Here is a 57,671-nt window from a genome sequence, read left to right as displayed (position 1 = left end):
ACGCGTTTCCGCCAAGGCCTGTGCGCCGGTGTGGGCAACACCCACCACCCCGAAACCGGGGCTTCGCTGGATGAACCCGGCATGAACCTTGGCCACCATGAAGTCGTCATCGACAATCAAGACCTTGATCACTTGTGGAGAGCCCCTTTGCTGAATCGTGCGGTGAACACTGCACCGTCGTCGTTGGCCACGGTCAGTTCGCCCCCGCTGCGCCGGCAGATGACCCGCGAAAGCGCCAAGCCGAAGCCCCGGGCATCCCCCGGTCCCGGTTCCTTGGTGGAGTAGCCCTGTTGGAAGATCTCCTCGGCAGAACCGGCGGGCACGCCCGGGCCGTTGTCCTGGACAGTGACCCCGACACCGTCCGGCGAGTCCTCCACGAGCACGCGGACCGATGCCCCTGCGAGGCCAGTGACGGCGTCGAACGCGTTGTCCACGAGGTTGCCCACCACGGTGGTGATGTCCCGGGACAGTTCGTCCTTGACGCGCGGAAGCGCGGACCGGGGGTCCAGTTTCAACTCGACGCCGCGCTCAGTGGCCAGGCTGGCCTTGGCGATCAGCAGGGCAGCGAGCGCGGGATCCTCGATCCGCCGGGTCACGTCGTCGTTGAGCCGGGTCCGCTCCACGGTGGCACCGTTGACGAACTGCACCACGGAATCGTACTCGCCGATCTGGATGAGGCCCGAAATGATGTGGAGCTGGTTGGCGAACTCGTGGGCCTGCGCGCGCAGGGTGTCCGTGACCGTACGGGTGGCACCAAGTTCGCTCTCAAGGGAGGACAACTCGGTGCGGTCCCTCAGGGTGGTCACCGAACCGATGTCGCGCCCATGCGAGCGCAGCGCCACCCGGTTCATCACCACCAGCCGCTCCCCTACCAGCACCAGTTGGTCCGGGTCCGACTGTTCGCGGGTCAGCACCACTTTTAGGGCGGATTCGACGGGGAGGGAGCGCAGCTTCCTGCCTACGCAGTCGTCGGGCAATCCGAGCAACTGGCGGGCGCTCTGGTTGGCCACCGTGATCCGCTCATGGGGGTCCAACGCCACAACACCTTCCTTGAGGCCCTGCAGCATGGCTTCGCGGTTTTCCACCAGTCCGGTGATTTCCCGGGGTTCCATGCCGAGGGTTTGCCGTTTGACGCGACGGGACAGGAGAAGCGAACCCGCCACCCCCAGGACGCTGGCCACGCCCAGGTAGGTGAGGAGGTTGGGGACGGCGTCGCCGAGTCTTTCCAGGGTGGAAGGGTAGTTGCGGCTGATGGATGCGATGCCGATCATCTGCCCGGAGTCGTCGATCACCGGCACGTGGGCGGACAGCACTGTCACGTTGTTGCTGGTGACGACGCCGGTCCAGGCCCTGCCTTCCATCACCCGGCTCTCTCCCAGTGGCAAGGGCCGGCCGATCAGTCCGGGGTCCGAGGCCGTGATGACTGTGCCGTCCAGTTTTGCCAGGGCCACGTGCGCTGAACCCGAGACCGTCCTGACGGATTCGGCGACGGCGGGAAGCGCCGAACCGCCGCGCGGTTCCGCCGTGGGGAGCAGCGCGCGTACGGTGGGGTTGTTGCCCAGGGCTTCGGCTGCGGACAACGCCCGCCTGCCCTCAGTCCGTTCGAACGCGGCGGCCGACTGCGCCAGGGAGATGGCGACCACCGCCACCAGCACCGCCAGGACGATCAGCAACTGCAGCACAAGGTATTGCCCGGCAAGGGACATTCCTCTTCTTCGAGTCACTGCGTGGTTTCCTTTGGTGGTGCCAGAGTCCGGAGGTGTCTGGGGGCGCTCCGCGTGGCGTATCGGAACTATACCCCAGAGCCGTGATGGACCGTCCAGGACCGTGAACGCAATGAACTTAAAGATCACTGCGAACACAAGAGTGATCGGCGTCACTGCGGCCCCTAGCATCAGTTCACGGGGCACAACGTTGATCGCCCTGCAGAGAATTCAAAACTGAGAAGAGGAACACCATGCGCCAGATCCGCGCATTGCGAGTCGCCGCCGTCGCCGCCGGCCTCGCCCTGATGGCCACCGGTTGTGGTGCCACCGGCAAGAACTCCACTGGTTCCGAAAGCTCCGGCGCTGCCGCCGGACCCATCACCGGCCTCCAGATCATGGTTCCGAACACTCCCGGTGGCGGCTACGACACCACCGCCCGGGCAGCGGCCAAGGTCCTGGACGATGAGAAGATCGCCAACAACACTGAAGTGTTCAACCTTGCAGGCGCAGGCGGCACTGTGGGCCTTGCCCGCGTGGTGAACGAAAAGGGCAACGGCGATCTGACCATGCTCATGGGCCTGGGCGTGGTGGGTGCCAGCTACACCAACAAGTCACAATCGAAACTGACGGACACCACGCCCTTGGCCAAGCTGATTGAAGAGCCGGGCGCCATCATGGTCAGCAAGGACTCCCCCTACAAGACCATCGATGACCTGGTGAAGGCGTGGAAAGCAGATCCCGCGTCGATCTCCGTAGGCGGCGGCTCCTCGCCCGGCGGCCCGGACCACCTCCTGCCGATGCAGTTGGCCGGCGCTGTGGGCATCGACGCCACGAAGGTCAACTTTGTCTCCTACGACGGCGGTGGCGACCTCCTTCCCGCCATCCTTGGCAACAAGCTCGGCTTCGCAGCTTCCGGCGCAGGCGAGTACCTGGAACAGATCAAGTCCGGAGAGGTCCGTGTCCTTGCCACGAGCGGCGAGAAGCGGCTTGACGGCGTGGACGCCCCCACCCTCAAGGAATCCAACATCGACCTCGTGTTCACCAACTGGCGCGGTGTCGTAGCCCCTCCGGGCATCAGCGACGCCGACAAGAAATCCCTGATCGCCGCGCTGGAGAAGATGCACGAGTCCGCTGGTTGGAAGGAAGCACTCAAGACCCACAGCTGGACGGATGCCTTTGTCACCGGCGACGAATTCCAGACGTTCCTGACTGACCAGGACAAGCGGGTGGCGGACGTCCTCACCAAGCTTGGCTTGGCGTGAGCTCTCCAGCAACAGGCTTGAAAGGCCGCGCCGAGCTGGGGGTCGCCCTCCTGCTCGGCGTGGTCGGAGTCCTGGTCTTCCTGGACGCCAACGGCCTGGTAACCCCGTACTCGAAATCGGACCCGGTGGGTCCAAAGACTGTCCCGTTCATCGTTGCCGGACTCCTGGTGGCCTGCGCTGTTCTGCTTGCCATCAATGTCCTCCGTGGCGGCAGGGGCGAGGCCGAAGGCGGCGAGGATGTGGACCTGGCGCACCCTGCCGATTGGAAGACCGTCCTGCCGCTGGCGGGAGCCTTCCTGCTCAACATCCTGCTGATCGATTGGGCTGGTTGGGTCATCTCCGGCACGGTGCTTTTCTGGGGCAGCGTCCTGGCCCTCGGAAGCCGCCGTTATGTCCGTGACGGACTCATCTCCGTGGCACTTTCCCTGCTGACCTTCTACGGCTTCTACCTCGGCCTGGGCATTGCGCTGCCGGCCGGACTCCTGGAAGGAATCCTCTGATGGACGTCTGGTCCTCCTTGATGGACGGGTTCTCCACCGCCCTTACTCCTTTGAACCTCATGTACGCCATGATCGGCGTCATCCTCGGCACCGCTGTGGGTGTCCTTCCCGGGCTCGGTCCGGCCATGACCGTTGCCTTGCTGCTCCCGGTCACGTACGCACTGGAACCCACCAGCGCCTTCATCATGTTCGCCGGTATCTACTACGGCGGAATGTACGGCGGCTCCACCACCTCCATCCTGCTGAATACTCCCGGCGAATCGTCGTCCGTGGTGACGGCCATCGAAGGCAACAAGATGGCCAAGGCGGGGCGGGCGGCGCAAGCACTCGCGACGGCGGCCATCGGCTCGTTCGTGGCAGGCACCATTGGCACTACCCTCCTTGCGGTCTGCGCACCGATCGTTGTGAAGTTCGCGGTCAGCCTGGGCTCCCCCAGCTACTTCGCGATCATGATGTTGGCCCTGCTGGCTGTCACTGCGGTCCTGGGGTCGTCGCGGTTGCGCGGCTTCGCCTCCCTCGGCCTGGGACTGGCCATCGGTTTGGTGGGCCTGGACTCCGTTACGGGCCAGAGCCGGCTCACGTTTGGCCAGCCGCTGTTGTCCGACGGTTTGGACATTGTGGTGGTGGCTGTGGCCATCTTCGCGGTGGGCGAGGCCCTCTGGGTGGCGGCACACCTGCGCCGCACCCCGTTGCATGTCATTCCCGTTGGCCGTCCCTGGATGGGCAAGAAGGATTGGCAACGCTCCTGGAAGCCATGGCTTCGCGGCACGGTTTTCGGTTTCCCGTTCGGGGCTTTGCCGGCAGGCGGAGCGGAAATCCCCACGTTCCTGAGCTACGTCACCGAGAAGCGCCTCAGCAAGCACCCCGAAGAGTTCGGCCATGGAGCCATCGAAGGCGTGGCGGGTCCGGAAGCTGCGAACAACGCAGCCGCCGCGGGTACCCTCACTCCCATGCTGGCCCTCGGCCTGCCCACCAACGCAACCGCGGCAGTGATGCTGGCAGCGTTCACGTCCTACGGCATCCAGCCCGGCCCGCAGCTCTTCTCGAGCCAGGGACCACTGGTGTGGGCGCTGATCGCGAGCCTGTTCATCGGCAACCTTCTCCTTCTGCTGATCAACCTGCCCCTGGCGCCGCTGTGGGCCAAGCTGCTGCAACTGCCCCGCCCGTACCTGTACGCAGGCATCCTGTTCTTCGCCACGTTGGGCGCCTACTCGGTGAACCTCCAGGCCTTCGACCTTGTGATCCTGCTGATACTGGGTGCTTTGGGGTTCATGATGCGCCGCTTCGGACTCCCCGTCCTGCCGCTCATTCTTGGCGTTATCCTGGGCCCGCGGCTGGAAGGCCAGCTCCGCAAGACCCTGCAGCTCAGTGCAGGCGACCCGGCAGGGCTCTGGAGCGAGCCGATCGCCGTCGGTATTTACGTCATCATCGGAATCATCCTGGCCTGGCCGCTGGTCCTCAAGCTCATCCGGCGGAACCGTCCGACGGCAGCTCTTACAGGGCCGTCCATGCTTTCGGACCAAGATGAGCCGCAGACCCCGGCGACGCCTTCAACCACGAAGACCGAACCAACCACGCCCGCACACCATCGGCAGGAGAAACCATGACCATCGTGGTGGGATACGTCCCCACACCAGAAGGCGAAGCAGCACTGACGCAGGCCATCGCCGAGGCCAAGAAGAGCAACGACACCCTGCTGGTCATCAATTCCTCCAAGGGCGACGCCCTGGTGGACAACCGTTATGCCCAGGAGCCGGAGATCCAGAGCATCGAGGACCGGCTGGCTGAGCACGGCATCCAGCACATCATCAAGCAACCCATCCGCGGTCATGACGCAGCGGCCGAGGTGCTTGATGCTGCCGACGAGCACGACGCCGGATTGATCGTGATCGGCCTCCGCCGGCGCAGCCCGGTAGGCAAGCTCATCATGGGCAGCGTTTCCCAGCGCATCCTCCTGGAAGCGGACTGCCCGGTCCTTGCGGTGAAGGCGGACTAGGAGTTTTCGTACAGCTAATGCCCCTAAGAGGCGTTCTTAGGGGCATTAGCTGTACAAAAACGCTCGACGGCGGCTTACCACATCGCCTTGTTGAGCGGCGTGACGGTGAGGCTTTCGAGCCGGGCGGTCCCTCCTTCCGAGAAGAGGGACAGGGAGCTGGCGCCTGCCGAAGGGAAGACCTGGTCCGTGAGCGTCGTCAGGCCACCCTGGGCAAACACCTCCACGGAGGCCTTGTCCACAAAGATCCGCAGGGTGAGCTTGCCATTGATGAGCTGGACCGGCGCGTCGTCCAGCGACGCGAACGCAGGGTGGAAGCCCTCGTTTCCGGAGGCGGTCCTGTCAATGAATGCCCGCCCGGAGCCCGTCGTGTAGCCGATCCTGGTCGCCTCCGTGCCGTCGCCCAGAACCTTCAGCCCGAACGCCGTCGCCGTTCCCGGCGAGAACTGCGCGTCGATCTGCAGCACGTCCCCGGAAATAGGAAGACTGCTGGTTCCCGAAGCGATGTCCTGTGCGGTCGCGGTGTAGGCAGCCCCCGTGTTCTTCAGGCTATCCACCTGCTGGACGGCTTTCTGGCTGAGTCGGGGGCCCTGGCTGGTCTGCGTGAGCTGGACTTCGCGGGGCAGGGCCATGGAACCCCGCCAAGTGCTGGTAGGTGTGGACTGCCCATAGTCCCAGTTGTTCATCCAGCCGAGCATGACCCGCTTGCCGTCCGGGACGTTGTTGAACGAGACGGCCGCGTAGTAGTCCCTCCCCCAGTCCAGCCAGTCGTGCTGTTCCAAGCGGGTGATATCGGAAGCCACAAACTCGTCCGCCAGGATGTGCCCCCACCCACCACGGTTGTTGTCCACGATCCGGATGGTCGCCTGGCTTCCTTTGTAGGCACTGACGTCCCAGGTTTTCCAGTCGAGGTGCTCTGAATCGGAGCCGGTGGTAGTGCGGATGGCTTGTCCGTTGACCATCAAGTTGACCGTTGTCTCGCTGCTTCGCGGTTGCGCCGGTTGAGAGCCCAGAACCATATTGTCCAGTGTCAGGTGGCCCCAAGGTCCTGTGGCGTTGTCCACGATCCGGATCCGTGCGATCTGCCCGTAATACTGGGAGACATCCCAGTTCTTCCAGTTGAGGTCGCCCGAGTTGCTGCCGGTGGCGCTCCGGACAGGAACGCCGCCTACCAACAGTTCCACTTGGAGCGAGCCGTCAGTCCGGTTGCCGCCGCCCAGGAGGAACCCGATGTTCGTGTTGGTCAGATAGAACTCCGGTGAGGTGATGGTTCCAGTGTTGTTATCTGCGCTGGGTCCGCCTTCAAAGGTGTTGATGCGCTTTCCGATGGCGTATTCACCACCCGCTGTTGACGGGTTCCTGGCTGCTTCGAAGTCTCCGGTCAGCTGCCAGCCGGCGGCACTGAGGGTTCCCGGGTAATCAAAGCCGTCGAACAAGAGGTAGCCCGGTGGCGGTGCGTTGCCTGGCTGCTCCCCCGGTTGCCGCGGGTGGTTTCCTCCGCCGGCCAGGAAGTTGATGTAATCCTTGGTGAGGGTGAACGGCGCCGACTCCAAGGTGCCGGTTGGGACGTCTCCGCCGTTGAACCCGTTCACGAGCCCGGAACCGATGGAACCTGTCACGGTTTGCTGGCCCGTCAGCGTTCCACTGGCCGGCGTACTTCCCCAGGGGCCCCCGGGGTTGGCCGGGTCATTGCCCACGTTCCAGCCGCTGTAGCTACCGCCATTGAACCCGGCGATCACGTTTCCCGGCGGAGCGACGTCTACCGGATCGGTGGTTTCGGACGTGAAGGTGGTGCCATCAAAACTTCCAACGAAATACTGCCCCCCACTACCGCCGGCTACTGATCCCGGGTTGATGTTCACCACCAGGACCCATTTGGTGTTGTTGGTGTTGCCGTCCACTGCCAAGGGGAAAAGATCGGGGCATTCCCACTGCCCGCCGGTGGCATTGGCTGGCTTGAAGTCGTCCAGGTAGGTCCAGCTCTTCAGATCGCTGCTCTTGTAGAACAGGACCCTGTGCTCGTTGGCCTCCACGGCCGACATCACCCAGTAGGAACCGGCAGAACCTTGGTACCAAAACACTTTGGGGTCCCGGAAGTCCGTGGTGTTCCTGCTGAGCACCGGATTTCCGGAGTACTTGGTCCACGTCTGCCCGCTGTCCGTGCTGTACGCCAGCGATTGCGCTTGCTTCCCCGGATAGAGGGGATGGTTGCCAGTGAAATTGCTGGTGTAGACGGCAACCATCGGCGGGTTTTGCGCTGTGCCCAGGCCACTGGTGTTCTGCGAATCCACCACGATGGAACCGGAGAAGATGTCCTCCGTGGCCTGTCCGCTGCCGTTGAAGGTCTGCGGGATGGCCAGGGGCTGTTCGGACCAATGCAGCAGGTCCGTGGACGTCGCATGGCCCCAGCTCATGTTCCCCCACGTGGTTCCGTAGGGGTTGTACTGGTAGTACATGTGGTAGGTGCCGTTGTTGTAGACCAGCCCGTTGGGATCGTTCATCCAGTTCTTCAACGGGGTGTAGTGCACAGAGGGCCGGTACTGCTGGGTTGCGGGGTCGGGATCGGTGGCGTGCGCCGGAGCGCTTGTCGTCGCGAGGGATAGGGAAACCACGACGGCGGCTATCACCGAGGTGACCACCGGCGGTTTGGTGCGTCTTGTCATCATTGACAGACCTTCCTGCTCAGCCGGGCGCTAAGGGGTTGCCCGGAACGAGTAGGAGCTGGTGTAGTGCACAAATTCACCGGTACCGCCGCTGTCCAGCACCTTAGTGCCGGTGGTTGAACCGTCCAACACCACCGTGTTCGCCGCCACCGAGGAGATGGTGTTGTTCGCAGCAATGTAGTTGTTGGCACCGGAGGCCACCAGGATGATGGTGGGTTTCTGGCCGGCCGGGCTCACTGAACCCGAGGGGACGTCGTAGCTGAAGTGGTTGCCCGTTACCGTGTTCCCGCTTCCTGCCAGATGAACCAGACCAAAGAGGTCATCCAGGCCATTGTTGTAGGGCTTGAGGGGATCGAAGGGTTCCATTTGCCGCAGGAAGTGGTTGGCGCCCACGAGGTTCTCCGTGCAGCTGCCTTCGAAGTTGACCATGCCGGGATAAAACGCGTGGAAGCGGTTGCTGGTGATGGTGGAGCGCGTGCAGTTCTTGAAGTGCACGCTGCTCTTACCCCGTGGGAAGACATTGTTGGAGCTGACCAGCAAGCCCATGTGACCCTCCGCGTAAATGGAGAAACCCACGTAGCCCGCGCCGATCAGGTTGTCGGTGACCTTGGAGGCCTGCCCTGATCCGGTGAGCTCCACGCAGCTGCCGCATTCGGCGAGGAAGTTGCCGCTCACACTCAGGGCATCGGTATCCCGGACCACCAGGCCGTGTTCCAGATAGACCATGCCCATGCCTTCCACCCGGCAGGAGTCGTTCGCGGAGTCAAAACGGATGCCCGTTTTGCCGTTGACGTAGGAGTTCTGGTTGGAGTTGAAGGACACCCCGTCCAAGCAGAAGTTCTGAAAGACGATGGAACTCAGGCGTGGGTCGCCGGTCCGGTAAACCCTGAAGGCATCGGTGTTTCCGTCCGTATTTTCCACCCGGATCCGACTGCCACCGGGGTTGATTTCATGCCAGCTGGACGTGTTGCCTGCGTTGTAGCGGATGCTGCTGGACGTGAAGCCGTGACCGGATCCGCGGATGGTCAGGAAGCTGATGTCGACGTTGACCCGGGTCTTGAGCGAGTAGTCTCCTGGCGGGATGTAGACCACCGCGCCGGGCTTGGAGGCCTGGTTGGTCTGTTGGGATTTCACATCGGCGATGATGCTGTTGATGATGAGCCCAATGTCGTTGTAGGGCGTAGCGGACGGGTTTCCGGGGACAGACCAGGTGGTGACGTCGTAGACAGTGGTCACAGCGTGTTCTCCTCACATCGTTGGGGGTACTGCTTGAGTGGCCTTGCGTAGTGCTGGCGTTGCGCTAGAGCATGCCGATGATGGCTCGGTGCCCGTGCACTGCGGGGTGCTCCGGGGCCGCCTGCCGGGCGGGCTCCTTCGCCAAAGCTTCCTTGGCGGACAGCACGACGGCGGTGGCCGCCACTGCCGCAGCGGGAATCAACCGGAGGATGCTCCTTCGGCTCAGCGATGGGGATGGGGATGGGTCCATGGTTCTCCTTCGAACTCGTGGGGCTGGTTTGGAGTGGGCCGGTGTCCGGTTCATGGGCAGCGGCGCACCCGGTGCCAAAATGTGCCAAATCAGCCAAAATTTGCCAAAACGATTTGTCGAGTGGCGCGGATCACTTTATGGGCATCCCATCCCTACCGTCAAGAGGCCGAAAAGTTTCGCGGGAAACAGTTGACACAAGCATTCGTCCGGCCCTAATGTCATTGCCAAGTCGTTTTGGCAAAACGATTTTTCAAGCCAAAGACGTGAAATCCCCATCTCTCTGCAATTTCCGTTCAAGAGAAAGTGAGTCGACAGCGATGTCCACTCGAAACACCATCTCCAAGCTCGTCACCCTCGGCGGGCTGTGCACCGCCGTCGCACTCGTTGCCACCGGTTGTGGCGCCGGCGGTCCCGCACCATCCTCAGGCGGATCGGGCGGCTCCAGCTCCATCAATGTCCTGGTTGAAGCCGGCGGCCACGCCGAGCTGACAGGCGTAGCCGAGCAGTGCAAGAAGGACGCCGGCATCGACGTGAACTTCGTCGAACTCCCCTACGACGGCATGTTCAACCGCCTCTCCAGCGAGTTCTCCTCCGGCAACGTCTCCTTCGACGTCGCCGCACTCGACTCCGTATGGCTTCCCAGCTTCAAGGACGCCGTGCAGCCCCTGGACGAACTCTTCACGGACGACGTCAAGAAGGACATCTTCCCGGCCCTCGTCAAGGAAGCCAACGTGGATGGCCACTTCATCGGCATGCCGGCCTGGACCAATGCCGAGATCATCCTGTACCGCAAGGACCTGTTCGAGGACGCCAAGAACAAGGCTGACTTCCAAGCCAAGTACGGTTACGAGCTCGCCGCCCCCAAGACGTGGAAGCAGTACCAGGACATTTCCGCGTTCTTCACCAAAGACGGCATGTACGGCACGGACGTCAAGGGCGCCGTGGAAACTGAATGGCTGGCCCACGTCCTTCAGGCGGGCTCCCCCATGGTCCTGGACAAGGACAACAATGTGGTCATCGACAACGCCGCCCACAAGGAAGCCCTGGACTTCTACGTGAGCTTGGCCAAGGATGCCCCGAGCGGTGCAGCGCAGGTTGACTGGGCAGCAGCACAAAACCTGTTCAACCAGGGCAAGACCGCCATGACCCGCTTCTGGGCCCACGCCTACCGCCAGATTCCCGCCGATGCTCCGGTGGCAGGAAAGGTGGGAGCCGCAGCAATGATTGGCGGCAGCGCCGGCGTCGCAGGTGTTCCGGGACCGTGGTACCTCTCCGTTCCCAAAGCCACCAAGAACACTGACGCCGCCAAGAAGTTCGTCAAGTGCGCCTATGACTACAACGACAAGGGAATCGAATCCAAGCTCGGTTTGGCCTCCCGTATCAGCGCGTTTGAAAAATACCAGGACCAGCCTGGCTACGAGAGCTTCAAGCCGCTGATCGAGACCCTCAACGGCCAGGCAACGGCCACCCGACCCGCTACCGCCAAGTGGCAGCAGATCGTTGATACCGTCCTGATCCCGTTGCTGCAGAAGGCCGTGGCCGGTGGCGACACCTCAGCCCTCCTGGCCGATGCCAAGAAGCAGATCCAGGACCTCCTGAAGTAGAACTCCGCGGCCGGCACCGTTAGCAACTGAATGACAGTGCCGGCCGCGGTCCCAACCAGCAGAAAAGAAATACCGTGCGTATCTCCGATCGCCGCTTCGCCCTCTATCTGATGACGCCCGCGGCACTGTTCCTGGCCGTATTCGTGGCCTACCCCCTCTTCCGCCTGGTGGCAGACAGCTTCTTCAAGATCTCCCCCATCGCCGGCGGGCCCCGCGATTTTGTGGGGTTCCAAAACTACGTCACCGCCTTCACCTCCGAGGCCTTCACCAGCGCCGGGTGGCGTACGTTCGCCTACACCCTGGTGGTGGTGACCCTCGAATTCGCGCTCGGCCTGGGCATGGCACTGCTATTCACCACGCTGGGCAGGAAATCCCAGATTTGGCGGACCGTCTTCCTCTACCCGTTGATGATCGCCCCGATCGTGGCGGGCCTGCTGTGGAAGTTCCTGATGATCGACAACTTCGGTCTGATCGGAACGCTCCTCCACCAGGCAGGGATCCTTTCGGACCCCAACCAGATCGGCTGGCTGTCCGACCCCAACATCGTGCTGTTCTCGGTGGCCATCCCGGACATCTGGCTCACCACGTCCTTCATGTGCCTGGTGCTCTTCGCAGGCCTCCAGAACATCCCCGGCGATCTGATTGAGGCCGCCCGCCTGGATGGTGCACGGGCTCCGGCACTCCTGTTCCGGATCATCCTTCCCCTGCTTCGCCCAGTGATCGCCGTTGCACTGGTGGTCCGCGGAATCGATGCGGCCAGGGCCTTCGACACCATCCTCATCCAGACCAACGGCGGACCGCAGTCAGCCTCCGAGACGATGAGCCTGTTGATCTACCGCACCATGATCCGCTTCGGCGACCCCGGCCTGGCCAGTGCCATGGGCACCATCTACCTCCTCGCAATGCTCGCCATTGCCTTTGTTGCAGTGACCACCATCTGGCGGCCAGGAAAGGACAACTGATGAGCACCACGAGCGTCACCACCAAAGCCAGCCCGCCGTCGTCGGACTTCCCGGAAGCGCAGCCGCTGCGCAAGCGGCGCGGGGCCAACCGCGAAGGCCTCGAAGCCGGCCGGCGCAGCACCCGGACCATCCTTTGGATCCTGCTGGCAGCGGCCATGGTCCTCTACGGTTTCCCGTTCCTGTACCTGCTGTTCACGTCCTTCAAGACGCCGATCGATACCATCGCCGTCCCACCGACCATCCTTCCCAGGGAATGGACGCTGGAGAACTACACCAACGCCCTGGGCCGGAGCGGGGTGGTGGCATCCTTCATCAACAGCATCCAGACCGCCGTCATCAGCACCCTGCTATCGCTGGTTCTGGCCGTTCCGGCCGCCTACGGCATTACCCGCTACAAGACCCCCAGCGGTCAGGTATTCATCATGGCTGCACTGGTGACCCGCATGGTTCCACCCGTGGCCATCGGCATTCCGCTGGCGTCCATGATGGCCTCGGCGGGCTTGTCCGATACCCCGATCGCCCTCTCCATTGCGCATACCACCATCTCTCTGCCGCTCTCCATTTGGCTGATGTGCAGCTTCTTCGAATCCGTCCCCCGGGACCTTGAAGAGGCCGCAACCGTGGACGGCTGCAGCAGGCTTGGCGCCCTGTGGCGGGTAGTGATCCCGGTAGTGTCCGGCGGCATTGCGGTCACTGCGATCTTCGCCTTCCTGGCATCCTGGAACGAATTCCTGTTCGCACTCCTGATGACCGCCATCCGTTCGCAAACCACACCTGTGGTGATCGCGAACTTCCAGACCCAGTTCGGCCTGGATTGGGGATCCATGACGGCCCTCGCCGCCGTGTACTCGATTCCGGTCATCCTGCTGACACTTCTGCTGCAGCGCAAGATCGTCGCGGGCATGACGCTGGGCGCAGTCAAGGGCTAATGCCACCAAGGCCACTGCCACCATCAACGAGTAGCCTACTGATAGCCCTTCCGGGGCATCGCCAACCATAAGGACGTGGGAGCCACATGAGCAGCAAGAACATCGGTATCAAGGACGTTGCCGTCGCCGCCGGCGTGTCCGTCACCACCGTCTCCCACGTCCTTAACGAGGTCTCTTACGCGCGGATCAGCAGTGAAACCCGGGACAAGGTCCGGAACGCCGCCGAGGAGCTCGGCTACGGCCCCAACCGCCTGGCCCAGGCCCTGCGCACGCAGCGGACAGGAATGCTCGGCCTGGTCAGCGAGGAAATCGCTACCACACCCCATGCAGGCCGGATCATCCTCGGCGCTGATGAGGCGGCCAAGGCCCGGGGCTACAACCTGATGATCATCAACACCCCGGGCTCCGCCAGTCTCGAATCGAGGCAAGCCGACGTCCAGGCCCTCCTGGAGCGCCGGGTGGACGGGATCCTGTACGCCACCATGTACCACCGCAACGTGGAACTTCCCCGGAACCTGGAAAACGTACCGTCGGTCCTGGTGGACTCCGTGGCCATCGGCGGAAACATCACCGCGGTGGTCCCGGACGAAGACGGCGGCGCCCGCGCCGCCGTTGGGGCACTCCTGGACGCCGGCCACACCCGGATTGGATTCATCAACAACACCGACGACGTACCCGCCACCCGCCAGCGGCTCCAGGCCTTCCGGGCCATGCTCACCGAAGCAGGGCTCGACGGCGATGCCGCACCGGTCGAGTCCGAAGTCTCCGAAGTTCATGGCGGCTATGCGGCTGCCAAACGGATCCTGTCCCGGGAAGACCGCGCTGACGTGCCGACGGCACTGTTCTGCTACAACGACCGGATGGCCATGGGCGCCTACCGGGCAGCCGCCGAGTTAGGGCTCAGCATTCCCATGGACCTTTCCGTTGTGGGCTTCGATGACCAGGAACTCATTGCCGCCAACCTCTACCCCGGCCTTACCACCGTGGCCCTCCCCCATTACGAGATGGGGGCTTGGGCAACGGATCACCTTATTGATGCCATCGAGGGCAAAGAAGATCTTTCCTTAATGGCGCTCCACCCCACCGTCCTGGGCTGTCCCCTGGTTCGCCGTGACTCGGTCGCGGCTCCACGGTAAGCCCAACCAGCCCTTCAACGTCCCAAAAGGAACGCACCACATGTCCAGTAGCCTTGACGCCGCACGCCCGGAAACAGCCCCGGCCGTCACTCCCAGGTTCCGGCCTGCCATCCATTTCACGGCACAGGACACCTGGCTGAACGACCCCAACGGCCTGGTCTTCCACGACGGTTTGTACCACCTCTTCTTCCAGAACAATCCCTACGGCAGCGTCTGGGGCAACATGTCCTGGGGGCACGCCACCTCCCCGGACCTCCTGCGCTGGACCGAACACCCCGTGGCTATCGCAGGCGATGAAACAGAGGACATTTTCTCCGGAAGCGTGGTGGTGGACCACGGCAACACCTCCGGTTTCGGCACAGCCGGGGCGCCGGCTTTGGTGGCCATATATACCAGCGCTTTCAAGCCCGGGACCGAACACAGCGGCACGCAGGCGCAGTCCCTGGCGTACAGCTCCGATTCGGGAATGACCTGGCAAAAGTACGGCGGTAATCCGGTGCTCACCCGGGACTCAGCCCACTTCCGGGACCCCAAAGTCTTCCGTTACCACAGCGGAGCGAGCGCGTACTGGGTCATGGTCGCCGTCGAGGCCCAACAGCAGAAGGTGGTTCTCTACCGTTCCGACGACCTCAAAACCTGGGACTTCCTGAGCGACTTTGGCCCGGCCAACGCCGACGCCGGTGAGTGGGAATGCCCTGACCTCTTTCCCCTGGCGGTGGACGGGGATCCTGAGGACATGAAGTGGGTGCTGATCGTCAACGTGAATCCCGGCGCTGTCGCGGGAGGTTCCGGTGGACAGTACTTCGTAGGACAGTTCGACGGCGTCAGCTTCGTTCCGGACGCGGGTTCCCTTGCGGCGCCAGCGGGAGTCACCTCCCTGCCGGACGAATCTGCCAGGGCTGAGGCACTGCAACAATGCCTGTGGTTGGACTGGGGCCGCGACTGCTACGCCGCGGTGTCCTTCAGCGACGTCCCGGATGAGAAGCGCATCATCATCGGCTGGATGAATAACTGGGACTACGCCAACCAGTTGCCCACAGCACCGTGGCGGTCCTCCATGACCCTCGCCCGCGAGCTGAAGCTGACTTCAACCAGCGGCACCGCCCGGCTGGTCCAGTACCCCGTCCTCGCGGGTCCGGAGGAAGAACTGTTTCGCGCGGGCACCATCGAGTTGGGGTCGGAAGCCCTCGCCTTGCCGGACGCCGTACCGGGCACGGCGCTGGTTATTGAGGCTGAGATCGCGGCGGGAACCGCAGAGCGTGTTGAGCTGCGACTGCTGGCCAGCTCCGACGGACGCCAAGGCACCCTGCTGAGCTACACCCCCGGCAGCGGCAGGCTGACCCTTGACCGGACCCAGTCAGGGGACACCTCGTTCCACGGGAAGTTCGCATCCGTCGAATCCGCACCGGTTGCACTGGAAGACGGCGTCCTTAAGCTGCTCATTGTGGTGGACCAGTGCTCCGTGGAAGTCTTCGCCCAGGACGGCACGGTGGTCCTGACGGACCTGGTCTATCCGGATGCCGACAGCCGGGAAACCCGGTTGTCCGCCCAAGGCGGCACCGCCACAGTTCTCAAGCTCGTTGTCTCAACACCCGCCTAAGGAGCAGGTTCCAATGCAGAACATCCAAAAGCCAACCAGCAGTCCGGCAACCGAAGTCATGGTTGTGGGCGAGGCCCTGGTGGATATCGTCGTCTCGACCCACGGCACCGCGGAGCATCCGGGAGGATCTCCGGCGAACGTGGCCTACGGCCTCGGCAGGCTCGGCGTGCCCACCTCCTTGCTGACCTCCATTGGAGAAGACCACCATGGTGCTGCCATCCAGCGGCACCTGGCCGGTGCCGGCGTCGAACTCCTGGCCGGTGCCCGCGCAGGCGTCCGCAGCGCTACGGCAACCGCCACCCTGGCGTCGGACGGTTCAGCACGCTACGACTTCGACATTCAGTGGGACCTTCCCCGGATCACCCCAACCACCCTGCCCAAGATCCTGCACACAGGATCGATTGCCACCTTCCTGGAACCCGGAGCGGCAACTGTGCGCGATCTTCTTGAGCAGGTACATCAACGCTGTGTGGTCACCTACGATCCCAACATCCGGCCGGCCCTGGTGGGCAGCCACGCCCAGGCCACCACCACTTTCGAGGAACTCATTCCTTTCACCGACGTGGTCAAACTCAGTGATGAGGACGCGCACTGGCTTTACCCGGGCCTGTCCCTCGAAGACACTTCACGGCGCATCCTGGGCCTTGGGACCGGCCTCGTGGTGGTGACCAAGGGTTCGGAAGGATCCATGCTCTCGACCACCGGCGCCCAGGTCTTGGTTCCCTCCGTGACGTCCACCGTGGCTGACACCATTGGCGCGGGCGACTCGTACATGTCCGCCTTGATCTACGGGCTCCTCCAGACCGGAGTTGACCGACTCAATGAGGAGGCCCTGGAGTCGTTGGGCGGCCGGGCTGCCAAGGCCGCAGCCATCACTGTCCGTCGTGCGGGCGCCAACCCGCCGACGTCGGACGAGCTGCTGGCCGAACTGCCCGAACACCAGCCCGCCACCTGACCACCCCCAACTCCACGAGGATCCACAGCATGTCCAGCAGCAACTACTACGATGTGACCACCTGGCCCACCCCTACGGGTCAGGATGAGTTGAGGCCGGTGGTTCATAGCAAGTCCGCCAGCGTGGGGCGTGAACCAGGAGTCCAATCATCATGAGTTCGTCTTTGATCGCGGTGCGCGACGATGGTCGTATGCCCAGTCCCGGACCTCGTTCGGGGGGTCCGACCTCGCGGAGGTCGTTCTCCTCGGCGCAGAAGCTTGACCACCTGGCCGCCTACGAGGTGGCCGTCGCCAGCGGCCTGGGCGGTGCGTACCTGCGCGAGCACGGGTTGTACTCCTCGCTGGTCAGCGAGTGGCGCCGGATGCGTGACGCAGGGGTCCTCGCGGGGAAACAACCTGGGGAGAAGATCGGGCGGCTGTCGGCCGAGCAGGCGGAGATCGCCCGGTTGCGCCGTCAGCTCGACAAGGCCGAGCGGAGGTTGGTGACGACCGAGGCGGCGCTGGTGATCATGGGAAAAGCACACGATCTCTTGGACGTGCTTACCAAGAGATCGCGGGACGACTCCGAGCACACCACGCGTTGATGGCTACCTACCGTGAGCTGACCGGTGCGGGGGTCCCGACCCGGGCCGCGGCGATCCTGGTCGGGGTGTCGCGGGCGACCGCGACCCGCCGCCCCCGCACCCCGGTGGTGACCAGGGCCCGGGTGCCGGTGAACAAGCTCACCGACGCGGAACGGGCCGAGGTCCTGGCGGTCGTGAACAGCCCCAGGTTCGTGGACCTGCCCCCGATCCAGATCTACGCCCACCTGCTCGACGAGGGCGTGTATCTGGGGTCGATCTCCACGATCTACCGGGTGTTGACCGCGAACGCGCAGATCAAGGAGCGCCGCCGGTTGGCCCGCCACCCGGCCCGGACCATCCCCGAGCTCGTCGCCACCGCCCCCGGGCAGGTCTACTCGTGGGACATCACCAAGCTCGCCGGGCCCATCAAGGGCACCTACTTCGACGCCTACGTGATGATCGACATCTACTCCCGCTACATCGTCGGCGCGCACGTGCACGCGGCCGAGTCCGCCGTCCTGGCGGCCGAGATGATGAAGGAGATCTTCGGGGTCCACGGCATCCCGCAGGTCGTGCACGCCGACCGGGGCACGTCCATGACGTCCAAGACCGTCGCGGCGCTCCTGGCGGACCTGGAGGTCACCAAGTCACACAGCCGGCCCCGGGTGAGCAACGACAACCCCTACTCCGAAGCGTGGTTCAAGACGTTGAAGTTCGCGCCCGTGTTCCCCGAACGCTTCGGCTCCCTGACTGACGCCCGGTCGTTCATGGCCGACTTCGTCGCCGGCTACAACCATCACCACCACCACACCGGCATCGGACTGAACACCCCCGCTGACGTCCACTACGGCCTCGCCGCGGCGAAGGCTGGCGAGCGGGCTCTCGTCCTGGCCGCCGCCCGCGCCCGCAACCCCGAACGATTCGCCACCAACCGCGATCCGAAGATCCTGGCCATCCCACCGACGGCCTGGATCAACCAACCCGCCGACAACACCGGCATCGAGCTAGCCGCCTAACACCCACCGGCCTCAACTACCTTGACAAATTCCGCACCGGCGACCCGTCCAAGGATGTCGGCGAGGTCATCAACAGCATCATCGCCGACGTCAAGGAACGCCAGAACGCCACAGATGTGAACGACGGCGGCAAGCCCGGTGCGGTGATCTACCTGCCACCGGGCGACTACCGGCTGCGCACGCAGGTCCTGATCGACATCAGCTTCCTTCGGATCCAGGGCTCAGGCCACGGATTCACGTCCTCGAGCATCAGGTTCAACGTTCCCCAGGACGAATGGTCCGACCTTCATGAGCTGTGGCCCGGCGGCAGCCGCGTGCTGGTGGATCTTCCTCCCGCTGACAGCTCGGACCCCGCCAGCGGAGCAGCGTTCCTTGTTGAGCGTGCGGGCAGCCCCCGGATCAGTTCGGTGGAGTTCGCCAACTTCTGCATTGATGGCCTGCACTTCACCCCGGACGGCTCTGACCTTCCGGCCGAGAACACATACGTCAATGGCAAGACCGGGATTCACGTTGCCAGCGCCAACGACTCCTTCCGGGTCAACGAGATGGGCTTCATCTACCTCGAACACGCCCTGACCATCCACAACGCCGATGCCCTCTCCATCCACAACAACTTCATCGCCGAATGCGGAAGCTGCATCGAATTGCGAGGCTGGGGTCAGGCATCGAAGATCACGGACAACCTGATCGGCGCGGGATTCAAGGGCCGCTCGATCTATGCGGAGAACCATGGCGGACTCCTGGTCACGGCCAACAACGTCTTCCCACGGGGTGCCAGCAGCGTCCATTTCAGCGGTGTGACGCGCTCCAGCATCACCAACAACCGCCTGCATTCCTTCTATCCGGGCATGGTGGTCCTGGAGCGGAACAGCTCGGAAAACCTCGTGGCCACCAATCACTTCCTCCGCGACCACGAGCCCTGGACGCCGTTCCTCGGGATCGATAACGGGCTGGATGACCTCCACGGGGTCCTCAGTGTAAGCGGCAACAACAACTCGGTGATCGGCAACCACTTTTCACAGATCATCGACTCGGAGAGCGTCCGTCCGGAGGGCGCAACGCCGGTCATCATCCGCTTGCGTGAAGGCGCGGGCAATTTCGTGTCCAACAACCATGTGGTGGCCTTGAACGTGCACGCCAACGCCAGCAACGACTGCTTCGAGGCCCAGGTGGATGCCCTGCTGACCACCGACGCGGCTGAAGACCTGGCCGTGACCGCGGTCCTGGTGGACCGGGAATCAGCGCGGAACACCATCCTCGACTCGGGCAGGGAAACCCAAATCACCGCGGACCGGGCAAGCAACGCCATCCGTCCCACCCCTTAACCTGGCAGTTTTTGTCCAGCTAATGCCCTTAAGATTCGTTCTTAGGGGCATTACCTGTACAAAAACTCGCAAGGGGGACCACGTGCCAGAGACTATCCGCACCGCAACAGCCAACGACGCCGGGAAGCTGGCTGAGCTTGCCGCCATCACCTTCCCGCTGGCGTGCCCGCCGGGCTCCTCACCGGACGATATCCAGGCGCACCTTGAGAAGACACTCAGCGAGGCCAACTTTTCGGAATACCTCGCCGATGCGAACATCACGGTCATGGTGCTCGACGACGACGGGCAGCTCACCGGGTACACCATGCTGATCGCCAAGCCGGCAAGCGACCCCGACGTCGCCTCGGTGCTTTCGGCGCAGCCCTCCACCGAACTGAGCAAATGCTACGTCCACCCGGACCACCACGGAAAGGGCGCCGCAGCACGGCTGATCCAGGCATCCCTGGCCCTGGCCGCGGACAAGGGCGCATCCGGGGTGTGGCTGGGCGTCAACAGCGAGAACGCCAAGGCCATCCGCTTCTACGAGAAGAGCGGTTTCCAGCGCGTCGGCACCAAATCGTTCAAGCTCGGCAACACGGTGGAACACGACTTCGTCATGGAGAACAGGCTCTAGCCAAACAAGTCCCCGGCCAGCTGCGGCCGGGGGTCGTTGCGCAAATGGAGTCCCTCCGGAAGGCCGCTGACGGTACCCGAGGAACCGGACGCCCGCACGGTGAGCCGCGAACTCCCGAGCAGCACGTTGTCGGCCGTGAACCCACCGAAGGACTCCGGGAGGATAGGAGCCAAGTGGAGCACGTCCCGCGTGAAATCGGGATCGAACCGCAACAGGATCCGGGCCAGTTGGACCGGTGCCGCAGCCGCCCACGCCTGCGGGGAACACGCCGTCGGATACGGTACGGGCTCCGCGAACTCTGAACGGTCAAAGCCGCAAAAGAGCTCAGGGAGCTGACCGCCAAAGTGCTCGGCGGCGTCGAACAGTCCACTGGCCACCCGGCTGGCTTCGTCCACGAAGCCGTAGCGCATGAGTCCCGTGGCGGCGAGCGCCGTATCGTGGGGCCAGACTGAGCCGTTGTGGTAGCTGACGGGGTTGTAGGCACCCATGTCGGAGCCGAGGGTGCGGATGCCCCAGCCGGTGAACATCTCCTTGGTCATCAGCCGCTCCGCCACCTGCGGCGCCTTGTCCTCGTCGACGATGCCCACCCACAGGCAATGGCCCATGTTGGACGTACACGAATCCACGGGGTTCTTGTCCTTGTCCAGCGCCAGGGCGAAGTAACCCTTGTCCGGCAACCAGAAGGTCTTGTTGAAGGCCTCTTTCAGCTCTGCGGCCTTGTCCGCGCAACGGCGTTCGACGGCGGTGTCGCCCGCCGCACGCGCCAGCAGGGACCGGCCCACGTAGGCCGCGTAGGCGTAGGCCTGGACTTCACACAGGGCGATCGGTGCCTCCGCCATCCGGCCGTCAGCAAAGTTGATCCCGTCCCACGAATCCTTCCATCCCTGGTTCACCAGTCCGTGGTTGTTGGGGCGCTGGTATTCGATGAACCCGTCCCCGTCCCGGTCGCCGTACTTCTCCATCCATTCGATGGCCCGGTCAGCATGAGGGAGAAGGGACTCGATGATGTCCTCCCCCAGGCCCCAGCGGCTCAACTCGCCCAGGGTGGAGACGAAAAGCGGTGTCGCATCGGCTGTGCCGTAATAGGCGGTGCCGCCCAACGACAACCCCGCCGTGATCCCGAGCCGGACCTCGTGCGGCATGCGCCCGGGCTCCTCTTCGGAATCGGGGTCCACCTTGCTGCCTTGGAGTCCGGCCAGTGTTTGGAGCGTCCCGGCGGCCAGGCTCGGATCAACCATGAGGGACATGTAGGAGGCCAGCAGGGAGTCCCGTCCGAAGAGGGCCATGAACCACGGCGCCCCGGCGGCGACGGCGGCACGGCCGGGGTGTTCGTCGTCGAAAATCCTCAGTGATCCGAGGTCCCGCTGACTTTGGGCAAGGACGTCCGTGACGTTTTGGTCGCTGACCGTGATGCGCGGAACGTGCTCCTCCCATTGGGTCTGCCGGCGTGCTCCCGTGCTGTGTTTAAGGGGCGTTCCTGCGGTGAAGGGATCGTCCGGGGCCTCACCGTTGACCAGCGGCAGGGCAATGATGGTGGTCGACCACTGCTCACGGGCAGGGATGGTGACGTTGAACGTCAGCCCTTCCTCCGTGACTTTTGCCCCGTGCGCCTGGAACAGCACTCCCCGTCGCTGTCCGCTGGAGTGCAGGGCGTCTATGTGCAGCCCGTCCTGACGCGCCGCCTTGATGGTTTCCTCGGCGGTTCCCACCCTGCCGCCTTTGACGTCGAAGAGGTCGGCGAGGTCGGCGTCGATCAGCAGCTCGATGGTGCACGTTGACGGGGTGCCGGAGTAGTTGGTGATGGTGAGGTCATCGCGGAGCCCTGATCCGATGCTGCGCTGGTGCCGGACCAGCAGCGGGCTTTCAAAGCGCCCGTCCTCGGTACACGCCCGGCCCACGTATTCAGCCTGGAACGACGTCGGGTTGCGGGCCACCAGGGGCTCCCGGGGTTCGCCGTTGATGCGCAGCACCCAGCGGGACACAATGCGCGTGTCCTGGTAATACGCGCCTTGCGAACCGCCTGCGTGGATGTCGCCCGGGTGGGCGGAAATGCAGAAGGACGAGCCTTCGACGACGGTCACCGCCCCCAGTTCGGATGCTCCGGCTTCCGTGTCTGCGTTCCAAGCGGTCATGCGCGGCAGGGCTCCTCTGGCGGGGTTGGTTTCGCGGACAAGCGACCTCTGGCTACGAGGCCTGCCTCTGATTCTCTTCCACGTAGCCGCCGTCGGGAAGTCCCTTGCTGCTGAATTGTTGAAGGATGCGCGAATAGAGGGCCAGATGCTCGGCAGCCATCCGGCCGGCGCTGAAGTACTCGTCCACGGAGCGCCGGCATTCGGCCCGGCTCAAGTGTGCGGCGGTATCCAGGAAACCGGCGAGGTCCCGGACCTCGCCCAGGAAGCCGGTCTTGCCGTGCTTGACGATTTCCGGAGCGGCACCCATCGGGGTGGCGACAACAGGTGTGCCCGTGGCCAGTGACTCGATCATGACCAACCCAAAAGGCTCGGGCCATTGGATGGGGTTGATCAATGCCACGGCACCGCCCATGAGCTCGTATTTTTCGGGGTCGGAGAGTTCACCCAGGAACTCCTCCTGCGGGCCCAGGGCCGGCTTCACGACTTCCCGGAAGAAGTCCTGTTCGTCTTTGGCGTGCATTTTGGCGGCTATTTTCAGCGGTACACCGGCCTCGCGGGCAACCGCTACCGCTTCCATGAGCCCCTTGTCCTGGCACATCCGTCCCACAAAGCACGCATAACCGCCTAGCCCGTCCCCCATGGACACAGTGGACAAGTCCAAGCCATGGTGGATGACCGCTGCAACGTTGAGGTCCGGGAACATGGACCGTTGGTCATTGGAGATGGCGATGATGGACGTGTCCCGCTCCATGGCGCGGTAGAGCTCCGCCGACTGGGCGGTGAACTGGCCGTGGATGGTGGTGACCACGGGGATGGCAGGGGGACGGTGGGCATAGAGGGGGCCGGCCAGCGTATGGTCGTGGATGACGTCCACCCCGCCCAGCCCGCGGTAGGCCTTGATGACGTGGTCCAGCTCGCTGAGGGTCAGGCCAAGCGCATCCGGCTGGCTTGGGCCGAAACCGGGGATGCGGGGCACCGGACAGGTGCTGTCGGAGGCCGCCGCCAGGAGGACTTCATGCCCGGCGTCAACCAGCGCGCGGGCGAGGGCGTCCACCACCCTTTCCGTGCCGCCGTATTTTTCGGGCGGGACGGTAAACCATGGTCCAACAATGAGTCCAATGCGCATCCGGGCCTCCGCGCATAACCCCCAAACCATGGGCTGGCTTCATAACCCTCCTCAAGGCTAGGCGTCCCGTGAGGAAAATAACAGGCCGCCGCCGGAATGCCCTGGAGCCGGGCGGGGTTGACGCAACCATGAAGATTGAGATCTGGTCAGACGTCGCGTGCCCGTGGTGCTACATCGGCAAGCGCCGTTTCGAGACCGCACTGGCACAGTTCCCCCACCGCGACTCCGTGGACATCGAATGGAAGAGCTACCAGCTGGATCCGTCCGTTCCGGGGCATTATGACGGCACGGAGCTGGACTACCTCAGCCAGCGCAAGGGCATGGCTCCGGAGCAGGTCAAGCAGATGTTCGCGCACGTCACGGAGACCGCCAAGGGCGAAGGCCTGGATTACCACTTCGACAAGGTGGTTGTGGCCAACAGCTTCACCGCCCACCGCCTCATCCACCTGGCGGCCGGCCACGGACGCCAGGACGCCGCCAAGGAACGACTGCTCAGCGACCACTTTGAGCACGGCAAGGACATCGGCAACCAGGAGTACCTGACGGAGCTCGGTGAAGCCCTCGGCCTGCCGGCACAGGAAGTTGCCGAACTCTTCACGTCCGACAAATTCACGGACGAGGTCAATGAAGACATCAACGAGGCCCGTGCCATCGGCGTGACCGGCGTTCCGTTTTTCGTGATCGACCGCAAGTACGGCATCTCCGGTGCCCAGCCTGCCGAACTTTTCAGCCAGGCCCTGAACCAGGCATGGCAGGAAGCCAACCCGCTGATCCCGGTCGGCGCTTCCGACGCCGAGGCCTGCGGCCCGGACGGCTGCAGCGTTTAACCCAACGCGGGGTCACTTATGGCCCAAAATCCCTCTTGGGATAGGCCATAAGTGACCCCGCGTTGCTTTATTGGCGAGGGCTAGGCCTTCGCCACCTCAAGCTCGACGACGGCCCAGGACAGGGCGGGCAGCGTCAGGCGCAGCTCCGAACCAGTCGCCTTCACGCCGTCCAGCGGCTTGAGCCCAACCCGGCCCGGCTGGTCCTGGCTGTTGATGGTGAAGCGGTCGCCGCCGTCGGGAATTTCCAGGACCTCGGCGCGGACCACCTGCCGGGCGTCGAACCCGCGCAGGGCGGTCTCGACGTCGGCCGCTTCCTCCAGGCCGCGGTTCGCGAAGAACAAGGCAACCCGGCCCGTTTCCTCGTTCCACGTTGCGCTGACGTCCACCAGGTCGGTGTCCCCGAACCGGTTGTTGGAGTACTTGTCCGAATCAACTGAGAGCCGCAGGATCTGTCCTGTGGCGAGCTCTGCCATCCGGGCGAACGGGTGGAAAATGGTCTGCTTCCAGGCCGGCCCGTTTTCCTCGGAAAGGATCGGTGCGATCACGTTGACCAGCTGCGCCTGGTTGGCGATCTTTACCCGGTCGCCATGGCGCAGCAGCGAGTTGAGCAGGGTCCCCACCACTACGGCGTCGGTCACGTTGTACTGGTCCTCGATGACACGCGGGTGTTCGCGCCACGGAGCCTTGACGATGTTGCTCAGCTGGTCCTCGGTGTCCCGGCCGCGCTGGTACCAGACGTTCCACTCATCAAAGGACAGGTTGATGTGCTTCTTGTGCTTGCCCTTGGCCCTGACGGCATCGGCCGTAGCGATCACTGACTCAATGAAGTAGTCGGTGTCGACGGCGGACGCCAGGAAGCTGCCGACGTCGCCCTCCTCCTCGAAGTAGTAGGCGTGGAGGGACACATAGTCCACTTCCTCATAGGTGTGCGTGAGGACGGTCTGCTCCCAGGCCCCGAAGGTGGGCATCCTGGAATTCGAGCTGCCGCACGCGACGAGTTCAATGGACGGATCCACGTATCGCATGGCCTTGGCGGCTTCCTGGGCCAGACGGCCGTATTCATCGGCTGTCTTGTGCCCGATCTGCCACGGGCCATCCATCTCATTGCCGAGGCACCAAAGCTTGATGTCGAACGGGTCCTTGTGGCCGTTCTTCGCCCGGAGGTCAGACCAGTACGTGCCTCCGCTGTGGTTGGAGTACTCCACAATGGCACGGGCTTCCTCGACTCCCTTGGTGCCCAGGTTGATGGCTTCCATGATTTCGGTGCCGGCCTGCCTGGACCAGTCGACGAATTCGTGCAGGCCAAAGGCGTTGGTCTCCACGGTGTGCCAGGCGCCATCCAGGCGGCGGGGCCTGTTTTCCCGTGGACCGATCCCGTCTTCCCAGTTGTAGCCGGAGACGAAGTTGCCGCCGGGGTACCGGACAACGGTGGCGCCGAGTTCCTTGACGAGCTTGAGGACGTCCTGGCGGAAGCCGTGGTCGTCAGCCTCCGGGTGGCCGGGTTCGTAAATCCCGGTGTAGACGCAGCGGCCCATGTGCTCCACGAAGGAGCCGAAGAGCCGGCGGGGTACCTCCCCGATGGTGAAGTCGCGATCGAGGGTGATGCGTGCGCGGGACATGTATCTCCTTGGTTGTGTGTTTCAGGTCTGGTGGTGCAGCAATGCGGACCGGTCAGGTCCCGGCAAGTCCTGTGGTGGAAATGCCCTTGATGATCTGGCGTTGGAAGAACAGGAAGACGACAATCAGCGGCAGCGCGGCCAGCAATGCCGACGCCATGTTCTGGGCGTACTGCACGCCGTAGGCGCTCTTGATGGTCTGCAGGCCCACCGGAAGGGTCAGCAGGGAATCGTCGTTGGTGGAGATGAACGGCCACAGGAAGTTGTTCCACGCGCCGATGAACACAAAGATCGCGACGGCGGCCAGGATCGGCCGGGACAACGGCAGGATGATCTGCATGAAGATCCGGAGCCGGCTGGCCCCGTCCATCACGGCCGCTTCTTCGAGTTCACGCGGAATCTGGTCGAAGAACCTCTTGAGGACGAACACCATGGCGGGGTGGATCACCTGCGGAAGGATGATGGCCCACGGGGTATCGATCATCTTGAACGCGAGCATTTGGTAGAAAAGCGGGATCATGAGTACCGGCGGCGGCACGATGATGCTGGCGATGATGGCCGTCATCAGTACCTTCTTGCCCTTGAACTCGATCCGGGACAATGCATAAGCGATGAGGGCGGAGATCACCAGCGTGATGAGGGTGATCGCAGCGGAGGTGTAGAGCGAATTCCATGTCCAGAGCGGGATGTTGCCGGCTTGGAAGACGTTGGCAAAAGCGTCGAACGTAAAGCCCGACGGCGGGATCCAGCTGACCTTCGAGGCCGAGGCGTCCGCTTCGGATTTGAAGGCGGTGACCGTTGCCCAGGCGAAGGGAACCAACCACAGGACAGCGAGGACGGCGGCGACCACGACGGCTGCGGCCTTGCCCACTGTCAGCTTCTTGCGTGGTTGGCGGATGACCTGGCCGGCAGTGCTGCGCGGGATGGATCGGGTGAGGGTTGTATTTGCCATGGCTATGCACTCCTGCGGCGGGTGATGACGAACTGCAAGGCAGAGACCAGCACGATCAGTCCGAAGAAGATGTAGGAGATGGCTGCGGAGTATCCCAGCCGGTATCCGGTAAACCCGGTTTCGAAGATGTACTGGACCACGGGCCTGGTCGATCCGCCCGGACCGCCGGACGTCATCTGGTAGATCTGGTCGAAGACCTTCAGGGAAGCGAGGATCTGCAGCAGCACGATCATCACCGTGGTGGGGGTGAGCTGTGGCAGCGTGATGGAGAAGAACTGCCGCCAGGCTCCGGCACCGTCCAGCGATGCCGCCTCATAGTGCTGAGCGGGAATGTTTTGCATTGCCGCCAAGTACAGAAGGAAATTGAATCCCACGGTCCACCAGAGCGTTGCAATCACGATCGACCACATGGCCACATTGGGATCGTTGAGCCACCCGATCTTCGGGATGCCGAACTTGGACAGGAAATCGTTGATCAGTCCGAGCTGCGGGTTGTACATCCAGACGAAGAACAGGGAGACAACCGTTGATGCCAGAAGGAAGGGCGCGAAGTAGGAAAGCCGCCAAAGCCACTGGGCGGGAAGGCCGATGTTCAACAGCGCAGCCATCACCAACGCCACCAGCACCAATGGCACGGTGCTGATCACGGTGAAATAGAGCGTGTTTCCCAGGGAACGCCACATACCGGCATCGGCAAAGGCCTCGGAGTAGTTGGAAAAACCAATGAGGACGTCGTTGGCTCCCGTGAGGGATTTGCCCGTCAGGCTCATGTAGAAGCCGTACAGGATTGGCCACACAAGGAACACGAGGAAGAAGACGAGGAACGGCGCCGCGAAGGTCCAGCCGCTCACGTTGTCCCTGCTGCTGCGCAGGGAGGGCCCGGTCTTGGTGCCGGGAGTGGGTTTTGTCCGTACTTGGCTGGTCTGCCGGGACACTGTAGAGGAACTCATGAAGGACTCCTTTGTCGCTCGGTGTGCTGTGCCGGTCAGACCGGGTTGGGCCGGGATAGAAGGTCGTTGGTGCGGGCCACGAAACCGTCCCACCCCTCAGCTGCTTTGCTGCGTCCCAGAAGTACGTTCTGGATGTACTCGGCAAAATAGTTCTGCCAGTCCGAGCCTGATCCGCTGAACCAGGCCTCGGGGTCGTAAGCGATGATGTCTGCGGCGTTGGCATAGTGGACTTGAGGGGTGAGTTCCCGGTATGCCTGCGACTGCACTACGGGCTGGTATGCCGGGATGTGCCCCGCCTCGGCCCACGACAACGAACCCTTGAGGATGTCGCTGACGAACTTGTAGGCGTCCCTGCGTTTTTCTTCATCCACCGCGAGTTGCCGTGGAAGCACGAAGGAATGCGAATCGGCGTACGACGCAGGCGTCCCGTAGAGCGTCGGGATGGTGGCAGCGTCAACCGGAAGCTTGGCCTTCTTCATGGTGGGCAGTTCCCAGCCGCCGCTGAAGAGCATTCCCGAGTCGCCCCTGACAAACTCGGCGATACCGGTGTTGATGTCGTTGCCCTTGGCCGCGATCGTGTCATCAAAGAGCGACGCCATGAATTCCAGTGACTCAACGGCAGCGTCCCTGTCGGCCTGCATGGGCTGACCTGGAGTCAGTACGATCTCGGCCCCGTGCTGCTTGTAGAGCGTGTAGAACAGGCGCCACATTTGCGAGCCGAGGTTCAGGTATCCGAAGGAGAGGCCGTGGGCCTTGGTGACCTTTTGCATCTCCAGTGCCATGGCTTTGAATCCGTCCGGCGAGTTCACTTCCTGCAAGAGGCCGTTGCTTTCCAGGAGCCCCGCTTTACCGGCGATGTCCGTGTTGTAGAACATGATGAACGGGTGGGAGTCCAGTGCGAGCGAGAACACCTTTCCGTCCTGCTGGCTCTTTTCCCAGATACGCGGGGCAAAGTTCTCCGGCGTGATGCCGTTCTCTGCCAGCAGGCCCAGGTCCCAGGGCTCGATGAGGCCGCCGGGGGCGTAGCCGGGAACCCGACTGGCATGCATGATGGCTACTTCCGGCGGCCGTCCGCCGGCCGATGCCATGGCCAGCTTGGTGTAGTAGGGCGGTCCCCAGGCCAAGACCGTGGGGTGGACCTTGAAGCCCGGATTGGCGCTGTTGGCGTTGGCGATCATGGCCTGCATCTTGGTGCCGTCTCCTCCGGAGAGGAGGTGCCAGAAGTTGATGGTCGGGACGGCCGCGGCTCCCGCCGATCCGCCGCATCCTGTGAGGCCCGTGGCCAAAAGCCCGCCGCCCAGCAGCGCCGAGCCTGTCAATAGCTGTCTCCGGGACAAACTTCTCCCGGTCAAAGTTTCAAACTGCTTCACCCGTCACTCCTTTGGAAGGGTCCGCTGAAAGGACACACAATGCTGCACGAAAGTCCGACTTCGCTGCGTCTCCACGCGTGGGTAAAAGGTGGCCCCCGGGTGACGCAGGTCTCACATTACATCGTTGTAATAGGCAGGGCAAGAGAAATTGTTAGCGCCAACAATTTCTCTTTTCGGGAACCTATCGGGTGCTGTCCCGCTCTTCGATGCTGTACGGAACGGACACTATGCGCTGTCCATGGCCCCTGTCCGCCATACGTTCGGTGAGCAGGCGCAACGCCTCGGAAGCGATCATGCGTTTGTCAAAGGACACGGTGGTGAGCGACGGTACAGCGAACCGGCCATCGGCAATATCGTCAAAACCGGCCACAGCAATGTCTTCGGGAACCCGCACGCCGCGCTTCCACAAAGCGTTCAAGGCACCAAGGGCCATTGAATCCGTGAAGCAGAAGAGTGCCTCCGGCAGCGGGTTGCTGTCGAGATACCGCATGACGGACTCAGCCGCGGAGCCAGGCGTCCATTCATCGCAGGCGATCATGAGGGATTCGTCCCGCGGGATGCCCAGGGAGCGCAGGGCTGCCTCATATCCCTGGGTCCGTTGGATGGCGGTGGCCGATTTCCTTCCCTGGTTGATGCCCAGTACCGCTATGCGGCGCCGCCCCGGGCGGGCCAGGGCCAAGGTCATATCCCGGGCCGCGGCAAAGCTGTCCACAAAAACGCGGTCGGCGAGTTCTTGCGACACCTCACCCAACAGGACCACCGGAGGCAACGCCACACCCACCCGCACGGCACTCTCATCGAGAACAACGGGATTCAGGATCAGGCCATCGATCAGGTTGGCCCGCGCACGTGTCATCAGTTCCTGTTCCCGTTGGGGGTCGGAACCGGTTTCTTCAATCTGCACGCTCCAGCCCCGGGCATGGGCAACTTCAACGAGGCTTTGGGCGAGTTCCGCAGAGAACGGGGTGCCGAGGTTGGGCAATGCCAGGCCGATCACACCCGAGCGTCCATTGCGCAGTCCACGGGCCGAGAGGTTGGGGACGTAGTCCAGCTCCTGCATGGCCTGCTCAACCCTCAGCCGCGTAGGTCCACTCACCGGAACGATTCCGTTCATGACATTCGAGACCGTTTTGGGTGAGACCCCCGCGCGGCGCGCTACGTCTTTGACCGTTGCGCGCAAGACGCCCCCTTGCTGCAATGTTTTACGGATTTTCCCGTTTTCCACGATGTTACCGCCCGGTTCCCCGGGTACCGCGTCGGGACCCGGTTTGCTGACAGATCACTGTAAAGTGTCTATATGCCCAGGATCACGGCCCCCACCAACGCTGCCCAACGCGCCGAGACCCAACGTCGGATTCTCACGGCCTTCGGCGAGCTCCTCTTCACCCATGGCCTGCCCGGATTGACCATGACCGATGTCGCCCGCCATGCAGGCGTTGGCCGCACAGCCGTCTACAACTATTACGCGGACATGGAGCAGCTCCTCATCGCGTACGCCCTGGACGAGACCGAACGTTTCATCGTCGACCTCCGGGAATCCCTGGCCGCGCTCCAGAACCCGGTGGACCGGCTGGCCCTCTACGTCCGCGCGCAGGTGGAGGACCTCAGCCGACGCCACCTGCCGCCGGGTCCGGCCATGGCAGCCGTCCTCTCCCCCGGCTCCTTCGCCAAGCTCGCCGACCACGTGGGCGACCTCAACGCCTTGCTCGAGGACATCCTCCGGGATGGTGTCCACCAGGGCTACCTTCCGGACATCGACGTCACCCAGCTCGCGCGGCTCATCCACGGCACACTGTCGGCAAGTGCCGCGCGACGCAACCGGACGCCCGACGGCGGGACTCCCCCGCCGCCCCCGGCCTCCGACGTCGGGCTTCTTGCCGCGCAAGAGGCGCAGACAGCGCAGACTGTGCGTTTCATCCAGTTGGGTGCGGGTGCGCGTTTCGACGACGCCGGCAGGCCGGTCCTGCTGGCCACCGCTACCCCAACTGTTTAGCGCCACCCAAACGGGCTGACGCCACGCAAATCCCCGCGTCGCCCACGACTTTGAGTGGCGAAAACCGGCAAGCGTGTCAGCCTGCGGGTCGTGTGGGGATGATGGGCCACTTGGAGTTGTCCGCGATCCGCAGTTCCTCACGCGGACAGAGGAGCTTGCCGGGAGTCTGATCCACCAGCTGCGGCTCCACCAGACCCTCATAACCCGGGGTGATGATGACGTCCACCGATTCGTCTTCGCGGTTGTCCTGGAAATAGTCAGTCCCCGCCAGGTTGCGCTGGATGTTGAAGGCGGCTGCTTGGCCCTTGACCCCGGACACCACCACGCCGATGCCTGAATATGTGGTGTCACTGTTGCCCACGGACGCCACTGTGTATCCACGGGCAGTGAACTGGTCGGCTACCGTTGCCGCGAGTCCGCCGCGGGACGTGGCATTGAGGACGTTGAGCCGCACGGTGTTGTTGGGCACGTAGTCGAAAGTGGTGGAAGGGCACAGGCTGGTGGGGGCTTTGCTGGCAATCGCCGTCGGGACTTTGATGACGCCGTTCATGACCGCCCAGGCACCAACTGCTCCCGCGGCGATCACTCCGAGCAACACCACCAGGACAATGCCGTGGAACAAACGACGCCCGAAGCTGCCTCGCCGGACCGGGGCGTCGTCGGCAAAGGTTGCCCGTAGCTCCGGCCCCGTCACAACACGGTGGCCATGGAGCTGCGTCACATCTTTGGGACGCTTACGTTTTTTTGGCCGGGAGTTATCCTCCCCCGGACCGGACAGCCTAGCCATCGATGACCAATACACGTGCGTGGATGGCAGTCCTTTGGTGCAGCGCCGTGCGGACCGCCCGGTGAAGACCGTCCTCGAGGTACATCACGCCCTGGTACTGGACCACGTGCGGGAACAGATCGCCAAAGAAAGTGGAGTCCTCCGCCAGCAATGCCTCCAGGTCCAAGGTCCGCTTGGTGGTGACCAGATCGTCCAGGCGGACAGGGCGCGGGGGCAGGGCAGCCCAGTCCCTGGGCGCGGAGTATCCATGGTCAGGGTACGGGCGTCCCTCGCCCACAGCTTTGAAGATCACCCTGCAAGACTATGGAAGATACCGCCGTAACGGAACTTGTGACCCGCGGCACAGGCAGGTTGTAGCCAAAAGGTGACTATCCTTCGCGGGGCGTCACAGACGTCATAGCTGTGTGGTGGGTCTGCGGGACTGACAGAATAGGGGCATGACCCAACCGTTCCCAGGTACTGACCGTGCCGCTGCCCGCACCGAGCCCGCACTGGCCCTGCTGCTGGACGTCGATGGCCCCATAGCCAGCCCTGTGACGCGCGACGTCAAACCGGACATCATCGCCGACATGTTGGCCCTTGCCTCAGCCGGAATCCCGGTCATCTTCAACACGGGCCGCTCGGACGCGTTCATCGCCCAGCAGGTCATGGAACCCATGATCGCCGCCGGCATGCCCGCCAACACGGTGATCCACGCCATTTGCGAGAAGGGAGCCGTGTGGTTCAGCTACACCGCTGACGGCCCCGGCCCCATCCACGTGGACCACGAACTCGCGGTACCGAAGGCCTACGGCGACGATATCCGCCGGCTGGTGGCCGAGGATTACTCCGCCCACATGTTCTTCGATGAGACAAAGCGCGCCATGGTTTCCGTGGAGCAGCACCTGAACGTAGCCAGCGCGGATTACCTGGCTGAACAGAAACTCTTCGACGCCGACGCCCTGGGCATCATGGAACGGCACGGCCTCAGTGCCGCCATCCTGGACCATCACGCGCCCGGATCCGATGACACCGCGGACTACCGTCTGGACCCCACCATCATCTCCACGGACATCGAGTCCGTGCGCCTGGGCAAGGACCTTGGAGCAAGCCGGGCCGTTGAACTCCTGGCCGCCCAGGGCATCACCCCGCTCTCCTGGCGCACCGTGGGAGATTCCCGGACGGACTACGCCATGGCAGACTGGCTACACCACAACGATCATGACGTGAAGCACGTGGATGTCCGGCCCGCGGACGGCGTACCGGTAAAGCCCTACACCATCCTGACTGCCGCAGACCTTGACCTTACAGAGGACGTGATCCACGACGACGCCGGCGGAGCGTTCCTCCGCAGCTGGCGCGAGGCCCTGGCCATCTAGCGGCGACGCAGCACCACCTACACCCAGAAACACCGAAGATCCCGGAGAAACAGCCATCACACAAGCACAGGTCGATCCGATTTACCACGGCAGCCCTTCCGTCGAAGAGGACACGATTGCGGAGGCGGTTTCGCCTGCCGTCGTCGCGCATCTCAAGCACAGGTCCGACGTCGTCCGTCACCGTGGGCGGTACGCCCTGATCAACAGCGACCTGACACCTCAACAGGCCATGGTTTCGGACCTCCTGGCTGTGCGGGCCGCGCTGGATGCCGCAGGCATCGATTTCATCCTGGTGCGGGGCAACGATGAACGCCCGGTCATCGCCGTCGACTGGGAGTCCCGCAAGGACGTCCGGGATGCACTGGCTGCTGCCTTCAAGAATGAGCCCTTCTACGCCATGACGGTGGACGCCAGGAAGAAGACCTCCGTGCTGGTGGCCGACGGCGAACTCTCGGCCAACAGGAAGGCCCGGATCTTCCGCCTGTACCGCCCCCGCGTCGAGGTCGGCGGCGGGCTTTGGTACGGCCCCGCCTTGGGCGTCCAGCTTGAGCTGTGGAGGTTCGAAGGCGACCACCTGGAACTCCCCGTGGAGAACTCACTGACGCGCCGGACCATGCTCCGGCAGGACGCCGTCCGCGGAACCGTGCAGCGGCATGGTTTGGCTTGGCCCACTATCGAGAACATGTTCGCCGACCACGCCAGTGACATCGATTTCGACGTCGACATCGTCTTTTCCTGGGTTGATGGCAGCGATCCCGAGTACATCGCACGCAGGCGCGCCCAGCAGGCCGAAGCCGTCCTTGGTGAAGGCGATGACCATGAGGCCCGTTTCCGGCAGATCAACGAACTCAAGTACGCGCTGCGTTCGGTGCACATGTTTGCGCCGTGGATCCGGCGGATCTTCATTGCTACCGATTCTCCCGCCCCTGAGTGGCTGGCCGACCACCCTGCCGTGACGATCGTTCGGAGCGAGGAATTCTTCGCCGATCCTTCCGTGCTGCCCACCCACAACTCCCAGGCAGTGGAGTGCCAGCTCCACCACGTCGAGGGCCTGTCCGAGCACTTCCTGTACTCGAATGACGACATGTTCTTTGGCCGGCCCGTGGGACCGGACATGTTCTTCACGCCCGGCGGCATCACCAAGTTCATCGAGGCGGACACCCGCATCGGCCTGGGCGAGAACGACGCCGAACGCAGCGGCTTTGAGAACGCCGCCCGCGTCAACCGCAAGCTTCTCTGGGAACGGTTCGGCCGCATCACCACGCGGCACCTGGAGCACACCGCTGCCCCGTTACGGCGCAGCGTGGTGGCACAGATGGAGAAGGAATTCCCCGCCGAGTTCGCCAAGACCGCAGGCAGCCGTTTCCGCGCCGCGGACAACATTTCGGTCACCAACTCGCTGTACCACTATTACGCCCTGCTGACCGGCCGCGCCGTGACGCAGACCGCCGCCAAGGTCAGGTATGTGGACACCACCATGTGGGCCGGGCTGCACTACCTGCCCAAGCTTTTGGCCAAGCGTCACATGGACTTCTTCTGCCTGAACGACGGCAGCTTCCCTGAGGTTGACTCGGAAGAACGAGCTGAGCTGGTGACCGACTTCCTGGAGAAGTACTTCCCGGTCAAGGCGCCTTGGGAGAAATAAGCGGCAAGGACGATGTCAGGGTTCCCGGGGAAGTGTGGGCCCCCACACGGGACTCGTGCGGAATGCGGATGCCGGCAGCGGCCAGTCGCCGCTGAACCTCCGCCGCGTCCACGGGTTCGCCCACGGTGACACCGCCGGACATCGGCACCACGGAGTGCACAATGGTGTGCTCGTACACGTGGATCATGTTGTAGGACTGGGCGCCGTCGCGTCCCCGTTGCCCGCCCGCGCGCACGCCCAGGTCCTGGGTGTAACACGTCGCCGAGGCGACGGACACCGGGATGCCGGCGAAGCTCGCCGTCGTGGAGTAATGCAGGTGTCCACCCAGGATGGTCCGGACGTCGGTATTACGGACGACGGCGGCCAGAGCGGCCTGGCCGCGCAGCTCCACCAGGACCGCGAGGTCCTGCACGCACGGGACCGGCGGGTGGTGCAGCGCCAGGATGGTGCCGTCCGGCGCCGGGGTCGCGAGCTCGGCTGCCAGCCAGTCCAGCTGGGCCTCGGACAGTTCACCGTAATGGTGGCCCGGGACCGTGGTGTCCAGGGTAATGATGCGGAGTCCATCGACGAAGTAGCTGCGGTCAACAGGGTCCTGCGGCTGGCTTGCCTCCGAGGCGTCCATGAAGGCGGTGCGGAAGTTGGCCCGGTTGTCATGGTTTCCCATGGCCCAGATCGCCTTGGCACCCAGGGCGTCGCAGACCGGCTCTATCATGACGCGGAGGCGCTTGTAGGCTTCGAGCTCGCCCTTGTCCGCGAGGTCGCCGGTAAAAATGATGGCCGCGGGCTTGATCCGGGAAGCAATGATCTGTTGGCAGATCTCCTGCAACCGGGCAGAACTGTCGACTGAGCCGTGGAGCGTGCCTGGACCACCCACCAGGTGAAGATCGCTCAAGTGCAAAAGCACATGACCTGGGTGGGGGTACTCTGCCTCGATGAGCTCCATAGCTTGCCTTAGCGTTTGGTGGGAGACGGCGTCTCCCGTGTCAATCCAGTAGGGCCAATCCAACCAGACAACAAGCCAACAACTGGCTAATTTCCGGCGGAATGTTGGAAAATTACTTTCCTCCCTTCAGGTTTGGCGGCTTACGCCAACGCCTTTTCCACTGCCGTCAAAAGGTCTTCGGAGTCAGGCTCCACTGCGGATGGGAATCTCCCCACGAGTTCTCCCGCCCGGTTGATGACGAACTTTTCGAAGTTCCACTTCACCTTGACGGGCTGGCCGTCGTCGTCCCGGGTGAGCTCGGCGAAAAGGGGGTGCTGCTCCTTGCCCAGGACGTTCGCCTTGCTGGTCAGCGGGAACGTGACACCAAAGTTACGCTCGCAGAACTCCGCGATCTCCGCATCTGCACCCGGCTCCTGGCCGCCGAACTGGTTGCAGGGGACGCCGAGAATCTCCAGTCCCTGCCCGCGGTACTTGCCGTACAGTTCCTCAAGGCCCGCGTATTGACGGGTGAAGCCGCACTCCGAAGCCACATTCACCACCATTACAGCCTTGCCCTGGAACCGTCCGAAGTCACCTTCGGAGCCGTCATTGAACGTGATGGGAATGCTGTAAAGGCTGGTCATGGGATTCGCTTCCTGACGTCTTCGGCTGGCGGGATCGCCGCCATCGAGCTTACGGGAGCCGGCTGAGGGCCACGAAATGCAGGCCCTTGCGGTTTTTAGGGAGCGGGAATGACGAGCGTGGACAAAGGCACGATTACGCCGTCCGGCCGCTGGACCAGGTCCGGTGCGATCAGGATGTAACCGGGCGGGAGCGTCACAACCGGAAGCGCGGACGGGAGGACCGCCACCGGCGTCGGCGCGGGTGCCGGGGCCACAGGCGTCGGAGCGGGTGCCACGGCTTGCGTAACCGTAGGAACGATCGGTGCCACCGCAGGTGCCGGCTCCACGACCGCAGGTGCGGGTGCGGGCTCCACGACCGCGGGTGCGGGCGGTGCGGGTGGTTCGACGACGGCGGCCGGCGGCGGTGCGACAGCTGACTGGACGGTTGGTGCCTGGACGGTTGATACCGGATCCGTCGGCGCAACCGGAGCTGTGGTGGTTTCAGGAACCGCGGGCGGGGACGTCGGAGTATCGGTGGGTGTCGGCGTGATTGTCGGCGTAGGGGTAACCGTCGGCGTCGGGGTGACCGTCGGCGTCGCGGGGGCTGTCGGCGTCGCCGTCACGGACGGTGACGGTACCGGCGTCGTGGTTTGTGTCGGTGACGTCACCACAGGGCCGGGCGGGTTGACTGACGTGACGGGCGGGACCACCACTGGTGGCGCGACGGGTTCTTCGTGTTCGCCGCCGATGACGGCGCGGTTGGTGCCGTCGGCAACGGGGACGGCCCACTGGGGCGCGGAGGCTCCCGTGCCAACTCCCGGCTGGTAGTTCACGAACGTCATGGTTTGCAGCGGATCCACCTGCTTTATGGGCAGGTACGTCCAACCGTTGGGGTTGGTGTGGAGTCCGTTCACGATTGTTTCGAAGTGGAGGTGGCATCCCGTGGACCAACCGGTGGTGCCAACCTCGGCAATGACTTCGCCGACGCGGACCGACTGGCCCTGCGTCACTCCGATGGCTTGAAGATGGTTGTAGGTGGTGACCAGGCCGTTGCCGTGTTCGATCTCCACCCGGTTGCCGCCACCCCAGATGTGCCAGCCAACCGCGCGGACCACGCCGGCGTCGGCCGCATAAACACGCGTTCCGCAAGCTGCAGCGTAGTCCTGCCCCCAGTGGAACTCACCGGCCAGCCCGGTCAGTGGGCTGTAGCGGTAACCGTAGGGGGAACTAGGATTGAGGACTTCGAGAGGGGCGTAAAGGCTGCCGGCGGGCGGACGGGAGAGTCCGGCCGAAGCCACCGTCAGCCCGGTGGAACCGTCCTTGCTTACTGTCCGGACCATCGCCCGGTCAAAGAAGACCATTGGCGTGCCGGGCGTTTGCTCGGGGGGCGCCTGTGTGGGGTCAATGACCATGGTTTCGGCTTCCGGCGGGGTAAGGCTCCCCAATGCCGTGGGGCCTACGACGCCCTGGGCAACTGTTCCGTCCACATTTCCTACGGGGACGGACGTCAGGGGCTGGAAGCCGAAGGCGAAGAAGGCCAGGGCCGCAAGGCATCCGGCGATAAGAACGCGGCGGAATTTTTCAGTGCGGATCAGGTCAATCGCCCGGTCTGATTCATGATGCTTGCCCACAAAACACTCCCCAAAAGCCAGCGGCACCAAACCCCAGCCTGGCGTGCAAGCACCATTGTTGCGGGTATCACCTCAGAAATAAAGGCTTCGCGGGCGCCGTGGAGCGAAAGGTTGGATCAGTTTTTGCTCAAGACGTCTTGAGCTTCGCCGGGGGCGCTTTTGCTGTGGATACTCATGGAAACCGACAGGCTCAAAAAGCACCCCTACCGTCGAGTGAATGCGTTGCGTTAAGGGCCCCTTTACCGGCAGTTTTGCGGGCGGCCTCACGGGCGGGCCTTCGCGCGGGCGGGTCTTCGGGAAACCCTGGAACGCAGGGAGTATTGATGCGCGCCGAGTGAGTATCGACGGTGGCCGGTGGAGGACCCTTGGGTTCTTGCCGTGATTGCACGACTTAGCGGAGGGGGCATCGAAATGCAGGAATGGAAGACCGTGAAAATAGACACCGGCATCGACATCTACTTCTGCGACCCGCGCTCACCCTGGCAACGCGGCATCAACGAAAACACCAATGGCCTCCTGCGCCGGCACTTCCCCAACGGCACCGACCTGAGCATCCACAGCGCCGAAGACTTAGACTGGGTCGCACAGGAACTCAACGACCGACCACGCAAAAGACTAGAGTTCAGAAAACCGATCGAACTGATCGAAGGACTCCTGTTGCAATGACAGCCTGAATCCGCCGATCCCTTTGCGGGAAGCGCCACATGACTAGAAGTCTTGCTACGGTAACGGCACCATGAGCGTTTCAGAAAGACTCCAGCAATCAGCCGATCGGTTCCTTTGCGGCGACGAGTCCATGCATGCTGCACAGGCGTTGGAACGAGCTCTTATCGACGAGTATCTCGGCGACGACCGGACGGAAGCGTTGCTGTACGTTCTTTCGCTGTATTCGCCTGGAAGCAGTGTGCCGTACTCCGAGGCATCAGACGTTCGTCCTCTGGTTCTTTCAACACTGGAAAGTCTGGCCAAAAAGGGTTGATCTAAGGCGACTGTGATGGGCGCACTGTAAAGGATCCTGGCCGAACGCAGGACCCTCTTATATGCGCAGAAGCGTGTCGCGCACAGATACGTGCTCACCGACCTGCACCACTAATTCGCCGCCCAGTCCTTCCCAGCGCGACCAGACGCGGAACTCAATGACGCCGCGCTCGTCGCGCACGCTGATCTTGACCGGGGTCTCTCGCTCGACAGCAAGCCGCACTACGGCACCGTCCAGCCAGCGGACGCTCATTGATCCAGCGATCTCATCCCAGGTCAGTGTCACAGTGCATCCGTCGTTAGCCCTCGCGACCAAGGAAACTACCCCAGACTGATCAGACGGCTCGACCGCAATCCCGAGGCCACTCAGGTCTCCAAGCCTCGGAACCTCAAGCTGCGCGCTCATAAGCACATGTTGTCACACGCGCGGCAAATGACGGGGGCTCTGCTGCACGTTGAGCGATCCTTGGATCCTTCACCGGGCACTCCCACCGCAGCCCTGCAGCGGCTGGAGGGGCAACCCTGTACGGGCGCCAGCAAGCATCCGCCGCCGAAAGTGAATTGAGCTGAGAGGATAGGGACCATGCGAGGAAATGTGTGGGCGTGGGCCAGCGCTCTGATTGGGGCTGCAATTGTGGTGCTGATCTTCTTTTACGGCACCGAATACGGGACCTGGATCGACGAAGCTGGCTCCCTTAGGGTTGAGCCCCCAACCTTTATCCTTCCGTTCGCCATCGGCGGACTTGGCTTTGTGCTCCTGATCGGTGGCGTCATCGCGGGATCAAAGGGAATGCCGAGCGCCGCAAGTTCCGGCCGCGAAGCTAGGCGCTAACGCTAGCGGTCACATCAGAGCAAACGCGCTCCTACTGCGTCGTAGAGCGCAGAAGTACTTAAGCCGATCGCCCTGCGGACGCTAGGGCCCTTTCACACGGGTAGTGAATTGGAGCTGGATGCTCTTGAGCTCGGCGCGTGGAAGCACGGCCGTCACGACGCCGCCGGTTGCTAGTTGGGCGCCGACGCCGTAGACGAACGGGTCCGTATCAACCTCCGCACCGGGCACACTGACTCCATTGATGACGATTCTGGCCTGATTGTTGACCACCCGACCGGTTATTGGGGGTGCGTGTTGGTCCCAAGGTTTGCTGCCCGGCCAAATCTCCTGCCGGTACTGATTCATCAGGATGTGGTTGACATGGTCAACCAGGAGGCATTGAACCGATGAGCGCTCGGATGGAGCGCGGTGCCAGACGGTTCGCACGGCCTCCCACAGTTGCGGGTAGCGCAGTCGCTCCACCTGCTCGATCAGCCAGCGCGGCCGGGGCCATGGCGGAACTTCCTCGATCGATCTGCGTGTTTTTTCGTCGAGGTCTGCAAGGTTTACCGGGTCTGAGCGATCATCCGGGTTTCGCCAGAGAGTGTAGGTGATGCTCGCGGTCATATCGCTGTATCCACGATCATCCAAGCAATAGGTCAGCCCGACGGAGTCCGTGTCCTCCAGCGAAGGTTGGGGCGCGAGTCCAATGATCGGAATGGGCATGAGTTTGAGATTGTCGGCCCATGCGACACGGGGGTCGGGGGCGTCCTCAGGAAGAATGCCGGCCTCCCTCATGGCTCGACTATGAACCAACGTAGGGCACGTGTAAACGGGACCAGGTTTTCGGGTGTCAATGTTCCACTGAGGGAGCCCCCCGGGACGCCCGGGGTTTGCCCGCGGCCGGATCAGCCCAGGTTTTCCTTGAGCAGCGCGCGGTGTTCGACGGCGGCGGTGGAGTGGAGCGCACGGCCCGCCTCAGTAAGTTCCAGGAACAGCGAGCGGCGGTCCTCTTCGCAGGTCTGCCGGGACACCAAGCCCGCCTTTTCCAAGCGGTCCACCACTTTGGAGACAGCACTTTGCGTCATGGGGGTCCGCTCCCCCAGGGACTTCATGCGGCACGACGACTCTTCGCTCTCGGCCACGAGGTCAAGGATTTCGAACTCATTGAGGCCGATGTCGAATTTGGCTTCCAGGGCGCGGTCGATTGCTCCTGCGGTTCGGAAGTAGGAGCTCTGGATGTCGCGCCACTGCTCGACCAGTTCACGGTCTTCCAGCTGGCGGTCACGCGTCGTTGCCATGCCCCGATTCTAGTTCATGAACCACTTAAAATCCACGTCATAAGATTCCGCGTCATATTCCTTGTCATTGAATGACGTGTCATATAGATTGATCGCATGACCTCACCCACCACCCTCAAAACCTCTGCCGAGCCGCTCTTGGTTTCAGCTGTTCGCTGGACACGGGCCCAATGGCTCCTGTTGATGGTCGTCTGCACCGTCCTGGCCTTGGACGGGCTGGACGTATCCATGGTTGGCGTCGCGCTTCCATCCATCGGACAAGAACTCCACCTCGGAACCGATTCGCTGCAGTGGATCGTCTCTGCCTACGTCCTTGGTTACGGCAGCCTGCTGCTCCTTGGTGGCCGCCTCGCGGACCTGCTGGGCCGCCGTCGAATCTTCCTCATCGCCTTGACGGTGTTTGCCGCAGCGTCGCTCCTTGGCGGCCTGGTGGACGACCCCGCTGTCCTGATCGCCACGCGTTTCGTGAAGGGCCTCGCAGCGGCCTTCACCGCACCTACCGGATTCTCGATCATCACCACGAACTTTGCCGAAGGACGCGAGCGCAACAAGGCGCTGTCCATCTTCACAACGTTCGGAGCCAGCGGATTCTCGCTGGGACTGGTGGTCGGCGGCCTGATGACCAGCCTCAGCTGGCGCTGGACCTTCCTGGTCTCCGTCCCGATCGCCGTCGTCGTGGTCCTGCTGGGTATCAAATTCATCCCCAAGGACAAGCCGTCCGCCGAAAACAGCGGACACGACATCTGGGGTGCGGTGACGCTGGCACTGGGCATGCTCGGCCTTGTGTACACCTTGGTTTCAGCACCGGAGCAGGGCTGGGGATCTGTGGCAACAATCGCCGGGTTCGCAGTTTCTGTCGCCGTGCTGGCAGCCTTTGCAATCATTGAAAACAAGGTCAAGCATCCGCTGATCCGTTTCGGCATCCTGAAGGAAGGCTGGGTAGCAAGGGCCAACCTCAGCGCCGTGGGACTGTTCGGGTCCTACCTGAGCTTCCAGTTCATCGTCACCATGTTCCTGCAGTCCGTCCTCGGCTGGACACCGTTGGGTATGGCGCTGGCTCTGCTGCCGGCCGGCCTTCTGGTGGCCACCAGCGCACCGTTTGCGGACCGGCTCATCGAAAAGTTCGGGGCTACGCAGCTGATCCTCACCGGCCTTACCGCCCTCGGCCTGGGTTACGTCCTCTTCCTCCGCGTGGGCACAACTCCGAACTACGCCCTGGACATCCTGCCCTCGGTGGTCCTGCTGGGCGTCGGTTTTGCCCTGGCCTTCCCTTCCATCAACGTCCAGGCCACAGCCGGGATCAAGGACTCCGAACAGGGACTCGCTGCGGGCCTGATCCAAACGAGCACCCAGGTTGGGGCGGCGCTGGTCCTCGCCGTCACCACCGCATTGGTCAGCGGTCACGGCCAGGCCGCGGGAACAGTCAGCGCCCAAGCCATGCTGGAACAGTACCGTCCGGGACTTATCCTGAGTGCCGCCGTCGCAATTGCCGCCCTGCTGGTGGCCGCAGCGCCTTCCCGTCGTCGCGTCCGCCCCTAACCCGGAGTTTTTGTACAGCTAATGCCCTTATGAGCCCTTCATAAGGGCATTAGCTGTACAAAAACTCCCTCTGTACGGTCTGGCGAATCTGCGGTCTCATGGGATGCATGAGGAATTACCTCACTGAGTACCGCCACGAATTGCAGCGCACGTTCACCGGCACGTCGGGGACGCCGCCTGAGTGGGTGCCGCGCCTGGCGGAAGGGAACGACGCCGGATATCACCTCCCGGGCTCGGCCGTCTGGGCGGTTCACGGCCACGTCGCCACCATCGTGGCAGGCATCCGGGTCCTGCTGATGCAGGCCCTCCACCCCGGCGCGCTGGCCGGAGTGTATGAGCACTCGGGTTTCCAGAAGGACCCCTTGGGTCGCCTGGCTAACACGGTCCGGTGGATCTTCACCGTGACCTACGGATCCACCGAAGCGGCCGAGTCCGCAACCGCCGTGGTGCGCAGGATCCACGAACGCGTCCGCGGGACCTATGTGGACGGGCTCGGCGTCCAACGACCGTACGCGGCCAATGATCCCGAACTCCTCCGCTGGGTCCACGTCACCTACGCCGACTCGTTCCTCACGGCCAACCGCATTTGGGGTGCTGCCATCCCGGGCGGGGCCGACGCCTACGTCCGCGAATGGGCTGCGGCAGGCCGACTCATCGGCGTTCAAGATCCGCCGCTCACCGAAGCGCAGGTCCGTGACGAGCTGGAGGGTTGGTACGCCTCTGGCATCCTCCGGGCGGATGACCGCCTGGCAGAGACCGTCTCGTTCATTCGGCACCCTCCCCTGAGCCCGCTCCTCAAGCCCGGCTACCGCATACTGTTCGCGGCCGCCGTCGCAAGCCTTGAACCGAAGTACAGGGAACTGCTGGGGCTCCAGCGAGCCCGGCTGGGCTTCGTCCCGCTGCCGGTCATCACGGCGGCGAGGGTGGTGCTGGGCATGGTCCGGCTCGCTCTGGGATCACACGGCCCCAGCGAACAGGCGGCGCGGCAAAGACTGCAACGTCTCGGCTACGCCGCCTGACATCACTCAGGGGCGAGCTCTCACCCTTTTGGGGAACCCGCGAAATGCAGAAAGCCAACCCCTCAGCGGGACCTCACCTTGTGTGGGGTTCGCCGAGGGGTTGGCTTTCAACCTTTTACGGGCATTTATTGTGCCGAGAGCTCACCCCTCGGCGCGCGAACTAGATCAGGTGATCCGACAGGTGGTTCGGGGTGCCGAAGCGGTGGGCCGTGATGGACACCGCCTGCTCGCGGAGGAACGGCAGCATCTCGATCCGTCCGGCCTGGGTCACGGCGCCGTGGTACACCGCGACGTCGGGACGGCCACCCATCGCTGCGCTCAGCGCGGCGAAGTCGCCACCGATCAAGCGGATCCGGCCGGCGTCGAAGTTGGCCGCACGGCCCAGCCACGCGGCGTCGTCCTCGATCCGCACGTTGACGCCCAGACCGGCGAAAGCGGTCACCACAGCGTCAGGAAGTGCGACGGCGGAGCTCACCGTGAGCTTCGAGCCCGCCACTGCACCGGCTGCCACAACGCGGATCAGCTCAGCGAGCCGCTCGCCTTCGGAGAGGCGGATGGTCACGGGCAGGGACCGGTATCGGAAGACGTTGCGCTCTGCTGTCAGGGCGGAGACGTCCTTGCAGGTGCCGAACTCGGATTCCCAGGCTGCTGCGTCGCTGAAGAGTGCCTTCTGGAGGGTCTCGTATTCCTCGGCGGTCACGTCAGCGGACTTGGCTGCAGCGAGGAGCTGGGCAGCAGCACCCTGAAGGACGGTGCCCCGCTGGCCCTTGGCCTCGGCTGTTACCCACGAGCCGAGCCCGATCAGGTAGTTCGGTCCGCCTGCCTTGGTTCCTGCACCGACGGCCGACTTCTTCCAGCCACCGAACGGCTGGCGCTGCACAATCGCACCTGTGATGCCGCGGTTGACGTACAGGTTTCCGGCCTGGATCTTGTCCAGCCAGACACCCATTTCAGCTGAGTCCAGGGAGTGCAGGCCGGCGGTGAGGCCGTATTCGATCTCGTTCTGGATGGCGATGGCTTCTTCGAGGGTTTCAGCTGTCATGACACCCAGCACAGGGCCGAAGAACTCGGTCAGGTGGAAGTAGGAGCCACGCTTGACGCCCGAACGGATGCCCGGGGACCACAAGCGGCCGGTCTCGTCGAGGCGCTCGGGCTTGATGGCCCAGGTTTCGCCGTCGCCCAAGGTGGTGAGGGCGTTCAGGAGCTTGCCGTTGGCGGGCTCGATGATCGGCCCCATCTGCGTGGTGGCGTTCTCCGGGTAGCCAACGGTCAGGGAGCGCGCGGCGTCGATCAGCTGGTTGTGGAAGCGGGCGCTCTTCGCGACCGAGCCCACCAGGATCACCAGCGAAGCGGCCGAGCACTTCTGTCCGGCGTGGCCGAACGCCGAGTACACGACATCCTTGGCTGCGAGGTCAAGATCGGCGCTCGGGGTGACGATGATGGCGTTCTTGCCGGAGGTCTCGGCGAGCAGCGGCAGGTCCTGGCGGAAGGAGCGGAACAGCTCAGCGGTTTCATAGCCACCGGTGAGGATCACGCGGTCAACGCTCGGGTGCGAGACCAGCTGGGTGCCCAGTTCACGCTCTTCGAGCTGCACCAGCGCCAGAACGTCACGCGGCACACCGGCTTCCCACAGGGCATCCACCATGACCGAACCGGACCGGCGGGCCTGCTTTGCAGGCTTGATCACGACGGCGGAACCTGAGGCGAGCGCTGCGAGCGTCGAGCCTGCGGGGATCGCCACCGGGAAGTTCCACGGTGGTGTCACCACGGTGAGGTTCGCTGGGACGAATGTGGCGCCGACGACCGTTTCCAGGTCCTTGGCGCGCTCGGCGTAGTAGTGCGCGAAGTCGATTGCTTCGCTGACCTCGGGGTCGCCCTGGTCGATGGTCTTGCCGGTTTCGGAAGCCATGACCTCCAGGAGTTCGGCGCGTCGGGCCTCAAGGACTTCACCGGCGCGGTGCAGGATGGCTGCCCGCTCGGCGGCGGGACGGGCGCCCCAGGCCTTCCCGGCGTCAACGGCGGAGGCAATGATCTGCTCGAGTTCGGCGGCGTCGGAAACCTTGGTGGATTCGACGATCTTGTTCCCGGCCGTGGATCCCGGGATGCGCTTGAGGATGTCGCGGCCCCAGGCACGGTTTGCCGGGAGTGCCGGGTCGGTGTCAGGGGTGTTGCGGAAGCCCTCGGTGGGGGCGGGTTCGGCCGGAAGGCGGCGGTCCTGCTGGCGGTTGGGCCCCGGAACTTCACTCTTCATGTTGGCCAGTGAGCTCAGGAAGCGCTGCTGCTCGCGCTTGAAGAGACTCTCATTTTCACTGAGTTCGAAGACCGCGGACATGAAGTTTTCCTGGCTGGCACCCTCTTCGAGGCGGCGGATCAGGTAGGCGATGGCGACGTCGAACTCGCCCGGGTGGACCACCGGTGTGTAGAGCAGGAGGCTGCCGACATCCTTGCGGACCGCGGTGGCCTGGCCGGTTGCCATGCCCAGGAGCATTTCGAACTCGATGCCCTCAGTAACCCCGCGCTGCTTGGCCAGGAGCCAGGCGAAGGCAACATCGAAGAGGTTGTGACCGGCGACGCCGATGCGGACGGCGTCAACGCGCTCCGGGGTGAGGGCGTAGTTGATGACGTTCTTGTAGCTGGTGTCCGAGTCCTGCTTGGTGCCCCAGGTAGCCAGCGGCCAGTCGTGCAGCGAGGCTTCGACCTGCTCCATGGGGAGGTTGGCACCCTTGACGACGCGGACCTTGATGGGTGCGCCACCTTCGGCGCGACGGGCAGAGGCCCACTCCTGCAGTTCCTGCATGGCACCAAGTGCGTCAGGCAGGTAGGCCTGGAGGACAATGCCGGCTTCCAGGTTCTTGAACTCCGGCATGTCCAGGATGCGCTTGAACACCGCGATGGTCATGCTGAGGTCCTTGTATTCCTCCATGTCCAGGTTGATGAACTTGGGCTTGGGGAAGGACGCTGCGAGGCGGTAAAGCGGGGTGAGCTTCTCAACAACGTGGTCGACGGCTTCGTCGAAGGCCCACGGGGAGTGCGGAGCAACTGTGGAGGATTCCTTGATGGAGACGTAGTCAACGTCCTCGCGGGCCAGCAGCTTCAGGGTGCCTTCCAGACGACGCTGGGCTTCGTGCTCGCCTAGGACGGCTTCGCCGAGGAGGTTCACGTTCAGGTGCACGCCGTCCTGGCGGATCTTGGCGATGGCCGGACCGAGCTTGGCGTCGGTGGCGTCAACGATCAAGTGGCCCACCATCTCGCGGAGCACGCGGCGGGCGATCGGGATGACAATCTGCGGCAGGATCGGGGCCATGACGCCACCCACCCGGACAGCGCTGCGCATGTACCAGGGAAGGAACTTGGGAACCTTCGGGGCGAGCTCGGCGAGTTTACGGCCGGCGACCGACAGGTCCTCGGGGCGGATGACGCCGTCGACGAATCCAACCGTGAAGTCAAGGCCGTTCGGGTCCTTCAGGACGCCGGCGAGGCGCTGGGCGGAGACGTCCACGGGGATCTTGCCGGCTTCAGTCAACCAGTGGCGGACCAAGGCAATGGCTTCCTGGGCCAGAGCATCGAACTGCCCCGATTCCTCGGTGCGCGGGGCGGTGGCATCCGGGAGGGTGCTGGTCATGGGGGCTCCTTCTGAGACGGAGAAGTTTGTTTGTTTCCATCAGTATGGATCTACAATCTCATTAGGAAAAGCGATCTTTTCTGACGAATATTGATTACTCATCCCGAACCTTTGGAGGCCGCCTTGCTGGATGTCCGCAGGCTGCGTTTGCTGCACGAGCTGAAGATCCGCGGGACCCTGGCCGAGGTCGCCGACGCGATGCAATACAGCCCTTCATCGGTATCCCAGCAATTGACGCTCTTGGAGAAGGAAGCCGGGGTGGAACTGCTGCGCAAGGCGGGCCGCCGGGTCCAGTTGACGCCCCAGGCCGAGATCCTCGTGGCACACACCGCGGCGCTGCTGGAGACCCTGGAACGGGCGGAAACCGAGCTCGCTGCATCCCTGTCCATGGTGACCGGGACCGTGCGCCTCGCCGTGTTCCAGTCCGCAGCACTGGCGCTGCTGCCCGATTTCCTCAGCATTATGCGCCGGGAGTACCCGGAAGTGCGCGTGGAAATGACCCAGCGCGAGCCCGAGACCGCCCTCTACGAAACCTGGGCCCGCGACTTCGATCTGGTGGTAGCCGAGCAATACCCCGGCCATGCCGCGCCGCACCACAGCGGACTGGACCGGGTCACGCTGACCAGCGATGCCATCCGGCTGGCCACTCCCCCGGTCGGGCTGGGCGGCGAAACAGTTGCGACCCTGGCCGACACGGCCTCGATGCCGTGGGTCATGGAACCCCGTGGTGCCGCTTCAAGGCACTGGGCCGAGCAGGCGTGCCGCTCCGCAGGCTTCGAACCGGACGTGCGCTACGAAACGGCCGACCTCCAGGCGCAGATCCGGCTCATCGAGTCCGGAAATGCCGTGGCCCTCATGCCGGACCTCGTCTGGACCGGGCGAAGCAGGACGGTCCAGCTCCTGGATCTCCCGGGCCTGCCGAAACGGACCGTGTTCACCTCCACCAGGACAGCCGGCAGAATCCACCCGGCCACCGCAGCGTGCCGCGAGGTACTGGAACGCGTGGCGGCAACCCAACAGCAGGACGCCGAACAACAGGCGGACGCAGGCTAGCCAGGCTCAGCCGCCGCGTCCAGGGAACGCAAAAGGCCCCGGTCCACTGGACCGGGGCCAAACGCGGAGAATGGGGGATTTGAACCCCCGAGGGCGTTAACCCAACACGCGTTCCAGGCGTGCGCCATAGGCCGCTAGGCGAATTCTCCTTGCTTCCGATTCGAAAGCAGATACTACTGTACCTGAGAATTTCGGCATCGTGTAATCGGGCCGAATCGCCCCTTTTGCCCAGTCAGGGGAGCACGCCGCTTAACGGAAAAATGGACGCCCCCAACGCGCCCATTCTTGCGGCACAACCGTTGAGCTACCGGGTCCGGCCCCTCGCCCCCAGGCCCCGCAGCTCACAACCTTGAGATTGCCCCAATCGGTGTACATACCCATGGTCCGCTGCCACCCCTTCTTTTGCAATGGTTGAGACCGCTTTGTAGCCTAATTTGCTGACAAGATGTCCCCATGACGCAGCTTCATGCCTTGGTGGTCTACGTGCCCGAGTCGCATCTCGAAGAGGTCCTGCTGGCCATCGGCGACGCCGGCGCGGGACGGATAGGCGACTACTCCCACTGTTTCTACACGTCCCCGGGCACAGGCCGGTTCACTCCCCAGCCCGGCGCGCAGCCCTTCGTGGGAGCGGTCGGCATCGAGGAGCAGGTGCCCGAAACCCGGGTTGAGTGCGTGGTTGAGGAGGCAGCGCTCGACGGCGTGGTGCTGGCCCTGCGGGCGGCGCACCCATACGAGGAACCGGCCTTCATGACGTGGCCGGTGAACGGCTGGCGGTGACCCAACCACCCGCCGTCGAGCGTTATCCACAGCCGTCCGCACCGATTCGAACCCCGAACCAAGTTCGGGTAAGCTTATCGACGGCCCCTCATGTGGCGTCATCCTGTTGAACTCCCCCAGGACCGGAAGGTAGCAAGGGTAGATGGGCTCTGGCGGGTGCATGAGGGGTCACTTACTTTAACTGTCAGTCCCTATAGGTAGGTTTCACTTGTGACTGTTACAACTGCCCTGTATCGAAGGTATCGCCCGGACTCTTTCGCGGACGTTATCGGGCAGGAACACGTCACAGAGCCACTGATGACGGCACTCCGGAAGAACCGCGTGAACCACGCCTACCTCTTCTCCGGTCCGCGCGGCTGTGGCAAGACCACCTCCGCGCGCATCCTGGCACGCTGCCTGAACTGCGCCGAAGGCCCCACTGACACGCCTTGCGGCAAGTGCCCCAGCTGCATCGAACTTGCCCGCGGCGGCTCGGGCTCCTTGGACGTCATCGAGATCGATGCCGCCAGCCACGGTGGCGTGGACGATGCCCGCGATCTTCGTGAGCGCGCCACCTTCGCCCCGGTCCGGGACCGCTACAAGATTTTCATCATCGACGAGGCCCACATGGTCACGTCTGCCGGCTTCAACGCTCTGCTGAAGATTGTGGAGGAGCCGCCGGAACACATCAAGTTCATCTTCGCCACCACGGAGCCGGACAAGGTCATCGGCACCATCCGCTCCCGCACGCACCACTACCCCTTCCGGCTGGTGCCACCCGAGCCGCTGATGCACTACCTTGAGATGCTCTGCCAGCAGGAGAACGTTCCTGTTGCCCCCGGCGTGCTCTCGCTCGTTATCCGCGCTGGCGGGGGTTCTGTCCGGGACACCCTTTCGGTGCTCGATCAGCTCATGGCCGGCGCCGGCCCTAACGGCCTGGACTACGAGCTCGCCGTGGCGCTGCTCGGCTACACCCACGCTTCGTTGCTGGACGACATCGTCGACGCCGTCGCTGCCGCCGACGCCGCCACCGTTTTCCGCGCCGTGGACCGCGTCATCCAGACCGGCCACGACCCCCGGCGCTTCGTCGAGGACCTGCTGGAGCGCTTCCGCGACCTCATCATCGTGCAGGCGATGCCCGAAAGCGCCCAGGCCATCCTTCGAGGAATGCCCGCCGATCAGATCGCCCGCATGCGCAACCAGGCAACCAACCTGGGCGCGGCTGAGCTGTCCCGGGCCGCGGACGTCACCAACACCGCGCTCACGGAGATGACGGGCGCAACCTCGCCCCGGCTCCACCTTGAGCTGCTGTGCGCGCGCATCCTGCTCCCCAGCGCTGAACAAACCGAGCGTGGTATCGCCGCGCGCATCGATCGCGTGGAACGTCGCCTGAACTACGCGGGCGACGGCGGCACACCGGCTGTTGCTGCCGGCGCGCCTACAGCTGCGGCTGCTTCGGCTGTTCCGCCGGCGGCCGCGCCCGTTACACAGTCGGCCCCGGCCCCCACGGCTTCTCCCACACCTGCAACTGAGCCCGCAGCAGTCGAGCAGGTCCCTGCGGCTTCAGTCCCTGCCGTTCCCGAATCATCCACCGCAGCTGGTCCGCGCGATGCCATCTCAGCACCGAGGGTGTCCACCAACGATTGGCCCGTCGAGGAACGTACGTCTTCCGGTCGCGCTGGCCAGGCCGCTGCGGCCCCGTCTGCTCCGAGTGCTGCGGCTGCTCCGACCCCGGCACAAACCCCGCAGCCTGAGCCTGTCCAGGCATCTGCTTCCGCAGCGCCGCAGACGCAGCCATCACAAGCAACGCCCCCGGCAGCGCCGTCGCAACCAGCGCCGTCACAACCAGCGCCGTCACAACCAGCGCCGTCTCAGGCGATGCCCTCTCAGGCAGTGCCGCAGGCACAGCCGTCCCCGGCCGCATCTCAGGCACCTGCGTCAGCGCCGCAACCTGCGGCTGCCCCGGCTCCGAGTGCTGGAGGCAGCGGGGACGTCGAGGCCCTTCGCCGGGCATGGCCGGATGTGCTCCAAACGCTGACCAAGATCAAGCGCAGCACGTGGGCCCTCGTTGAGCCCAACGCTCAAGTTGCCCAGTTCGACGGCCAGGTGCTGACCCTCGCGTTCACCACCGGCGGCCTTGCTGGTGCCTTTGGACGCGCAGACCACTCCGAGAACCTACGCCAGGCAATCCACAAGACCATCGGCATCGACTGCCAGATCGTCGCAGTGGCCGGCGGCAACAGTTCAGCGAGCTCTGAGCCAAACCCAAAAGCGCCTACTAGCCGGGAGAGTCCGGCTGCTTCAACGCCAACGGCTGCCCCGGCACCGGCTCCGGTGTCTTCGGTCGACTCGGCGTGGGGCCTCGCTCCAGCCACCCCTGCCTCGGGGACCGTTCCATCGGCCGGCCCTCACGCGGGCACAGTTGCGTCCTCGGCGCCATCCCGTGCAGCTGATGTGGCTCCTGCAGAGCAGCCCCAGCCACCGGCGACCCCCGTCCCGGCAGCAGCATCAGTTCCTGCCACTACGGCGCCGGCTCAGGCAACCGGTCAGACGCCCACTCCGGCTTCTGCTCCCGCTCCAGCTACAACACCGACACCGACACGACCACCGGCCCCCGCTCAGGCTGCGCCTGTGCCTGTGCCTGCCGTCGTCGAGACCGCTCCCTCCTCCGCCGGAGAGTACTCCTACCCTGACGACGACTGGGGTCCGCCCCTGGACGAGGACGCCCCTCCACTGGAGGAAGAGCCGCCAGCTGATTGGGAGCCACCGTACGGCCACCAGGGGGAACCCCGGAGCTACCCACAAGCAGCCTCCGCCTCCTCTGCCGCCCCAACACCTGCACCAGCACCAGCACCTGCACCAGCACCAGCAAGCGCGCCCACACGCACAGCCGCGCCTCAAGCCACCACGGCACACGTCTCCTCGGATGACCCGTGGTCCCGCGCGGTGGAACAAGCTCCGGGCACGTGGGTGGTCGGCACGGAATCCAACGTCGGCAAAAACCCGCAGGCAGCAGAAGAAACCGTCGTTCCAGCAGCGGACACCCCGGACTATGAGCCCGCCGCGGCACAGGTCCCGGAGCCGGCCCCCGCCGCATCGTACGGTCACCCAACCAACGCCGAAGAGAACCCAAGCTCCAGCTGGGACGTCGCACCGGCGTCGAACTGGCCTGGAACTCAGGCGCCCAGCGCGGCCGTTTCGGGTGCACCGGCCGCCGGCAGCATCCCCACGTGGCCGTCGTTGGCGACCCAACCTGAGGAAGCACGCGGTTCCGTCGCCACGCTCGAGGACGACGCGCCGTCGGGCAATCCGAACGGACGCCAGAGCCTGTACCAACGGCTCACTAACAGCCCCGAAGCCCAGGCAGGACGTGTGCAGGCGCCTGTTCGGGCGCAGGCAGCGCCGGCCGCCGCGCCGGAGGACATTCCCAGTCCCGAGGACGAAACCATCGAAGAGTCGAGGGTCTTTGGGCGGGCTGCGGTGGAGCGTATTCTGGGCGGAAAGCTGATCGAAGAGCGCGCCTTGGACGGTTCTCCCCTGCAAACCCGCTGATCCCGGCATTGATTTCAAACAAACGAGGACATTGTGTACGAAGGTGCAGTTCAAGAGCTGATTGACGAGCTCGGCCGGCTTCCCGGCGTGGGCCCCAAGTCAGCGCAGCGCCTGGCGTTCCACATCCTGGAGGCCGACCCCGAGGACATGAAACGCCTGGTCACGGCTATCACCACGGTCAAGGAACGCGTGAAGTTCTGCTCCGTCTGCTTCAACGTCACCGAGCAGGAAACATGCAACATCTGCCGTGATCCCCGTCGGGATCCTTCGGTGATCTGTGTGGTCGAAGAGTCCAAGGATGTGCTGGCTGTGGAACGGACACGTTCTTTCCGCGGCCGGTACCACGTGCTGGGCGGCGCCATCAATCCCATTGCAGGCATCGGCCCCGAGCAGCTGCGCATCCGCGAGCTCCTGACGCGGCTCAACGACGGCGCCATCCAGGAAATCATCATCGCCACGGACCCCAACCTGGAAGGTGAGGCCACGGCCACCTACCTGGCCCGCATGCTCAAATCCATCGGGATCACGGTGACGCGGCTGGCGTCCGGCTTGCCCGTCGGCGGAGACCTTGAGTATGCCGATGAGGTCACGCTGGGACGCGCCTTCGAAGGCCGACGCAACGCCCTGTTGTAATCTCGCAACCACAACATCAATCGTGATTGGGGTCCCGTGCGAGAACTTGTCTACTACGTTGCCGTCAGCCTGGACGGCTACATTGCCGGTCCGGGAGGCGAGTTCGACGCTTTTCCCGTGGAGGGCGATCATATGGCCGCCCAGAATGAACGCTTTGCCGATGCCATCCCCACGGTCATTGCCGATGCCATGGGCATCGAGCGCACCGGAACCATGTTCGACACCGTAGTGATGGGTTGGAACACGTACGCCGTCGGACTGCCGGTAGGCATGACAAGCCCGTACCAACACCTCCGCCAGGTGGTGTTCTCACGGACAAAATCCGAGGCTGACATCCCGGGCGAACATCCCAACCTGACGTTGACCTCCGAGGACCCCGTAGAGGTGGTGCGACGGTTGAAGTCAGAGCCTGGCCGGTCGATCTGGCTCTGTGGTGGCGGAGAGCTGGCCACAAAGCTGGCCGATGAAATCGACAGGCTTGTGCTCAAACGCAGCCCGCTGCTCTTTGGCGACGGGATTCCGCTCTTTGCACCCGGCACCTACCAGCCACGTGCTTTCGACGAGGCAGGCACCACGGCATTCGACTCGGGCGTCGTGATCTCCGAATACGTGCGGCGGAAGATCTAGCCGGAAACCGAATCAGTCGTCACCCGTCGGGAGGCCAGCCAGCGGCCTGCAGCAAGCACCACCGCGGCGAGCAGGCCCTGCAGGAACAACCCCGTGAGAGCCACCGGCACCGCGGGTGCCAGGCCGTCGCTGGAGACCCCGCCGAGACACGGGACTTCCCTCGCAGGCCCGTCAGCCGCGAACTGGAGCCCGGACAAAACCCAGGCTACGTCGTTGTCCGGCGGAACAAACTCCGCCCCGACGCTGGCTAGCAACAAGGCCGGGTGCGACGCCGCCAACCACGCCACCCTGTCCGTGTGTGCCACTTCCACCTGGTGCAAGCTGCCAACACACTCGTAGGCAGTGATTCTCCCGGCGTCGTCGCGCTCCACATTCACGGGGACTGAAGCGCTGGCAAGGTCCGTGGTGCCGGGCAGCAGGAGAACGGTGAGGGCTACATTTCCTGCGCAGAAAAAGGCCGCCAGCACGGAGGCCAGGGCGACGCCCGGGACGGTAGCAGCGAAGCAAGCACGCGAACCGGCCCCCATGAGCCCGAACACAGCCACTTCAAGGACCACCACGACGACGGCGGCACCGGCCAGCGCGAGAGGCCCGCCGCTGCTGATGCCCAGCATGAGCAAAAACGGCAACGCCACCACAGCCAGAGCCAGCCCCCGCAGAGCCCCTGCCAGAAGCATCACCAGGACGCTTTCATGGACGTGCCGGAATCCCCAGACGACACCGAGCACGGCTGCCGGGAAACCAAGGAATACCGCCATAATCACGAAGGTGGCCGCGGGCATCGCGTTCTCGATCCAACCATTCCGCAGAGCCCAGGCGACCAGTCCTGCAGCCGTTCCCCCGGCAAGGGCCACCCCTGAACAGCACGAGAGCCAAAACAGCCACGATGAAAAGGACTTCCGGGCATCCCGCCAGGCGATTCCGACGGCGTTCTTGAAGGCTGCGTTCTTGTAGCCGGCGTCGCGTGGTGGATTGGAACCATGGCCGGACTGCCCGGTACGGGGCTGGTCATCAACCAACCCACCCCCGATGACCTCATACTCGGGCTCATTCCAGCCGTCATCACGGCCTGGATGGTCAGGGACGCCGGCCATTGCCACACGCAATCCTCATGATGTGGATGGTACGCCGGGCGGACCGGCACCGACATCCATTCCGGGGAGAAGGTGGCACCATGGAGAGATGGTCCCCATTCCCGGTTTCCCCCGTTCCAAGCGTCCGCACCGCATCCCTCCCGCGCCTGGACAGGAATCGGTGTGGGACTATCCGCGGCCGCCGCAGGTCGAGGCCCGTTCGGAGCGGATCGTGGTGCGGCTGGGTGGCCATGTCATTGCTGACACCGTGGATTCAGTGCGGGTACTGGAGACAAGTCATCCGCCCGTCTACTACCTGCCGTTCGATGCCTTTGCGCCCGGGGTGCTCGTCCCCGTGGACGGCGCCACCTTCTGCGAATACAAGGGCATGGCCGGGTATTTCGATGTCGCGGCAGGCGGGATGGTGGCTTCCCGTGCCGGATGGACCTACCCGGAACCCAGCCGCGGTTTCGAAGCACTGCGGACCCGGGTGGCCCTCTACCCCGGCCGGATGGACTCCTGCGAGGTGGACGGCGAGCAGGTAACGCCCCAGGACGGGAACTTCTATGGCGGCTGGATTACGCGGAACATCGTGGGTCCTTTCAAGGGCGCTCCGGACACTGCCGGGTGGTGAGCTCCCCCGGCCGCTGTTTGTGTGGCCGCCATATGGTCACAATTCCTGCCAGCACTCCACGCGGCGATAAACTGGGCAAATAAGCTACGCAGGCGTGCTCCAATTTTGGAATCCAGCATGCCGCGTTCGAACCCTATTGATGCAGTGAGGGTGCGCGCATGACTATGCCCACTACCGAAGTGAAGATCGAAGAGCTCTCCAACGAGGCTGCCATTACCAAGCAGCTGATCGTTCAAAAGTTCGGCGGCTCCTCGGTTGCCGATGCCGATGGCATCAAGCGGGTCGCACAGCGCGTCGTGGATGCGCAGAAGGCCGGCAACGAGGTCGTGGTGGTTGTCTCCGCAATGGGTGATACCACCGATGAACTCCTGGACCTCGCCGCCCAGGTGACGGACTCCGCACCTGCCCGCGAGATGGACATGCTGTTGTCCGCCGGCGAGCGGATTTCCATGGCCCTCCTTGCCATGGCCATTAACAAGTTCGGTGCCTCGGCGCAGTCCTTCACGGGTTCCCAGGCCGGCATGATTACCGACGGCATCCACGGCAAGGCGCGAATTATCGCCGTCGACCCGCACCGCATCCGCACCGCCCTGAACAAGGGACACATCGCGATCGTCGCGGGCTTCCAGGGCATGAGCCGCAGCACCAACGAGATCACCACTTTGGGTCGCGGCGGTTCCGATACCACTGCGGTCGCCCTGGCCGCAGCCCTCGAAGCCGATGTGTGCGAGATCTACACGGACGTGGACGGCATCTACACGGCCGACCCCCGCGTGGTGACGTCGGCCCAGAAGATCGACCGGATTTCCAGCGAGGAAATGCTGGAACTGGCCGCCTCCGGTGCCAAGATTCTCCACCTGCGTTGCGTTGAGTACGCCCGCCGCTTTGGTGTGCCCCTGCACGTCCGTTCGTCATTCAGCCAGAAGGAAGGCACCTGGGTCATCCCGGGCGCCGACGAAAAGTTCACGATTGAAGAGGGAGTTGCCTTGGAGCAGCCAATCATCTCCGGCGTTGCACACGACCGGTCCGAAGCCAAGGTCACCGTTGTGGGCGTCCCCGACATCCCCGGCAAGGCTGCCGCGATCTTCCAGGTGATCGCAGACGCACACTCGAACATCGACATGATCGTCCAAAACGTGTCCACGCACGGCACGGGCCGCACGGACATTTCGTTCACCCTGCCCATCGTGGAAGGCGCCGACGCCCTGGCTGCCCTCCGCGCTGCTGAAGGACAGATCGGCTTCGAGAGCATCGAGTACAACGAGCACGTAGGCAAGCTCTCCCTCATCGGCGCAGGCATGCGTTCCCACCCCGGCGTTTCGGCCACCTTCTTCAAGGCACTCTCCGACGCAGGCATCAACATCGACATGATCTCCACGTCGGAAATCCGCATCTCCGTTGTCACCAGTGCCGACGCCCTGGATGACGCCGTTCGCGCCATCCACAATGCGTTCGAGCTCGACGGCGACGCCGAGGCTACCGTTTACGGCGGCACCGGCCGCTAGGCCAGCCGCTACGACGACATGAAGGACCGGAGCCAGTGCTCCGGTCCTTCATGTCTTTCAGGCGAAAAGCCCTTCGCCGACGAAACCGCCGGGAGCGCATCCCGGTGGAATCGCGAAGACGGCCGAACCCACGGGCGTGGTCCAGAGATTCAGCAGGTCCAGCTCGTCGAGGCGGCGCTGGATGGGAACGAACTGCCGGCCGATGTCCGCTTGGTAGGACGCGAAAATCAATCCGGAATCCGACACGCTCCCGGCCCCGGGAACGGAGTCGTAGTTGAAGGCCCGCCGGAAAATCCGCTGGGACGGGTCGTCCGGGCGCGCCCT

At 63.9% G+C, this 57,671-nt stretch carries 51 protein-coding genes, 1 tRNA gene, 1 other RNA gene and 1 pseudogene (2 of these 54 only partly in view); 30 read left to right on the top strand and 24 right to left on the bottom strand.

Features of this window, described 5'->3' with window-relative positions:
• On the bottom strand, nt 1–132 hold the start of the coding sequence (locus HMI60_RS07335; protein ID WP_018778052.1) for a response regulator. Its footprint begins 537 nt before the window's first position; only the first 132 of its 669 coding nucleotides appear in the window; the start codon lies at nt 130–132; its stop codon lies off the left edge, out of view.
• Nucleotides 129–1,706, bottom strand: coding sequence for a sensor histidine kinase (locus HMI60_RS07330; protein WP_193591148.1), 1,578 nt, complete (start codon nt 1,704–1,706; stop codon nt 129–131). The genes HMI60_RS07335 and HMI60_RS07330 overlap by 4 nt, the downstream gene beginning before the upstream one ends.
• A gap of 251 nt (nt 1,707–1,957) precedes the next feature.
• On the opposite strand from HMI60_RS07330, the gene HMI60_RS07325 reads away from it, so the two are divergent.
• Genes HMI60_RS07325 through HMI60_RS07310 form a run of 4 tightly spaced genes read left to right on the top strand, consistent with a single transcriptional unit; the run spans nt 1,958 to nt 5,464 of the window.
• Nucleotides 1,958–2,968, top strand: a complete 1,011-nt coding sequence (locus HMI60_RS07325; protein ID WP_018778054.1) for a tripartite tricarboxylate transporter substrate binding protein — start codon at nt 1,958–1,960, stop codon at nt 2,966–2,968.
• Nucleotides 2,965–3,468, top strand: a complete 504-nt coding sequence (locus HMI60_RS07320) for a tripartite tricarboxylate transporter TctB family protein (RefSeq protein WP_039239631.1) — start codon at nt 2,965–2,967, stop codon at nt 3,466–3,468. Before HMI60_RS07325 ends, HMI60_RS07320 begins: the two co-directional genes overlap by 4 nt.
• Nucleotides 3,468–5,075, top strand: a complete 1,608-nt coding sequence (locus HMI60_RS07315; RefSeq protein ID WP_055976971.1) for a tripartite tricarboxylate transporter permease — start codon at nt 3,468–3,470, stop codon at nt 5,073–5,075. The genes HMI60_RS07320 and HMI60_RS07315 overlap by 1 nt, the downstream gene beginning before the upstream one ends.
• Complete coding sequence (locus tag HMI60_RS07310) at nt 5,072–5,464, top strand: universal stress protein (RefSeq protein WP_018778057.1); 393 nt, start codon at nt 5,072–5,074, stop codon at nt 5,462–5,464. The genes HMI60_RS07315 and HMI60_RS07310 overlap by 4 nt, the downstream gene beginning before the upstream one ends.
• A gap of 74 nt (nt 5,465–5,538) precedes the next feature.
• Here the strand turns inward: HMI60_RS07310 and HMI60_RS07305 are convergent, their stop codons facing one another.
• The 3 genes from HMI60_RS07305 to HMI60_RS07295 all read right to left on the bottom strand — a co-directional run bounded on the left by HMI60_RS07305 (nt 5,539) and on the right by HMI60_RS07295 (nt 9,610).
• Nucleotides 5,539–8,127, bottom strand: a complete 2,589-nt coding sequence (locus HMI60_RS07305) for a GH32 C-terminal domain-containing protein (protein ID WP_370584100.1) — start codon at nt 8,125–8,127, stop codon at nt 5,539–5,541.
• A 27-nt stretch (nt 8,128–8,154) separates the two neighbouring features.
• Nucleotides 8,155–9,360 carry a NosD domain-containing protein gene (locus HMI60_RS07300; protein ID WP_079581599.1) on the bottom strand — a complete coding sequence of 402 codons (1,206 nt, stop codon included), beginning with the start codon at nt 9,358–9,360 and terminating at the stop codon, nt 8,155–8,157.
• Between the two features lie 64 nt (nt 9,361–9,424).
• The gene (locus HMI60_RS07295; RefSeq protein ID WP_193590844.1) at nt 9,425–9,610 is read right to left on the bottom strand and encodes a hypothetical protein; all 186 of its coding nucleotides are present in this window, start codon (nt 9,608–9,610) and stop codon (nt 9,425–9,427) included.
• A 317-nt stretch (nt 9,611–9,927) separates the two neighbouring features.
• On the opposite strand from HMI60_RS07295, the gene HMI60_RS07290 reads away from it, so the two are divergent.
• From HMI60_RS07290 to HMI60_RS07250, 9 genes are all read left to right on the top strand, one after another.
• Complete coding sequence (locus HMI60_RS07290; protein WP_193590843.1) at nt 9,928–11,214, top strand: ABC transporter substrate-binding protein; 1,287 nt, start codon at nt 9,928–9,930, stop codon at nt 11,212–11,214.
• Nucleotides 11,215–11,288: 74 nt separating this feature from the next.
• Entirely contained in the window at nt 11,289–12,176 is an 888-nt protein-coding gene (locus HMI60_RS07285; RefSeq protein WP_039239628.1) for a carbohydrate ABC transporter permease, read from the top strand.
• Nucleotides 12,176–13,105, top strand: a complete 930-nt coding sequence (locus HMI60_RS07280) for a carbohydrate ABC transporter permease (protein ID WP_227453676.1) — start codon at nt 12,176–12,178, stop codon at nt 13,103–13,105. The genes HMI60_RS07285 and HMI60_RS07280 overlap by 1 nt, the downstream gene beginning before the upstream one ends.
• An 86-nt stretch (nt 13,106–13,191) precedes the next feature.
• On the top strand, nt 13,192–14,241 hold the full coding sequence (locus HMI60_RS07275) for a LacI family DNA-binding transcriptional regulator (RefSeq protein ID WP_193590842.1): 1,050 nt from the start codon (nt 13,192–13,194) through the stop codon (nt 14,239–14,241).
• Between the two features lie 40 nt (nt 14,242–14,281).
• The gene (locus HMI60_RS07270; protein WP_193590841.1) at nt 14,282–15,841 is read left to right on the top strand and encodes a glycoside hydrolase family 32 protein; all 1,560 of its coding nucleotides are present in this window, start codon (nt 14,282–14,284) and stop codon (nt 15,839–15,841) included.
• A gap of 13 nt (nt 15,842–15,854) precedes the next feature.
• A complete protein-coding gene (locus HMI60_RS07265) occupies nt 15,855–16,796 on the top strand; it encodes a carbohydrate kinase (RefSeq protein WP_193590840.1) in 942 nt (313 codons plus the stop codon).
• A gap of 190 nt (nt 16,797–16,986) precedes the next feature.
• Nucleotides 16,987–18,374, top strand: a protein-coding gene (locus HMI60_RS07260) for an IS3 family transposase (protein ID WP_094067111.1) whose coding sequence is annotated in 2 segments (ribosomal slippage) — nt 16,987–17,329 and nt 17,329–18,374 — 1,389 coding nt in all. Because the reading frame shifts where the segments join, the coding sequence is not laid out codon by codon here.
• Nucleotides 18,375–18,442: 68 nt separating this feature from the next.
• Nucleotides 18,443–19,699: a NosD domain-containing protein gene (locus HMI60_RS07255; protein WP_227453716.1), complete on the top strand. Its 1,257-nt coding sequence runs from the start codon at nt 18,443–18,445 to the stop codon at nt 19,697–19,699.
• A gap of 82 nt (nt 19,700–19,781) precedes the next feature.
• On the top strand, nt 19,782–20,312 hold the full coding sequence (locus HMI60_RS07250; RefSeq protein WP_018778066.1) for a GNAT family N-acetyltransferase: 531 nt from the start codon (nt 19,782–19,784) through the stop codon (nt 20,310–20,312).
• On the opposite strand, the gene HMI60_RS07245 is transcribed toward HMI60_RS07250, so the two are convergent.
• Both HMI60_RS07245 and HMI60_RS07240 read right to left on the bottom strand, forming a co-directional pair.
• On the bottom strand, nt 20,309–22,444 hold the full coding sequence (locus tag HMI60_RS07245) for an amylo-alpha-1,6-glucosidase (protein ID WP_193590839.1): 2,136 nt from the start codon (nt 22,442–22,444) through the stop codon (nt 20,309–20,311). The genes HMI60_RS07250 and HMI60_RS07245 overlap by 4 nt on opposite strands.
• 52 nt (nt 22,445–22,496) lie before the next feature.
• Nucleotides 22,497–23,570: a glycosyltransferase family 4 protein gene (locus tag HMI60_RS07240; protein WP_193590838.1), complete on the bottom strand. Its 1,074-nt coding sequence runs from the start codon at nt 23,568–23,570 to the stop codon at nt 22,497–22,499.
• A 68-nt stretch (nt 23,571–23,638) separates the two neighbouring features.
• On the opposite strand from HMI60_RS07240, the gene HMI60_RS07235 reads away from it, so the two are divergent.
• Complete coding sequence (locus HMI60_RS07235) at nt 23,639–24,397, top strand: DsbA family oxidoreductase (RefSeq protein ID WP_255520247.1); 759 nt, start codon at nt 23,639–23,641, stop codon at nt 24,395–24,397.
• A gap of 80 nt (nt 24,398–24,477) precedes the next feature.
• Here HMI60_RS07235 and HMI60_RS07230 read toward each other — a convergent pair whose 3' ends face one another.
• From HMI60_RS07230 to HMI60_RS07210, 5 genes are all read right to left on the bottom strand, one after another.
• The gene (locus tag HMI60_RS07230; RefSeq protein WP_193590837.1) at nt 24,478–26,016 is read right to left on the bottom strand and encodes an alpha-N-arabinofuranosidase; all 1,539 of its coding nucleotides are present in this window, start codon (nt 26,014–26,016) and stop codon (nt 24,478–24,480) included.
• Between the two features lie 52 nt (nt 26,017–26,068).
• Nucleotides 26,069–26,965, bottom strand: coding sequence for a carbohydrate ABC transporter permease (locus HMI60_RS07225; protein WP_018778071.1), 897 nt, complete (start codon nt 26,963–26,965; stop codon nt 26,069–26,071).
• Nucleotides 26,966–26,967: 2 nt separating this feature from the next.
• Entirely contained in the window at nt 26,968–27,915 is a 948-nt protein-coding gene (locus HMI60_RS07220; protein ID WP_079581607.1) for a carbohydrate ABC transporter permease, read from the bottom strand.
• Nucleotides 27,916–27,950: 35 nt separating this feature from the next.
• On the bottom strand, nt 27,951–29,285 hold the full coding sequence (locus HMI60_RS07215; RefSeq protein ID WP_193590836.1) for an extracellular solute-binding protein: 1,335 nt from the start codon (nt 29,283–29,285) through the stop codon (nt 27,951–27,953).
• A 181-nt stretch (nt 29,286–29,466) separates the two neighbouring features.
• Complete coding sequence (locus tag HMI60_RS07210) at nt 29,467–30,465, bottom strand: LacI family DNA-binding transcriptional regulator (protein ID WP_039239608.1); 999 nt, start codon at nt 30,463–30,465, stop codon at nt 29,467–29,469.
• Between the two features lie 117 nt (nt 30,466–30,582).
• Here HMI60_RS07210 and HMI60_RS07205 point away from each other — a divergent pair, with 117 nt between their 5' ends.
• On the top strand, nt 30,583–31,278 hold the full coding sequence (locus HMI60_RS07205; RefSeq protein WP_018778075.1) for a TetR/AcrR family transcriptional regulator: 696 nt from the start codon (nt 30,583–30,585) through the stop codon (nt 31,276–31,278).
• A gap of 76 nt (nt 31,279–31,354) precedes the next feature.
• On the opposite strand, the gene HMI60_RS07200 is transcribed toward HMI60_RS07205, so the two are convergent.
• The gene (locus tag HMI60_RS07200) at nt 31,355–31,999 is read right to left on the bottom strand and encodes a LytR C-terminal domain-containing protein (RefSeq protein ID WP_020608530.1); all 645 of its coding nucleotides are present in this window, start codon (nt 31,997–31,999) and stop codon (nt 31,355–31,357) included.
• A gap of 58 nt (nt 32,000–32,057) precedes the next feature.
• Nucleotides 32,058–32,357 (bottom strand): type II toxin-antitoxin system VapB family antitoxin, encoded by a 300-nt coding sequence (locus HMI60_RS07195; protein WP_018778077.1) that lies wholly within the window; start codon nt 32,355–32,357, stop codon nt 32,058–32,060.
• A gap of 145 nt (nt 32,358–32,502) precedes the next feature.
• Here HMI60_RS07195 and HMI60_RS07190 point away from each other — a divergent pair, with 145 nt between their 5' ends.
• Both HMI60_RS07190 and HMI60_RS07185 read left to right on the top strand, forming a co-directional pair.
• Nucleotides 32,503–33,423, top strand: coding sequence for a hypothetical protein (locus HMI60_RS07190; protein ID WP_193590835.1), 921 nt, complete (start codon nt 32,503–32,505; stop codon nt 33,421–33,423).
• 229 nt (nt 33,424–33,652) lie between these two features.
• Nucleotides 33,653–35,068, top strand: coding sequence for a stealth family protein (locus HMI60_RS07185; protein ID WP_370584099.1), 1,416 nt, complete (start codon nt 33,653–33,655; stop codon nt 35,066–35,068).
• Here HMI60_RS07185 and HMI60_RS07180 read toward each other — a convergent pair.
• The 3 genes from HMI60_RS07180 to HMI60_RS07170 all read right to left on the bottom strand — a co-directional run bounded on the left by HMI60_RS07180 (nt 35,046) and on the right by HMI60_RS07170 (nt 38,244).
• Nucleotides 35,046–36,011, bottom strand: a complete 966-nt coding sequence (locus HMI60_RS07180) for a phosphodiesterase (RefSeq protein ID WP_018778080.1) — start codon at nt 36,009–36,011, stop codon at nt 35,046–35,048. The two genes, HMI60_RS07185 and HMI60_RS07180, sit on opposite strands and share 23 nt — an antisense overlap.
• Before the next feature lie 140 nt (nt 36,012–36,151).
• Nucleotides 36,152–36,634 carry a glutathione peroxidase gene (locus HMI60_RS07175; protein ID WP_018778081.1) on the bottom strand — a complete coding sequence of 161 codons (483 nt, stop codon included), beginning with the start codon at nt 36,632–36,634 and terminating at the stop codon, nt 36,152–36,154.
• Nucleotides 36,635–36,729: 95 nt separating this feature from the next.
• Nucleotides 36,730–38,244 (bottom strand): M23 family metallopeptidase, encoded by a 1,515-nt coding sequence (locus tag HMI60_RS07170; protein ID WP_193590834.1) that lies wholly within the window; start codon nt 38,242–38,244, stop codon nt 36,730–36,732.
• Between the two features lie 402 nt (nt 38,245–38,646).
• Between HMI60_RS07170 and HMI60_RS07165 the strand changes: the two are divergent.
• Together HMI60_RS07165 and HMI60_RS07160 are read left to right on the top strand one after the other, a co-directional pair.
• Nucleotides 38,647–38,910: pseudogene (locus HMI60_RS07165) on the top strand (IS30 family transposase); the annotation flags it as partial.
• A gap of 70 nt (nt 38,911–38,980) precedes the next feature.
• Entirely contained in the window at nt 38,981–39,223 is a 243-nt protein-coding gene (locus tag HMI60_RS07160; RefSeq protein WP_193590833.1) for a hypothetical protein, read from the top strand.
• A 57-nt stretch (nt 39,224–39,280) separates the two neighbouring features.
• Here HMI60_RS07160 and HMI60_RS07155 read toward each other — a convergent pair whose 3' ends face one another.
• Entirely contained in the window at nt 39,281–39,508 is a 228-nt protein-coding gene (locus HMI60_RS07155; protein WP_193590832.1) for a hypothetical protein, read from the bottom strand.
• Nucleotides 39,509–39,805: 297 nt separating this feature from the next.
• Here HMI60_RS07155 and HMI60_RS07150 point away from each other — a divergent pair, with 297 nt between their 5' ends.
• Nucleotides 39,806–40,054 (top strand): hypothetical protein, encoded by a 249-nt coding sequence (locus tag HMI60_RS07150; RefSeq protein ID WP_155845926.1) that lies wholly within the window; start codon nt 39,806–39,808, stop codon nt 40,052–40,054.
• Nucleotides 40,055–40,135: 81 nt separating this feature from the next.
• On the opposite strand, the gene HMI60_RS07145 is transcribed toward HMI60_RS07150, so the two are convergent.
• Nucleotides 40,136–40,831, bottom strand: a complete 696-nt coding sequence (locus HMI60_RS07145) for a hypothetical protein (protein WP_193590831.1) — start codon at nt 40,829–40,831, stop codon at nt 40,136–40,138.
• A gap of 110 nt (nt 40,832–40,941) precedes the next feature.
• Nucleotides 40,942–41,334 carry a MarR family winged helix-turn-helix transcriptional regulator gene (locus HMI60_RS07140; protein WP_018778087.1) on the bottom strand — a complete coding sequence of 131 codons (393 nt, stop codon included), beginning with the start codon at nt 41,332–41,334 and terminating at the stop codon, nt 40,942–40,944.
• Nucleotides 41,335–41,430: 96 nt separating this feature from the next.
• Between HMI60_RS07140 and HMI60_RS07135 the strand changes: the two genes are divergently transcribed.
• Together HMI60_RS07135 and HMI60_RS07130 are read left to right on the top strand one after the other, a co-directional pair.
• Entirely contained in the window at nt 41,431–42,873 is a 1,443-nt protein-coding gene (locus HMI60_RS07135; protein WP_193590830.1) for an MFS transporter, read from the top strand.
• A 98-nt stretch (nt 42,874–42,971) separates the two neighbouring features.
• A complete protein-coding gene (locus tag HMI60_RS07130; protein WP_079581615.1) occupies nt 42,972–43,892 on the top strand; it encodes an oxygenase MpaB family protein in 921 nt (306 codons plus the stop codon).
• A 160-nt stretch (nt 43,893–44,052) separates the two neighbouring features.
• Here HMI60_RS07130 and HMI60_RS07125 read toward each other — a convergent pair whose 3' ends face one another.
• Complete coding sequence (locus HMI60_RS07125) at nt 44,053–47,514, bottom strand: proline dehydrogenase family protein (protein ID WP_193590829.1); 3,462 nt, start codon at nt 47,512–47,514, stop codon at nt 44,053–44,055.
• A 123-nt stretch (nt 47,515–47,637) separates the two neighbouring features.
• On the opposite strand from HMI60_RS07125, the gene HMI60_RS07120 reads away from it, so the two are divergent.
• The gene (locus HMI60_RS07120; RefSeq protein WP_055977164.1) at nt 47,638–48,567 is read left to right on the top strand and encodes a LysR family transcriptional regulator; all 930 of its coding nucleotides are present in this window, start codon (nt 47,638–47,640) and stop codon (nt 48,565–48,567) included.
• Between the two features lie 64 nt (nt 48,568–48,631).
• On the opposite strand, the gene HMI60_RS07115 is transcribed toward HMI60_RS07120, so the two are convergent.
• Nucleotides 48,632–48,716 (bottom strand) — tRNA-Ser (locus HMI60_RS07115).
• Nucleotides 48,717–49,020: 304 nt separating this feature from the next.
• Between HMI60_RS07115 and HMI60_RS07110 the strand changes: the two genes are divergently transcribed.
• From HMI60_RS07110 to HMI60_RS07090, 5 genes are all read left to right on the top strand, one after another.
• Nucleotides 49,021–49,344 carry a hypothetical protein gene (locus HMI60_RS07110; protein ID WP_039239596.1) on the top strand — a complete coding sequence of 108 codons (324 nt, stop codon included), beginning with the start codon at nt 49,021–49,023 and terminating at the stop codon, nt 49,342–49,344.
• A gap of 79 nt (nt 49,345–49,423) precedes the next feature.
• Nucleotides 49,424–49,520: signal recognition particle sRNA small type (ffs, locus tag HMI60_RS07105), an RNA gene on the top strand.
• A 34-nt stretch (nt 49,521–49,554) separates the two neighbouring features.
• Nucleotides 49,555–52,875 carry a DNA polymerase III subunit gamma and tau gene (locus HMI60_RS07100; RefSeq protein ID WP_193590828.1) on the top strand — a complete coding sequence of 1,107 codons (3,321 nt, stop codon included), beginning with the start codon at nt 49,555–49,557 and terminating at the stop codon, nt 52,873–52,875.
• A 33-nt stretch (nt 52,876–52,908) separates the two neighbouring features.
• Entirely contained in the window at nt 52,909–53,508 is a 600-nt protein-coding gene (gene recR / locus HMI60_RS07095; RefSeq protein WP_018778094.1) for a recombination mediator RecR, read from the top strand.
• Nucleotides 53,509–53,544: 36 nt separating this feature from the next.
• On the top strand, nt 53,545–54,135 hold the full coding sequence (locus HMI60_RS07090) for a dihydrofolate reductase family protein (RefSeq protein WP_193590827.1): 591 nt from the start codon (nt 53,545–53,547) through the stop codon (nt 54,133–54,135).
• On the opposite strand, the gene HMI60_RS07085 is transcribed toward HMI60_RS07090, so the two are convergent.
• Nucleotides 54,132–55,229, bottom strand: coding sequence for a hypothetical protein (locus HMI60_RS07085; protein ID WP_193590826.1), 1,098 nt, complete (start codon nt 55,227–55,229; stop codon nt 54,132–54,134). The genes HMI60_RS07090 and HMI60_RS07085 overlap by 4 nt on opposite strands.
• 88 nt (nt 55,230–55,317) lie before the next feature.
• Here HMI60_RS07085 and HMI60_RS07080 point away from each other — a divergent pair, with 88 nt between their 5' ends.
• Entirely contained in the window at nt 55,318–55,842 is a 525-nt protein-coding gene (locus HMI60_RS07080; protein ID WP_179128375.1) for a DUF427 domain-containing protein, read from the top strand.
• Nucleotides 55,843–56,000: 158 nt separating this feature from the next.
• Nucleotides 56,001–57,347 carry an aspartate kinase gene (locus HMI60_RS07075; RefSeq protein ID WP_193590825.1) on the top strand — a complete coding sequence of 449 codons (1,347 nt, stop codon included), beginning with the start codon at nt 56,001–56,003 and terminating at the stop codon, nt 57,345–57,347.
• 57 nt (nt 57,348–57,404) lie between these two features.
• Here the strand turns inward: HMI60_RS07075 and HMI60_RS07070 are convergent, their stop codons facing one another.
• Nucleotides 57,405–57,671, bottom strand: the 3' portion of a protein-coding gene (locus HMI60_RS07070; protein ID WP_193590824.1) for a Dyp-type peroxidase. 981 nt of this gene lie beyond the right edge of the window; 267 of the gene's 1,248 nt are visible here — the last part of the coding sequence; the start codon falls outside the window, past its right edge; the stop codon is at nt 57,405–57,407.

It is taken from the genome of Paenarthrobacter sp. YJN-D (assembly GCF_015040335.1).
GTDB lineage: Bacteria > Actinomycetota > Actinomycetes > Actinomycetales > Micrococcaceae > Arthrobacter > Arthrobacter nicotinovorans.
This window is presented reverse-complemented; position numbering and strand designations above follow the sequence as displayed.

Excerpts from the sequence above, each read along its gene's own strand:
- HMI60_RS07330 (WP_193591148.1), bottom strand. The coding sequence starts at position 1,706 with ATGTCCCTTGCCGGGCAATACCTTGTGCTGCAGTTGCTGATCGTCCTG.
- HMI60_RS07325 (WP_018778054.1), top strand. The coding sequence starts at position 1,958 with ATGCGCCAGATCCGCGCATTGCGAGTCGCCGCCGTCGCCGCCGGCCTC.
- HMI60_RS07315 (WP_055976971.1), top strand. The coding sequence starts at position 3,468 with ATGGACGTCTGGTCCTCCTTGATGGACGGGTTCTCCACCGCCCTTACT.
- HMI60_RS07310 (WP_018778057.1), top strand. The coding sequence starts at position 5,072 with ATGACCATCGTGGTGGGATACGTCCCCACACCAGAAGGCGAAGCAGCA.
- HMI60_RS07305 (WP_370584100.1), bottom strand. The coding sequence starts at position 8,127 with ATGATGACAAGACGCACCAAACCGCCGGTGGTCACCTCGGTGATAGCC.
- HMI60_RS07295 (WP_193590844.1), bottom strand. The coding sequence starts at position 9,610 with ATGGACCCATCCCCATCCCCATCGCTGAGCCGAAGGAGCATCCTCCGG.
- HMI60_RS07290 (WP_193590843.1), top strand. The coding sequence starts at position 9,928 with ATGTCCACTCGAAACACCATCTCCAAGCTCGTCACCCTCGGCGGGCTG.
- HMI60_RS07280 (WP_227453676.1), top strand. The coding sequence starts at position 12,176 with ATGAGCACCACGAGCGTCACCACCAAAGCCAGCCCGCCGTCGTCGGAC.
- HMI60_RS07275 (WP_193590842.1), top strand. The coding sequence starts at position 13,192 with ATGAGCAGCAAGAACATCGGTATCAAGGACGTTGCCGTCGCCGCCGGC.
- HMI60_RS07270 (WP_193590841.1), top strand. The coding sequence starts at position 14,282 with ATGTCCAGTAGCCTTGACGCCGCACGCCCGGAAACAGCCCCGGCCGTC.
- HMI60_RS07265 (WP_193590840.1), top strand. The coding sequence starts at position 15,855 with ATGCAGAACATCCAAAAGCCAACCAGCAGTCCGGCAACCGAAGTCATG.
- HMI60_RS07245 (WP_193590839.1), bottom strand. The coding sequence starts at position 22,444 with ATGACCGCTTGGAACGCAGACACGGAAGCCGGAGCATCCGAACTGGGG.
- HMI60_RS07240 (WP_193590838.1), bottom strand. The coding sequence starts at position 23,570 with ATGCGCATTGGACTCATTGTTGGACCATGGTTTACCGTCCCGCCCGAA.
- HMI60_RS07230 (WP_193590837.1), bottom strand. The coding sequence starts at position 26,016 with ATGTCCCGCGCACGCATCACCCTCGATCGCGACTTCACCATCGGGGAG.
- HMI60_RS07225 (WP_018778071.1), bottom strand. The coding sequence starts at position 26,965 with ATGGCAAATACAACCCTCACCCGATCCATCCCGCGCAGCACTGCCGGC.
- HMI60_RS07220 (WP_079581607.1), bottom strand. The coding sequence starts at position 27,915 with ATGAGTTCCTCTACAGTGTCCCGGCAGACCAGCCAAGTACGGACAAAA.
- HMI60_RS07205 (WP_018778075.1), top strand. The coding sequence starts at position 30,583 with ATGCCCAGGATCACGGCCCCCACCAACGCTGCCCAACGCGCCGAGACC.
- HMI60_RS07190 (WP_193590835.1), top strand. The coding sequence starts at position 32,503 with ATGACCCAACCGTTCCCAGGTACTGACCGTGCCGCTGCCCGCACCGAG.
- HMI60_RS07185 (WP_370584099.1), top strand. The coding sequence starts at position 33,653 with ATGGTTTCGGACCTCCTGGCTGTGCGGGCCGCGCTGGATGCCGCAGGC.
- HMI60_RS07180 (WP_018778080.1), bottom strand. The coding sequence starts at position 36,011 with ATGGAGCTCATCGAGGCAGAGTACCCCCACCCAGGTCATGTGCTTTTG.
- HMI60_RS07175 (WP_018778081.1), bottom strand. The coding sequence starts at position 36,634 with ATGACCAGCCTTTACAGCATTCCCATCACGTTCAATGACGGCTCCGAA.
- HMI60_RS07160 (WP_193590833.1), top strand. The coding sequence starts at position 38,981 with ATGAGCGTTTCAGAAAGACTCCAGCAATCAGCCGATCGGTTCCTTTGC.
- HMI60_RS07150 (WP_155845926.1), top strand. The coding sequence starts at position 39,806 with ATGCGAGGAAATGTGTGGGCGTGGGCCAGCGCTCTGATTGGGGCTGCA.
- HMI60_RS07145 (WP_193590831.1), bottom strand. The coding sequence starts at position 40,831 with ATGAGGGAGGCCGGCATTCTTCCTGAGGACGCCCCCGACCCCCGTGTC.
- HMI60_RS07140 (WP_018778087.1), bottom strand. The coding sequence starts at position 41,334 with ATGGCAACGACGCGTGACCGCCAGCTGGAAGACCGTGAACTGGTCGAG.
- HMI60_RS07135 (WP_193590830.1), top strand. The coding sequence starts at position 41,431 with ATGACCTCACCCACCACCCTCAAAACCTCTGCCGAGCCGCTCTTGGTT.
- HMI60_RS07130 (WP_079581615.1), top strand. The coding sequence starts at position 42,972 with ATGGGATGCATGAGGAATTACCTCACTGAGTACCGCCACGAATTGCAG.
- HMI60_RS07125 (WP_193590829.1), bottom strand. The coding sequence starts at position 47,514 with ATGACCAGCACCCTCCCGGATGCCACCGCCCCGCGCACCGAGGAATCG.
- HMI60_RS07110 (WP_039239596.1), top strand. The coding sequence starts at position 49,021 with ATGACGCAGCTTCATGCCTTGGTGGTCTACGTGCCCGAGTCGCATCTC.
- HMI60_RS07085 (WP_193590826.1), bottom strand. The coding sequence starts at position 55,229 with ATGGCCGGCGTCCCTGACCATCCAGGCCGTGATGACGGCTGGAATGAG.
- HMI60_RS07080 (WP_179128375.1), top strand. The coding sequence starts at position 55,318 with ATGGTCCCCATTCCCGGTTTCCCCCGTTCCAAGCGTCCGCACCGCATC.
- HMI60_RS07075 (WP_193590825.1), top strand. The coding sequence starts at position 56,001 with ATGACTATGCCCACTACCGAAGTGAAGATCGAAGAGCTCTCCAACGAG.